This is a genomic window from Xanthomonas nasturtii (genome assembly GCF_001660815.1).
In the GTDB taxonomy this organism is placed as follows: Bacteria; Pseudomonadota; Gammaproteobacteria; order Xanthomonadales; family Xanthomonadaceae; genus Xanthomonas; species Xanthomonas nasturtii.
Genome location: NZ_LYMI01000012.1, coordinates 114,434 through 172,104 on the forward strand (window position 1 = coordinate 114,434; position 57,671 = coordinate 172,104).

A 57,671-nucleotide genomic window follows, 5' to 3' on the forward strand; every position below is an offset into this window, starting at 1 on the left:
GTTTGCCGAATACCTGAAAATCCCGCTGATTCCAGGCGCTGGCGAGCTGATCATCATCTGCTCGGCGATCGCCGGTGCAGGGCTGGGCTTTCTGTGGTTCAACACCTATCCGGCCATGGTGTTCATGGGCGACATCGGCGCGCTGTCGCTGGGCGCGGTACTCGGCACCATCGCGGTGATCGTGCGCCAGGAAATGGTGCTGGTGATCATGGGCGGCGTGTTCGTGATCGAAACCCTGTCGGTGATAATCCAGGTGGCCAGCTTCAAGCTGACCGGCAAGCGCGTGTTCCGCATGGCGCCGATCCATCACCACTTCGAACTCAAGGGTTGGCCGGAGCCGCGCGTGATCGTGCGCTTCTGGATCATTTCGGTGGTGCTGGTGCTGATCGGCCTTGCCACGTTGAAGGTGCGCTGATGAACGACATGTCCCGCCAGGCCACACGACTGGACGCCATCGGCGGCCGCTACGACCCGTGGTTGCTCGGTGCGGCAGCCACGCTCGCCTCGCTGGGCGTGGTGATGGTGGCCTCCAGCTCGATCGAATTGTCGGATAACCCGTTCTATTACCTGACCCGTCACCTGCTGTTCCTGGGCATCGGCATCGGGCTGGCGTTCTGGGCGATGCGCACCGAACTCAAGACCATCGAGCAATACAACCAGGTGTTGCTGCTGGCCTGCTTCGGCCTGCTGATGGTGGTGTTCGTGCCGGGGCTGGGCAGCAGCGTCAACGGCGCCAAGCGCTGGATCAACCTGGGCGTGTCGAAATTCCAGACCGTCGAAGCGGTCAAGGTGCTCTACATCGTGTGGCTGTCCAGCTATCTGGTGCGCTTCCGCGACGAGGTCAACGCAACCTGGCCGGCGATGCTCAAGCCGCTGGGTGTGGCGATCGCGCTGGTTGCGCTGTTGCTGATGCAGCCGGACTTCGGCTCGTCCACGCTGCTGCTGGCGATCACTGCCGGCATGCTGGTGCTGGGCGGGGTGAACCTGCCGCGCATGTCGATGCCGATCGTGTTCGGCCTGCCGGTGTTCGCCTTTATCGCAATCCTGGAGCCGTACCGCCTGCGTCGTATCACCTCGTTCCTGGATCCGTGGGCCGATCAGCTCGGCTCCGGTTATCAGCTGTCGAATGCGTTGATGGCGGTCGGCCGCGGCCAGTGGACCGGTGCGGGGCTGGGTGCCTCGGTGCAGAAGCTCAACTATTTGCCTGAAGCGCATACCGACTTCATCTTTTCGGTGATCGCCGAAGAGCTGGGCTTTGTCGGCGTCTGCGGTGTGATCTCGCTGTATGCGCTGCTGGTCGGCCGTGCGTTCTGGCTGGGCATGCGCTGCGTGGAAATGAAGCGTCACTTCTCCGGCTACATCGCCTTTGGCATCGGCTTGTGGATCAGCCTGCAAAGCTTCGTGTCGGTGGGTGTGAACCTGGGCATCCTGCCGACCAAGGGCCTGACCCTGCCGCTGATTTCCTCCGGTGGTTCGTCGGTGTTGATGACCTGCGTGGCGATGGGCTTGCTGCTGCGCGTGTCCTACGAAATGGATCGCGCCGAGCGGTTGCGCAGCAAGTTGTCGCCGCAGGGTGCAGGCGCGCCAGCGGCTGAGCCGGCCGAGCCGGTTGCCGAATCGGTGCAGCCGGCGTATGCGCCAGCACGCAAGCCGCAGCGCGAGACCGCTGCAGCCGCGCCGATCGCCGCCGCGCCGGTTGCTGCCGCATCCGTGGCACCGGCATCGGCGATTTTGCGCGGCACCAGCCGCATGCAGCCGCGTGTGGAACCGACGTTCGGGAAGATCGCATGAGTGTCTATGCGAACTCTTCGCAGAAGTCCGCACAGCCGAATGCGGGAATTCAACCGGTGATGATTCTGGCTGGCGGCACCGGCGGGCACATTTTCCCGGGACTGGCCGTGGCCAAGGTATTGCGCGCGCGCGGCGTGCCGGTGACCTGGCTGGGCGCCGATGGCGCAATGGAAACCCGTCTGGTGCCGCAGCACGACATCCAGATCGACACGCTGGCCATCAGCGGCCTGCGCGGCAAAGGCCTGGTGAAGTTGCTGGGTGCACCGGTGCGCGTAATGCGCGCGGTGCGCGCCGCCGGCTTCGTGCTGCGCAAGCGTCAGCCGCGTGCGGTAATCAGCTTCGGCGGCTTTGCGGCGGGCCCGGGCGGTCTGGCTGCGCGCCTGCTTGGCGTGCCGTTGCTGGTGCACGAACAGAACCGCGCGCCGGGCATGACCAACAAGGTGTTGTCGCGTTTCGCGCGCCGCGTGCTGACCGGTTTTCCGGGGAGCTTCGTCGGCGAAGAGGCGGTGGGCAACCCGGTGCGTGCCGACATTGCTGCGCTGCCTGCGCCGGCTGCACGTCTGGTTGGCCGCGATGGTCCGGTGCGCCTGCTGGTACTTGGCGGCAGCCAGGGCGCACGGGCATTGAATCAGGCGGTGCCGGCGGCGCTGGCTGCACTCGGTCGCCCGGATGTCGAGATTCGCCATCAGTGCGGCGAAAAGCTGCGCGCCGAAGCCGAGGCCTCATATGCACAGGCCAGCGTCAATGCCAGTGTCGAACCCTTTATCGCCGACATGGCCGCAGCCTACGCCTGGGCCGATCTGGTCGTGTGCCGCGCCGGTGCCTCCACACTGGCCGAACTGTGCGCCGCCGGCATCGGCAGCGTGCTGGTGCCGTTTGCCGCTGCGGTGGACGACCATCAAACCCGCAATGCCGAATACCTGGTCGGTGCCGATGCCGCCGTGCTGCTCAAGCAGGACGACAGCCTGGCGGTGCGTTTGCAGCAGGTCTTGCAGACCCTGCTCAACGACCCACCCCGTCGCCTGTCGATGGCCAACGCCGCGCGCACCCTGGCCAAGCCGGATGCTGCCGAGCGGATTGCCGACATTGTGTTGCACGAAGCCGGGACCGGGGACCGGGGACCGGGGACCCGTGGCAAGCACGATCAACGGCATGGAAGTACCGAGACCCGCGATCCGCAATGCGGGGGGCGTGAAGAACAGAATCAACAGCAGACAGGTATGCACGCAGATAATCATCACGGGCAGGCGCAACGCGCTGCCGCCGCTTCGCTCTTCCCGGGTTCTGGGTCCCCGGTCCCCGGTCCCGCTACCTCCACAGGAGGTGCCGCGTGATCCGCCGTCTGCAGGACAGCGGCGATCTGGTGCGCGCATTTCCGCGCGTGCATTTCGTCGGCATCGGCGGCACCGGCATGAGCGGTATAGCCGAAGTGATGCTGACGCTGGGCTATGAAGTCTCCGGCTCCGATAACGCGGATAACGCGGCGACGCGGCGGCTGGCCAAGCTGGGGGCGCGCGTGATGCGCGGCCACTCGGCTGCCAACGTGCTCGGCACCGATTGTGTGGTGGTGTCCAGCGCCATCCGCGAAGACAACCCCGAGCTGATGGAAGCGCGTAGCCAGCGCATCCCGATCATGCCGCGTGCAGCGATGCTGGCCGAGTTGATGCGCTTCCGCCGCGGTATCGCTGTGGCCGGCACGCACGGCAAGACCACCACCACCAGCCTGGCGGCGGCCGTGCTGAGCGAAGGCGGGCTGGATCCCACCTTCGTCATCGGTGGCCAGCTGCTGGCGGCCGGCGCCAACGCAAAGCTCGGCGGCGGCCAATGGCTGGTCGCCGAAGCCGATGAGAGCGACGGCAGCTTCCTGCGCCTGAATCCGTTGATGGCGGTGATCACCAACATCGATTCGGATCACCTGGAAAACTACGGCAACGACTTTGCCCGCGTGCAGGCGGCGTTTGCCGAATTCCTGCAGCGCCTGCCGTTCTACGGCCTGGCGTTGCTATGCATCGACGACCCGGAAGTGGCGGCACTGGCCGGCAAGACGCCGCGCCATGTGATGAGCTACGGCATGAGCGAAAACGCCGACGTGCGCGCCGAAGATGTGGTGCAGGACGGCCCGCGCATGCGCTTCACGCTGCGCCTGCCCGAAGGCACCACCACGCCGGTGACGCTCGCACTGCCGGGTCGTCACAACGTGCTCAACGCCCTGGCCGCTGCCGCAATCGGCTGGCAGCTGGGCGTGGCACCGGAAACCATTGCGCGCGCGCTGGAGAACTTCGCCGGCATCGGCCGTCGCTTCAACGATCTGGGCGAAGTCACCACCAGCACCGGCGCACGTGTGCGCGTGGTCGACGATTACGGCCATCACCCGCGCGAGCTGGAAGCCGTGTTCGCTGCAGCGCGTGGCGGCTGGCCGGACAAGCGCCTGGTCGTCGCCTTCCAGCCGCACCGCTACAGCCGCACCCGTGATCAGTTCGACGCCTTCGCCGCCGTGCTCAGCACCGTCGACGCGCTGGTGTTGAGCGAGGTCTACCCGGCCGGCGAAGCGCCGATTCCCGGTGCCGACTCGCGCGCACTGGCACGCGCCATCCGTGCGCGTGGCCGCAGCGAGCCGGTGGTCGTCGGTCAGATTGCCGGCCTGGCTGAAGTGTTGCCCGACGTGCTGCAGGACGGCGACCTGCTGTTGATGATGGGCGCCGGCGATATCGGCTATGTGGCTCAGCACATCATCAACAATGGATTTGTTGAGGGTGAGGCATGAGCGCGCCCTCTATCGGGACCCGGGACCCGGGACCCGGGACTGGAGAACAGCAGGTCGGGCAGTCCGTCGTCTCTGCCGTTCCGGGTCCCCGGTCCCCGATCCCCGATCCCGGCATTCAACGCACCACCGATCCGGCAACCTTTGGCCGCGTTGCGGTGCTGCTCGGTGGCACCTCATCCGAGCGCGAAGTCTCGTTGAACTCCGGCAGCAACGTGCTCGAAGCGCTGCGCGCACGCGGTGTCGATGCACAGCCGGTCGATGGCATTCCGGCGTTGGCCAAGGGCTTGGTCGCAAAACAATTCGATCGCGTCTTCAACGTGCTGCACGGCCATAACGGCGGCGGCGAAGACGGCATCGTGCAGGGCCTGATGGAAGCGTTCGGCGTGCCGTACACCGGCTCGGACGTGCTCGGCTCGGCGTTGAGCATGGACAAGATCCGCACCAAGCAGGTGTGGCTGTCGCTGGGCCTGAGTACGCCGCGCTACGCGCGTCTGGCCGCCGGCGCCAGCGCCGACGACATCCATGCCGCTGCCAAGCAGATTGGCTTGCCGGTCATCGTCAAGCCGGCCAATGAAGGCTCCAGCGTCGGCGTCAGCCGCGTGTTCGACCAGGCACAGCTGGAAGAAGCGGTGACCCTGGCTGCCCGCTACGACGGTGCGCTGTTGATGGAGCAATTGATCGAAGGCGATGAACTGACCGTTGCCGTGCTCGGTGACACCGCATTGCCGTCGATCCGCATCGTGCCCAAGGGCCAGTGGTACGACTACAACGCCAAGTACGTGGCAGACGACACCCAATACCTATGCCCGGGTCTGGAAGGCGATGCCGAAGCGCAGATCCGCCAGCTCGCGCTGGACGCCTTCCGCGCTGCCGGCTGCCGCGGCTGGGGCCGCGTGGACGTGATGCGCGATGGCAGCAGCGGCCAGCTGTATCTGCTTGAAGTGAACACCGCTCCCGGCATGACCAGCCACTCGCTGGTGCCCAAGGCTGCACGCCAGCTCGGCATCGAGTTCGAAGAACTGGTCTGGCAAGTACTGGAGCAGACGCTGTGACGCAGGGACAGAGGACCGGGGACCAGGGGCCCGGGAACAACAAAAGCGGTTGCGCCTCAGCTCTGGCTTTTCCGGGTCCCCGTTCCCCGGTCCCCGGTCCCGCCGTGTGCGGAACGCGCGCGTGAACGCCACCCTGCGCATCCTGGCCTGGTTGCTGGCGCTGGCGTTGGTCGCGCTGCCGGTGGTGGCTGTGCTCAGTGGCTGGGTCGGTGCCGAGCGTTGGCCGCTGGCGAAGCTGCGCGTGTCCGGCGACTTCAAGCGGGTGCCGGCCGAAGAGTTGCGTGCGGTGGTGTTGCCGTATGCGCGTGAAGGGTTCTTTGCGGTGAAATTGCAGCAGGCGCAAGACGCCATCGCGCGTTTGCCGTGGGTGGAAAGTGCGCAGGTGCGCAAGCGTTGGCCGGACGTACTGGAAGTGCGCGTGACCGAGCACAAGCCGTTCGCACGCTGGGGCACCGACCGCATGCTGTCCGAGCAGGGCCGCCTGTTTCGCACCCCGCCGTTGTTGAAGGATTTCAAGTTGCCACAGCTCGGTGGGCCGGACAGCAAAACCCAGGATGTGGTGGCGCTCTACAACGAATCGCGCGCGCTGTTCGCACCGACCGGGCTGGACGTGGAGCGTCTTGAAATGGACGCGCGCGGCAGCTGGTCGTTGGGCTTGAGCAACGGCGTGCAGATCGTGATCGGCCGCGACGATGCCCGTGCACGTTTGCAGCGCTTCGCGCGCGTGCTGCCGCAGCTGGCCGACCCGCAACGCCCGATCGCGCGTGCCGACCTGCGCTATACCAACGGATTTACCGTGGAGCGGAAGGGATTGGAGAGTGGGGATTCGGGATTGGAAAAAGCGCAGCCCCGGCATCGCGCAGCACCTTCCGCACCTCCCGTCGCCCTGGCATTTCCGCGCTTTCCCAATCCCATATCCCGAATCTCGAATCCCGGCTTTAAGACATGAATCGCAAAGGCGACAAATCCCTCATCGTTGGACTGGACATCGGCACCTCCAAGGTCGTTGCCCTGGTCGGCGAGTATTCGCCCGGCAACCCGATCGAAGTGATTGGCATCGGTTCGCATGAATCGCGCGGTCTCAAGCGCGGCGTAGTGGTGGACATCGAATCCACCGTGCAGTCGATCCAGCGTGCGGTGGAAGAAGCCGAGCTGATGGCCGGCTGCGAAATTCGCTCGGTGTACGCATCGATTTCCGGCAACCACGTGCAGTGCAAGAACTCGCCCGGCATCGTGCCGATCCGCGATGGCGAAGTGACCTGGAGCGATCTGGAGCGCGTGCTCGATGCCGCCAAGGCCGTGGCCATTCCCGCCGACCAGCGCATCCTGCATGCGATTCCGCGCGAGTACGTGCTGGACGATTCGCAGGAAGGCATCCGCAACCCGGTCGGCATGACCGGCGTGCGCCTGGAGGTGCATGCCCACCTGGTGGTGTGCGCGCAGTCGGCCGCGGCCAACATCACCAAGTGCGTGCAGAAGTGCGGCCTGCAGGTCGACGATCTGGTGCTGTCCTCGCTGGCGTCCTCGGTGGCCGTGCTGACCGCCGACGAGCGCGAACTGGGCGTGGTGCTGGTGGATATCGGCGCCGGTACCACCGACCTTGCGGTGTATGTGCAGGGCGCCATCTGCCACACCGCCTCGCTGCCGATCGCCGGCGACCATGTCACCAACGACATTGCGCACATGCTGCGCACGCCGACCCCGGAAGCCGAGCAAATCAAGGTGCGCTATGCCTGCGCGCTGGCGCAGCTGGCCACCGCCGAAGAAAGCATCCAGGTGCCGTCGGTGGGCGACCGCCCGCCGCGTCGCATGCCGCGGCACGCGCTTGCACAGGCAGTGCAGGGCCGTTACGAGGAAATTTTCGAGATGGTGCAGGCCGAACTGCGCCGCTCCGGTTTCGAAGAAATGGTGCGTGCCGGCATGGTGCTCACCGGTGGCGCCTCGAAGATGGAAGGCGTGGTGGAACTGGCCGAAGAAATGCTGCAGATGCCGGTGCGTGTGGGCATCCCCCAGCACGTCACCGGCCTGGGCGAAGTGGTCGGCAACCCGGTACACGCCTCCGGCGTTGGCCTGTTGTTGATGGGCAGCCAGATCGAACACCCGCGCCGTCCGTCGATCCCGACCGGACGCGCGGGCAGCTTGTTCAAGAAATTGAAGAATTGGTATCGCGGCGAATTTTGATGGGCCGGGATTCGGGATTCGGGGATTCGAGATTGGAAAGAGCGAAAGAAAAGCAGGGCGGCAGCGAAGATAAGTAGAGAGCGGCGAGCAGGTAGGCGATAAAATTTTTGGCAGGCATTGCGTCGAGGATCAGGTGTGGTGAGTCGTTGAGCGCAATAGCGCATCGATGACCGCGCAACCGAGGCCCGACTTTCAAACAACAACACTCGCCGTGATGCGGAGTAGGGCAGGGACCAGCGCTTTTGTGAATCCCCAATCTCCACTCCCCAATCCCGGCTCAAGAGGACACTGACATGGCACATTTCGAACTGATTGAAAAAATGGCTCCCAACGCGGTCATCAAGGTCGTTGGCGTCGGCGGCGGTGGCGGCAATGCCGTCGCGCACATGGTCAACACCAATGTCGATGGCGTGGAATTCATCACTGCCAACACCGACTCGCAGGCGATCAAGAACTGCGGCGCCAAGCTGCAGCTGCAGCTCGGCACCAACGTCACCAAGGGCCTGGGCGCAGGCGCCAATCCGGAAGTCGGCCGTCAGGCCGCGCTGGAAGACCGCGAGCGCATCATGGACGCGCTGCAGGGTGCGGACATGGTGTTCATCACCGCCGGCATGGGCGGCGGTACCGGCACCGGTGCAGCACCGGTGGTGGCGCAGCTGGCCAAGGAAATGGGCATCCTGACCGTGGCGGTTGTCACCAAGCCGTTCCCGTTCGAAGGCCGTCGCCGCATGCAGGTGGCGCTGAAGGGCATCGAAGAGTTGAGCCAGCATTGCGACTCGCTGATCACCATCCCCAATGAAAAGCTGATCACCGTGCTGGGCCGCAACGCCACCATGATCCAGGCGTTCCGCGCCGCCAACGACGTGCTGCAGGGCGCCGTGCAGGGCATCGCCGATCTGATCGTGCGTCCGGGCCTGATCAACGTCGACTTCGCCGACGTGCGCACGGTGATGTCGGAAATGGGTCTGGCGATGATGGGCACCGGCTCGGCACGTGGCGATGACCGCGCGCAGGCCGCTGCCGAAGCTGCCATCCAGAACCCGCTGCTGGACGATGTGAACCTGGCCGGTGCCAACGGCATCCTGGTCAACATCACCGCCGGCCCGGACTTCACCATGTCCGAGTTCGACGAGATCGGCCGCACCATCGAAGCGTTCGCCTCGGAAGATGCGACCGTGGTGGTGGGCACCGTGCTCGACCCGGACATGCAGGACGAAGTGCGCGTCACCGTCGTGGCCACCGGCCTGAACCGTGCGGTTGCCCGTCAGACCCAGCGTCCGGACCAGCGCGCGCCGATCAAGTTGGTGCGCAACGCCACCACCGGCCAGCCGGAGTTCGGCGATTTCGATACCGGCGGCGATGCGGTGTCCAAGTCCGTCGGCGGCAGCATGGGCCTGGGCCTGCGTCGTCCGAGCAGCGATTCGGTCGGCAGCAGCGGCGGCAATGGCGGCGGCGCTTCGGCACCGGCGGCAGACCTGCCCAACGACTACCTGGATATCCCGGCGTTCCTGCGCCGCCAGGCCGACTGAGGAACGTCGGCTGCGTCGCCACGGTGACCCAGCCCGTCCCGTCCCGGCGTTCGCTTCGGGTTGCAGTGCCATGTCATTCCTGCCGGATCGGTGCCGATCCGGCAGCTTTTGGATGTCCTGACCGGGCGATGACAGTTTCCGTCACGCGCGACTTGTTAAAATTCGGATAATCTCAACAGATTAGACAGTCGGTTCAGCGTCTGTCTGCATTGTTCATCCAGACTTCGCATATGACCCAGCAACGCACTCTCAAGAACACCATTCGCGCCACCGGCGTCGGCCTGCATAGCGGCGACAAGGTGTATATGACGCTAAGACCGGCTCCGGTCGATCATGGCGTGGTGTTCCGGCGGGTGGACCTGGAACCTGTCGTCGAAGTCCCGGCGGACGCCGAACTGGTCACCGAGACCACGCTGTGCACCGGCCTGACCTGCAACGGCGCCAAGATCCAGACGGTCGAACATCTGATGTCCGCCTTGGCGGGCCTGGGTGTGGACAACGTCATCGTCGAACTGTCCTCGGCCGAATTGCCGATCATGGACGGCTCGTCCGGCCCTTTCGTGTTCCTGCTGCAGTCGGCAGGCATCGTCGAACAGAGCAAGCCCAAGCGCTTCATCCGCATCAAGCAGACGGTGGAGGTGCGCGAAGGCGACAAGGTGGCGCGCTTCGAGCCATATGAAGGCTACAAGCTCGGCTTCACCATCGAATTCAATCACCCGATGATCCCGGCCAAGCAATCGCGCCAGGAGATCGAGTTCTCCACCTCGGCTTACGTCAAGGAAATCTCGCGCGCCCGCACCTTCGGCTTCATGCGCGACCTTGAGTACATGCGTGAGCGCAATCTGGGCCTGGGCGGCTCGATGGACAACGCCATCGTGCTGGACGAGTTCCGCGTGCTCAACGAAGACGGCCTGCGCTATACCAACGAATTCGTGCGGCACAAGATCCTGGACGCCATCGGCGACCTGTATCTGGCCGGCGGCGCCATCCTGGGCGCCTACGAAGGCTTCAAATCCGGTCACGCGCTCAACAACAAGCTGGTGCGTGCGCTGTTGGCCGACCAGGCCGCCTGGGAATGGGTCAGCTTCCCGGAAGGCACCGAGCAGCCGCCTGTCACCTACGCCAGCCCTGTCTACGCCTGATGTCAGGGAATGCCGCAGTCGGCGTTCGAAGTGTGAACCCGGTCGAATTTACGGCCCGTTCTTAACATTTATTTAAGGCTTCCCTAACTCCTGCGGGCCGCATGCCCGCTAGGATGCGTCGGGTCGTGTGCGGTCTTCGCAAGTCTTTCACGCACTGGCGGCCGCTCCGGAGAGCGGTCAAGGACCTCACCGTTTGGTCGGTAGGACGTCCTGCAAGGAAGCCAATGCGTCGCGCAAGCCTTTGTGCGTCGCCTCGGACACGGGTCTGGAACGGTCGCGGTTCTGCTGCGTTGGGGAATGCAGCGGGGCAGTTGCGGTCTTGACGGTCACCGCGGTGGCCTTCAGTCCGATGGATCGGGCGGCATCCAGGATTTGGGTTTCGGCAAGCCGCACCTTGGCATGCCAGACCGGCGAATCCACCAGAAAAACGAGCTGTTCGCCTCGGACATTGGCCAGCCGGCAACGGGTGACCAGATGAGGTGGTAACAGGGGGCGCAACTGCCGGTCCAGCGCATCGAGCCACAAGGCGCGGCGCAAGGGGTCGCCAGCCTTTTCCCCCAACGCGGCCTCGATGGCCGGTTGTGGAGTGGAAGGGTTGCGTGCGTTGGACTTGGGCTTGGACATGACACTCATATGGCGTTGAACAAAGTTGTAATCAAATCTCGTGAAACCCGGGCACAGCGTGTGGCCCGACAGTTCCAGGGCTTTGCAGCGGATCGGCCGATGGTGGTGCTTGGCGCGGTACTGGGCCTGGGCATGCTGATCGGCGTCGGCGCAAGCACCGCGACCGGCATGGTGACCAATTCCGCGCTGCAGGCCAAGGTTGCGCAGCAGCAGGCCGAGCTTGCCCAGGCGCAGCGCGCCTCGCAGGCGCAGGTCAACGCACTGGCCGCGCGCATGGGCGAGCTGCAGGCCCAGGCCACCCGCCTCAACGCGTTGGGCGAGCGGCTGACCGAAATGGGCAAGTTGAAGGACGGCGAGTTCGACTTCGACGCGCCGGTGGGCGTGGGTGGCGGCGATGAGCCGGTCAGCGACATGCCGGTCAAAGACCTCAAGGAGACGCTAGGGCAAGTGGAACAGCAGTTCTCCGCCTCCGGCCAGCAACTGAACGTGCTGGCGTCGCTGCTGTTCGACCATCAGCTCGAGCAGAATTCGGTGCCCTCGCGGATGCCGATCCGCAACACCTACATCACCTCGGGCTTCGGCGGTCGCGCCGATCCGTTCGACGGTGGTTCGGCCTTCCACAAGGGTGTGGACTTCCATGCCAATGTGGGCGACCCGGTGATGTCGGTCGCCGATGGCGTGGTCAGCTACGCCGGTGTGCGTGGGGGCTACGGCAACGTGGTCGAAGTGGACCACGGCAACGGCTACGTCACCCGCTACGCGCACAACTCGCGCCTGGTGGTGAAGGTGGGCGATCTGGTGCGTGCCGGCCAGCAGGTGGCGCGTGCCGGCTCCAGCGGGCGGTCCACCGGTGCACACGTGCATTTCGAGGTGTGGGCAGACGGGCGCGTGGTCAATCCGCGTAAATTCCTGGGTGAAACCGCCACGCCGGTCGGGCGGCGAGGGCGCGGCTGACGAAGGCGCGGGCCGCGCTTGATTCGTGAAGGCCCGCCCCAAGCTACAATAAGGTGTTGCCATGACAGGGCGCAGTGCGCCCTGTTTCGTTTACGGCGGTCGGGTCTTGGGGACCGGCGTCGGTCAAACCGTTCCTTTTCAACCGGTTTCTTCAATGATCAACAGTCTGCTTACCCGTGTCTTTGGCAGTCGTAACGAACGCCAGCTGCGCCAGCTCACCCGCCTCGTCACCCAGATCAATGCGCTGGAGCCGACGATCGAGAAGCTCTCCGACGCCGAGCTGCAAGCCAAGACCCCGGAGTTCAAGCAGCGGCTTGCCGCCGGCGAGTCCCTGGACAAGATTCTTCCCGAAGCCTTTGCAGTGTGCCGCGAGGCCAGCCGCCGCGTGCTGGGCATGCGCCACTACGACGTGCAGCTGATCGGCGGCATGGTGCTGCATCTGGGCAAGATCGCCGAGATGCGCACCGGCGAAGGCAAGACCCTGGTGGCCACGCTGCCGGTGTACCTCAATGCGCTGCAGGGCGAGGGCGTGCACGTGGTCACGGTCAACGACTACCTGGCGCGCCGCGATGCTGCGCAGATGGGCAAGTTGTACAACTGGCTGGGCCTGAGCGTGGGTGTGGTGTATCCGGGCATGCCGCACAGCGACAAGCGCGAGGCCTACGGCAGCGACATCACCTACGGCACCAATAACGAATTCGGCTTCGACTACCTGCGCGACAACATGGCGCTGTCGCGGGCCGACCGCTATCAGCGCAACCTGCATTACGCGATCGTCGACGAAGTCGACTCGATCCTGATCGACGAAGCGCGCACCCCGCTGATCATTTCCGGCCCGGCCGACGAATCGCCGGAGCTGTACATCCGCGTCAACCGCATCGTGCCGCAGCTGACCAAACAGGAAAGCGAAGAGGGCGAAGGCGATTTCTGGATCGACGAAAAGGGCAAGCAGGTGCATCTGTCCGAGGCGGGCATGGGCCACGCCGAAGAACTGCTGCTGCAGGCCGGCATCCTGGAAAACGCCGAAGACGGCCTGTACGCCGCGCAGAACCTGAGCGTGGTGCATCACCTCAACGCCGCGCTGCGTGCGCATGCGATCTACCAGCGCGATGTGGATTACATCGTGCGCGATGGCGAAGTGGTGATCGTGGACGAATTCACCGGCCGCACCCTGTCCGGGCGTCGCTGGTCCGACGGCCTGCATCAGGCGGTCGAAGCGAAGGAAGGCGTGCCGGTGCAGCGCGAGAACCAGACGCTGGCCAGCATCACCTTCCAGAACCTGTTCCGCATGTACAAGAAGCTGTCCGGCATGACCGGTACAGCCGACACCGAAGCCTACGAATTCCAGAGCATCTACGGCCTGGAAGTGGTGGTGATCCCGACCAACCGCCCGACCGTGCGCAAGGACCACCCGGACCAGGTATTCCTCAACCGCAAGGGCAAGTTCAATGCGGTGCTGGCCGATATCGAAGATTGCGCCAAGCGCGGTCAGCCGGTGCTGGTGGGTACCACCTCGATCGAGACTTCGGAGATGCTCTCCGAGCACCTGCGCAAGGCGGGCGTGAAGCACGAAGTGCTCAACGCCAAGCAGCATGAGCGCGAAGCCACCATCGTGGCCAACGCCGGCCAGCCGGGCGCGGTGACCATCGCCACCAACATGGCCGGTCGCGGTACCGACATCGTGTTGGGCGGGTCGTTGGAGACCGAGCTGCACGGCATGGGCGAAGACGTCAGCGACGCACAGCGCGCCGCCGCCAAAGCCGAATGGCAGCAGCGGCACGACGCGGTCAAGGCGGCCGGCGGCCTGCACATCATCGGTACCGAACGGCACGAGTCGCGTCGTATCGACAACCAGCTGCGCGGTCGCGCCGGTCGTCAGGGCGACCCGGGTTCGTCGCGCTTTTATCTGTCGCTGGAAGACAATCTGATGCGCATCTTCGCCTCGGACTGGGTCCAGAAGGCGATGCGCATGATGGGCATGAAGGAAGACGACGTCATCGAAGATCGCCTGGTCAGCCGGCAGATCGAAAAGGCGCAGCGCAAGGTGGAAGCGCACAACTTCGACATCCGCAAGAATCTGCTGGATTTCGACGACGTCAACAACGATCAGCGCAAGGTGATCTACGCCCAGCGCGATGAGTTGCTGGATGCCGAATCGGTCAAGGACAACGTCGACGGCATTCGCGGCGATGTCATCTATGACCTGGTTGCGCGCTTCGTGCCGCCCAATTCGGTGGACGAACAGTGGGACCTGAAGGGCCTGGAGGCCACGCTGGAATCCGAGTTGGGCATGCCGCTGGCGTTGAGCGAAATGGCGCGCACGCAGGAAGAACTGGACGCCGAACAGATTGCCGCCAAGGTGCAGGCAGCGGTGGACGCGCACTTCGCCGAGAAGGAAGCGGCGGTGGGCAACGACACCATGCGCGCACTGGAAAAGCACGTGATGCTGACCGTGCTCGACCAGGGCTGGAAGGAACATCTGGCCAAGATGGATTACCTGCGCCAGGGCATCTATCTGCGCGGTTACGCCCAGAAGCAGCCCAAGCAGGAATACAAGAAGGAAGCCTTCGAGCTGTTCTCCGAGATGCTGGAAAACGTCAAGCGCGAGGTGATCAACCTGCTGGCGCGCGTGCGTATCCGCAGCGAAGAAGAAGTGGCGGAACTGGAGGAGCAGGAACGTCTGCAGGCACAGGCGCGCCTGATGGCCTCGCAGTTCCAGCACCAGGACGCCGGCGGCTACGGCGCCGACGAGGAAGTGGAGCAGATGCAGGGCGGCAACGCACCGGTCCCGGTCTCCCAGGTCACCCGCGACGAGCCCAAAGTCGGCCGTAACGATCCGTGCCCGTGCGGCAGCGGCAAGAAGTACAAGCATTGTCACGGTCAACTCAGCTGATGCTGAGTTGACCGTGGTGCAGCCCGCTTTGCGGGCTGCACACCCAGTGTCCGCGTAGCGGACGCTGGGTGCACGGTATTCCTCCGATCCCCGCGCCTTTGGCGCGCCCCCTTACCAAGGGGGCTCTACTGACGATTGGATTCGTGAGGCTTGTTGAGAAGCGGGAATTGTTTGGACAGCGGGATTGAATGTCGGAGGCTGCGTGCAAGGCCTGTCTCCCGATTCCGTTTGCGTTTGGCGAACTTCCTACCAAGAGCCTTGTTTGCAGAGTCGGTAGGCGTTTGTCTGGAAAGCATGGCTTAAGGGCGAGGAGGGCACGCTTGGCGGGCTCTACCCCGGTGAGCGTCAGCGCGGCGTATGCTCATTCCACGTCCTGCGTGGAGTGCGGTCATGTCGCTGTCCAGCCAGCAACTGAAAGTGTTCGTGCCTGCGCGCGACTACGCTTTGTCGCAGCGGTTCTATCGCGCACTGGGCTTCGTGCAGGAAGACGAGGTGGGCAACGTGACCTGCTTTCGGCATGGCACGCACTGCGCGTTCTTGTTGCAGGATTTCTATCTGCGCGAGCTGGCCGAGAATCTGATGCTGCACCTGTGGGTGGACGATGCGGATGGCTGGTGGCAGCACGTGCACGACACCGGCCTGGACGAGCAGTTCGGGGTGAGCTGCAGCGCGCCGGAAGATCGGCCATGGGGTGCGCGCGATTTCACCTTGCACGATCCCAGCGGGGTGCTGTGGCGCATCGGGCATCCCCTGTAGGCCGGGATTGGGGATTCGAGATTGGTCAAAGCGCAGCACGTGTGCTGCTGCCAATCCCGAATCCCCAATCCCCAATCCCCGCCTTCAAGCGATTGCACTGCACCGCTCACTCGCGGCACTCTTGCCGCCATGCCTGATTCTCTTCGATCCATTCACGTCGTTGCCGGCGTGATCACCGACCCCCGCGGCCGCATCCTGCTGACCCGCCGCACCGAAACCCGTGACATGCCTGGCCTGTGGGAATTTCCGGGCGGCAAGCGCGAGCCTGGCGAGACCTCCGAACAGGCGCTGGTGCGCGAGCTCAACGAAGAGCTCGGCATCGAGGCGCAGGTAGGCGAGTGGCTCATGGAGGTGCCGCAGCTGTATCCGGACAAGCGGCTGCGCCTGGAAGTGCGCCAGATCACTGCATGGAAAGGCAGCCCGCGCGGCCGCGAAGGTCAGGCGATGACCTGGGTGGCTGCAGACAAGTTGACCCGCTATTCGATGCCGCCGGCCGACGTGCCCGTGGTGGGCATGCTGCGTCAGCCCGACCGTTATGTGATCACTCCAGAACCCGATGACGATGCGCTGTGGCTGGAAGGTCTGGAGCGCGCATTGCAAAGCGGGCTGACGCGCATCCAGTTACGCGCACGGCAGGCCACGCCGGCGCGCTGGCGGGCCTTGCTGCAACAGGTGATGGGCTTGCGTGGTCGGGCACGCGCGCAGCTGTTGCTCAACCGCGACATCGCGCTGGCCGGGGAGCTCGGCATCGGCGTGCATCTGGGTTCGGAGCAACTTGCCGCCTTGCAGGAGCGTCCGTTGCCGGCCGAGCAGGTCGTCGCCGCGTCGTGCCATGGCTTGGAGGATCTCCGTCACGCGCAACGGCTCGCCTGCGATTTTGCGGTGCTGGGGCCGGTGCAGGCAACGGCGTCGCATCCAGGCGCGACGCCGTTGGGATGGGAGGGATTTGAACGCTTGCGCGAGCAGGTCGCGCTGCCGATCTACGCACTCGGCGGCATGCAGGTCGACGATATGCGCGAGGCGCGCGCGCATGGCGCGCAGGGCATCGCGGCGATCCGCGCGCTTTGGCCGCAGTGACCGCACCGACGCTGGTGGTATTACCCAATCCTGCGTTGATCTCATCCAGCAGAATGCCGCGCATACGGCGCTAGAACGTCACCCAAAAGCAGTTGTACTGCCGGCGCAAGCGCAACACGCTGCGCGCCGGCGTGCCGCTGGCAAGGGTCTGTTCCAGCCGCAGTCCCCAGGGGCGCGGGCGGCTGGGCGGGGTGGGAAGCGGCGCATCGATGGCGCTGCCGTCCAGCGATGGCGTGGCTGCGGTGGTGTCGGCCTCCCAGCCCGGCGTGTCGCTTTGCGGATACATCGGGGCGATGTCCAGTAACGGGCGTTGCACGATGGCTTCCAGGCGGCTCAGCACCTGATTTGCAGCGGCGTCGGATTGCCCGCTCCACAGGTAGAGGCTGGAGAGCCGATTGACGTCGCGGCTATCCACTGCCAGTTGCAGCAACGACACCAGTTCGCTCAGCCGCCGTGGGCAGCCGTAGCGATACAGGCCGGTGGTGCCCTGGGGGCGAATGGCGGGCGGCGCCCGGCTTGCCGCGCCGACGTCTTCGCAGCGCCGGTCGGTGAACATGGTCTGCCCGTCCGGCGAGACGCAACGATGGATTTCCTGCGCCTGCACCGGTACAGCGGGACAGATGCAGAGCAATAACAACAGGGGCAGAAGGCGAGACATCGGCGCAGCGTAGCCGGGCGCGTGTGAGCTTGCGAGAGACATGTGCATGCCGGTGCGGGTGCGCTGGCTGCCGGTCACGCAGTCAATTTTGGAAGCGCGCGGTCGAATCGAGATGGGCCCAGTGCCGCGCGAGGTGCTGCGCTGTGCGGCACGGCTGGCGGGCTGCTTGCCTACGCCCCAAGCGCCCACCGCACGCATGCGTGGATGAAGCCGCACTCAGCGGCCGAGCAGCTGCAACACCTGCGTGGTCGGTTTGGCCAGATTGAGCGTGTAGAAGTGCAATGCCGGCACGCCACCTTCGATCAGGCGCTGGCACAAGGACGCCACGACGTCTGCACCGAAGGCGCGCACCGCGTCGGCATCGTCGCCGTAGGACTGCATCTTCTTGCCGATCCAGCGCGGAATCTCCGCACCGCATTGCTCGGAAAACCGCCGCAGCTGCGAGAAGTTGGAGATCGGCATGATGCCGGGAATGATCGGGACGTCCACGCCCATGCGCTGCACCGCGTCGCGGAAATGAAAGTAGGCATCGGCGTTGTAGAAATACTGGGTGATCGCCGCATCCGCGCCGGCGTCGACCTTGGCCTTGAAATAGCGCAGGTCGCTGAGCGCGTCGGCCGCCTGCGGATGGGTTTCCGGATAGGCTCCGACCTCGATGCGGAACGCGTCGCCGTGCTCGGCGCGGATGAAGGCGATCAGGTCCGAGGCGTAACGCAGGTCGCCCGGATGGCCCATGCCCGAGGGCAGGTCGCCGCGCAGCGCGACGATGCGGGTGCAGCCGATTGCCCGATACAGCTTGAGCAGTTCACGGATCTCCTGCCGGCTGCCGCCAACGCAGGACAGATGCGGCGCCGCTTCGAAGCCATGCTTCTGCTTGAGGTGGCGCACCGTTTCGGAGGTGTAGCTGAGCGTGGAGCCGCCGGCGCCGAAGGTGCACGACACATACTCCGGCGCGTAGCCCTTCAACCTGGCGGCAGTGCGGTCCAGTTGCGCGCGCTGGTCATCGGTCTTGGGCGGGTAAAACTCGAAACTCAAATGCGTCATCGCGGCGGGTCCGGCAGATCGTGCGGGCATAATATCGCTTCATCGCGATGAATGCATATTTGGTTGCGGGTGTTCCGGCTGTGCAGGGTGTTGCGGCTCGGCAGGCCGCGAGCAGGTGCAGCGCAACGCTGCACACGCGGCCTCTGGCCTGGGCGTTGACGGGCGCATGCCTACACTGGGCGCACTTTCTACGGAGCGCCTTCATGAGCGATACCACGATGACCGCTATCGCCATCCGCGATGGCAAGGGCGACGCCGACGCGCTGTACGCCACCGAGCAGCCGCGCCCGCGTCCTGCACCGGGGCAGGTCCTGATCCGCGTGCATGCTGCCGGCATCAATCGGCCCGACCTGCTGCAACGTGCCGGGCACTACCCGCCGCCGCCTGGCGCTCCGCAGACCCTGGGGCTGGAAATCGCCGGCGAGATCGTCGAGCCGGCCGGTCGCTGGAAGGTCGGCGACCGCGTGTGCGCACTGTTGGGCGGCGGCGGTTACGCGCAGTACGCCGCAGTCGATGCGCGTCACGTGCTGCCGATTCCCGCCGGCATGGATCTGGTCCACGCCGCCGCGCTGCCGGAGACCATCTTCACCGCCTACGCCAATTTATTCGAACATGGCCAGCTGGCGGCAGGGCAGTGGCTGCTGTTGCACGGTGCCACCTCGGGCATCGGCGTTACCGCGATCCAGATGGCCAAGGCGGCGGGTGCGCACGTTCTGGCCACCGCACGCTCGGCCAGCAAGGCAGCACAGGCGCGCGAGCTGGGCGCCGATGTGGCGATCGACTCCACCAGCGAATCGTTTGTCGCCGTGGCCAAGGCGCATGGCGGTGTCGATGTCGCGCTCGACATGGTGGGCGCTTCGGTGTTTGCCGATACCCTGGAAGCGCTCAATCCACGCGGACGTCTCGTCTACATCGCCTCGCAGGCCGGGGCCACCATCGAGGTGCCGATCCCGTTGCTGATGCGCAAGCAGGCGGTGATTACTGGCTCGACGTTGCGCCCGCGCAATGCCGATGAAAAAGCCCGGCTGGCTGCGGAAGTGGAGCGCGTGGTGTGGCCGTGGATCGCACAGGGCAAGCTGCGCGTGCTGCTCGACAAGCGCTTCCCGCTGAGCGAAGCCGCAGCGGCACATCGCTATCTGGAGCAGGGCAGTCACCTGGGCAAGGTAGTGCTGGAGATGTGACCGCGTTTGGTCGGTGGCCTGGCGGTGCGAAAGCATGCCGGGCCGCTGATGCGGGTCGCTTGTTTGCGGGGTGGTGCGTTTTCTGTCGTTGCAACACGCGCACGCGTGAGTGCGTGTTTCCTCACGCGTGTGCCACGCCCCAGCAAAACGCGACAGCATTTGATTGCCAGTGCGCCGATGACGCGTAGGCGGCAGTGCCGGTTACTGCGGTGGCGTGTGATCGACCACGGCTTCAAGGTGGTGCCCGTCGGGGTCGATGACGAACGCGGCGTAACAGGCGTCGCCGTAGTCGGGCCGTAAGCCGGGCGCGCCATTGCAGCGGCCGCCGTGTTGCAGCGCGGCCCGGTGGAAGGCATCCACGGCAGAGGCATCGGTCGCGGCAAATGCCAGATGAAAGCCGGCGCCCGGCGCACACTGCGCGGCCTGGCGTTGCGTCAAGGCCAGGCAATCGTCACCAGCCAACAGGTATAGCAAAACAAGCAGGAGCGATGTCTCGCGGTGGGCTGCACCCTGACCGTACACTGCGCCGTCGCGTGCGCTTTCCGTTCGCGCCGCTGCAGCGTCGGCCATGCAGCGTGCGAGGGCAGCCGTTCGCGCCGATGTCACCTCCCATCAGCACGAAGGTTTCGATGAAGCATCCAGACGCATTGCGCATTGCCCTTGTCGGCATCGGCAAGATCGCCCGCGACCAGCACGTTCCCACCATCGCTGCGCGCGACGATGTGCAGTTGGTTGCCACCGTGAGCCGGCATGGCACGGTCGACGGTGTGCCGGCCTATCAGACACTGGAAGACGCGTTCGCCGCGCAGCCGGAGATCGAAGCGGTGGCATTGTGCACGCCACCGGTCGGGCGGCACGCGTTGGCGCAGACCGCGTTGGTGGCCGGCCGCCATGTGTTCCTGGAAAAGCCGCCGGCCGCCACGCTTGCCGAGATCCATGACCTGCAGGGCGTGGCCCAGCGTGCGCAGCGCAGCCTGTTCACCAGCTGGCATTCGCGCTGCGCCGCCGGCGTGGCACCCGCCCGGGCATGGCTGGCCGACAAGCAGATCGTGCGCACGCACATCACCTGGAAGGAAGACATCCGCCATTGGCATCCGGGCCAGGACTGGATTCTCGAGCCCGGCGGAATGGGCGTGTTCGACCCCGGCATCAATGCGCTGTCCATCGTCACCCATCTGCTGCCGCGCAGCTTCGCGCTGCGCGAGGCCGAGTTGCACACCCCGGACAACCGTCAGGCACCGCTGTATGCCAGGCTCGCCTTCGTCGATACCGCGGGCGTACCGGTGACGGCCGAATTCGATTTCCTGCAGACCGGCCACCAGCGCTGGGATATCGAAGTGGAGACCACCGCTGGCATGCTCATGCTCAGCGAAGGCGGCGCCAAGCTGAGCATCGATGGGCAGCCGCACGCGCTGCCTGCGTCCAGCGAATACGACGGACTGTACGCGCGCTTCGTGCAACTGGTGCGCGCCGGTGAATCGGAAGTGGATGTTGCACCGTTCGTGCATGTGGCAGATGCGTTCATGCTTGGCGCGCGCACGGTCACCGCACCTTTCGCCTGGTAGTTGGCGCACGCTGATTCGTCTGAGGCTGGACCCACCGGCCGTTTGCCGGTGGGTCTGCAAGCAGCTGTCGCTGATCCGTCAGCAGCTCCGGGCACTTACGGACTGCGCGCCCGGTGCCGTGTGGATCAGCGCGTTTCCAGTACGACTTGGTCTGGTTCGATCACGTTTGGGTCGGTCCCGGTGCGCGCCTCGGTAGGCCGGGTGGCCGCCACGCGCAGCGCCGGTGTGATCTGCGCGCGGAACTGCCTGACCACCCATGCTTCGTCCAGCAATGCAAACGCGAAAAAGCCTAGCAAGGTGCCGGCCACCAAGGTGGGCGCGTGCGTAAAGGTGCCGGGCAGCAATAGGCTCAGCCACAAGAAGATATTGGGCGAGGTCTGCAGAAGATGGATGTCCAGTGCCACTGGCGCGCTGATGGTCCGGCCGGTCACGCGCTGGTGCACGCGCAGGTAGAGCGCGCTGCCCACACGGCATGCCAGCAACAAGGCCAGCGGTAGCAGCAGCGCACTCCAGGCATGCCAGCCGCCGTGGCTCAGTGCATCCAGCAGCGAGGTGCCGCCGGCGCGCAGCGAGACCAGAAAGGCCATCGGCACCATGGTCAACGAGCCCACCCAGCCCCAATTGGTGGCCAGCTTGCCCGCCGCGATCGGTTGCGCGCGGCGCCAGCCCTGGGCCAGCAGAGACGGCAACGCCAGGGCGAGCACCAGCACCACAAAGAAGCGCTCCAGCGCGTGCACGTTGCCCAGCACCTCGTGGTGATCCAGGAACAACAGCAGCAACAGCACTGGCAGCAGGATCGACAGCACCAGCGTGTAGCGCGCCGCAAAGAAATAATCGCCACCGCGTGCCAGCGAAAAAGTCGGTACCGACAGCGCAGGCGGCACGATCAGCAGCAGGCCAATCACATGCACCCACGGGTTGTGAAACTGCGTCAGCAGAAACATCGCCAGCGCAGCGCGGGCCACGCTGAGCACGCTGAGTGCGATGTCCTCCGGCCCGCTGCTCAGGCGCAGTGCGCCAGGTTCGATGCGCACCGACAGAAAAAACGCGTTCGCCGCCAGCAACGCGACGATGGCGGTTGTGGTGAGCACATGCGGCAGGCCGATGCCCAGGCATGACAGCGCAAACCCGCCAATCGCTGCGATCAGCATCCATTGCAGCAGATGGATTTCGGTCTGTTCGCCCAGGTAATTCATGCGCGAAGAGCTGCGTGCGGTCATGCGTTTGAGTTCGTCCCACGACAATGGGCGCGAGTTGGGCAGGCGAAAGTCGATGTACTCGGCGGGCGGCAGGCCGGAGGCGATCAATGCAAACACTTCGACGATGTACTTGTGCGCCACCACCAGGACCTGTTTGCCTTGCCGATCCAGTGGTGCCAGCACGGTGTCGTAGTACCTCTTGCAGCGCGCATACATATCCATCCAGTGTTCGCCGTCCGGCGGCGCGCCGTCGGCATCGTGAAAGCAGGCGTCGTAGAGGCAATGGCCGATGGACTTCTTGATCAGCGTCTTGTTCTTGCCGGCGAAAATGCCGAAATCGCGCTCCACCAGCGCCGCGCTGGACAGCACACGCGGGTGCCCGGGTGCACCTTCCAGAATGATCGCGGCAGTGGCCTGCGCACGTTCGAGGGTGGAGACATGTACCTCGTCGAACTGCAGTGCACGTTGCCGCACGTAGCGCGCCGCCTGCTGCGCCTGGCGGCGCCCGAGCGATGTGAGCGGGGAGTTCTGCGCACCAGCGAAGTAATTCTGCTCGTTGGCGAGCGACTCGCCATGACGCACGAAATAGAGAGGCATCGCGTTGCTCCGGTTTGCGCAACTGTCACTGGAATCGAAGCGCCACCCGCGATAACGCGGAGCCAGTCACTTCGCCGCATCGGCGACTGCTGCCTGCACTGCGTGAGACCTCTGTGCAGACAGCACGCCGCCACGTAGGTGCAGCGGCAAAGCGGTTGCGTTGCAACGGCGGGGCGATGCGTCGGAATCAATTCATGTTGAGCTGAAACAAGTGGAAAAGCGCTTGTCTGCAGGTGATATGGGTGAGCACTGCATGCCAGCGAGCCTGCGTATTGCAGGCCGCGTGACCCTGAATGCAACCGATCAGCGCCGGCATCCAGATACAAAAAGCCCCCGCCGCGCGTCTGCGTCGGGGGCGATGGATCGCTCGCACGGTAATGGCGTGCGATCTCTCAAGGTGTGCTGCAGGTTACCTTGTTATGCCTGGATAATCGGGCGCTGCGGTGTCGCCCTGTGCCGATGTTTGCTCAACGCCGCCACATGCGCGCGCCACGCGCCGGCAGCGTAAAGGTGTAGGAGCCGCTGGAAATGCGCACCACATTCCCCGACCCCAGCGCATCGGTGTAATCGGCATTCCAGAACAACACGCTGTTGTTCATTCCCACCGTGGCGGTGACCGGGTTGCCGCACTTGTTGATGCCAACGATGCCCAGGCTGCCGCGACGGAACAGAATGTGGCAGGAGCTGGACGACAACACCTGCATGTCGGTGCCCTGTACGCCATTGTGGAAGCCGATCATGCGACGCAGGTCGTCGCGCAGGTACGCATTGACCCAACGGTTGTCGCCGCTTTCGTTGTTGTCGGTGTAGATCATCGGCATGCCGCCGTTACGGCCGATCAGGTACGCATACGCCAGCGTTTCATCCACCGGGTCGAGAATGGCATAACGGAAACCGGCGTTGTTGGGGATGTCGTGGGTGACCGCAAAGGTCACGGCACGATTGCCCGGCAATGCCTGGCCGGATGCTGCCGGGTCGGCCAGCTGCTGCATGCTGGCGCCAATGGCGAATGCGTTACGCACCGCATTGAACAGCGGGAAGTCGTAGGCAGCATGCGGTGTGGATTGCAGGTAAGGCGCCAGGAACTGGTCGTAGTCGCCATTACCCGTGCCGCCGCCGGTGATCACTTCGCCGAACACATACACGCCGGAGCGGATGCCGGCATCGAAGACGCGGTTGAGATGGTCGAAGGTCATGTGCTTGGCCGCGTCCACACGGAAGCCGGTGACGCCGATACCCTTGAGTGCCTGCAGATAGGCGCGCTGCTGTTGCACCACCCAGTCGTTGCCGACCAGATCCGGCAGGCCTGGGTCGCTGCCACCGCCGCAGATGCGGTAATTGCGCACCTGGAAGGCGTCGTTGTAGTTGCTGATGCATTGCGCCGCGCCAAAATCGCTGGCGCCCAGGAAGTTGGACTGCAGCGTGCCGAACAGCCGCAGTGAATCGTAACGGCCAGGATTTGCCGCGTATTGCGACAGCACCGCACTGCCTGGGTAGTTGAGGTCCGAGCGCGTGGCCGCTTCGTTGGCCATATGGTTGAACACGATGTCGGCATAGGTTTCCACGCCGTTGTTGGCCAGTGCCTGCACCATCTTCCGGAATGCAGCGGTGTCGCCGAGCGGGTTGTCGATGAGGCGGATGTCCTGCGGCTGATAACGCGCCCACCAGGCGCTGCCTTCGGAGCGGTACGCGGGGGCGATCAGCACCTTGCGATAGCCAGCATCGGCGATCTGCTTGGCACGCGCTTCGACGGTGGCATACGGCCAGTTGAAGGCGTGCAGGATGACATCGGCCTGGACGTTGGCAGTGGCCAGCAACAAGACCAGCGCCGTCAGCAAGAGACGGGCACTGCGCTGCATGAGCGAGGGTGGAGCGTGAGCAGGCGTGTTGCGCATCGGATGGTTCTCCAGTGGGTGGCGCAGGCCGCCGCGCAGTGCGCGATGCCTGCATCAAGGCCTCCGGCCCCTGTTCCGGAAAGCGCGCGCACGGCGTGCAGCGCGCGACGATGCTAAGCGCGCATCGCGGCGCAACATCGGTGTTGTGCATACGTATTCACTGCATCGAACAGGCAAATTGCGCGCGGTGTTCGGCGCCAACGGCGGGCTTGGTCGCAAAACGCAGCGCACGGCGCGTGCCAGGCCGAGTGGTGATGCCAGCGGTTCGGCCAGGCTGCGACGGGGCCATGGCGCCGGCCGCGTTAAACTAGCCGCCAGCCCACTGCCAAGCCTCCCGATGCGCAACCCATTGCAAGAACAGCTGCTCAAGGCCGGCCTGGTGAAAAAGGCCCAGGTGGACAAGATTGCGCGCGAGCAGGTCAAGCAGCGCCACGCCAAGGGCGCGGCGGTGTCGCCGGCGGATGCCGACAAGGTCGATGCGGCACGCCTGCAGGCCGAGCGTGCCGAGCGCGATCGTGCGCTGGCCGAAGAGCGCAACGTACAGGTGCGCCGGCAGGAGGTGCTGGCCCAGGTCCGGCAGATCGTGGAGACCAGCAAGGTCAAGCGCGAAGGCGAGATCGACTACCGCTTCAACGACGGCAGCGTCATTCGCAGCGTGCTGGTGAACCCCGTACTCCGTAGCCAGTTGGCCAGTGGCGCACTGGTGATCGTGCGCCACGGCGATGGCTTCGAGCTGATTCCGCGCGCCGCTGCCGACAAGGTTTACAGCCGCGATGCCGACACGGTTGTTCTCGATCACGGCCGCAACAGCGCGCCGGCAGCGGCCGATAGCGACGATGACTATTACAGCCAGTTCAAGGTGCCTGACGATCTGATCTGGTAGGGCGGCGAACAGATGCGGTGAGCAGGCGGTGCACGAATCTGCATGCGCCGGGGCGCGGGACCGCAACGTAGTGCTACCCCTCACGTCATCGTCCATGGTGACGTGACTGCTATGAGCTCGGCTCAAGCAACCATGCGTGCCAGCCCCGTCGCTGCGCAACAGTCCCGGTGCTGCTCAACGTAGTCGTGCGCCAGCCTGCGCGCTACCCTGGTGCTCTTGTCGCCACACGTACCGTCATGTCGATCGTTCTTACATCGTTCGCCCGCACCCGCCTGTTCCCGCGCGATGGCCGTCGCAATGCCATCCAGGACTGCACGCCCGAGCAGTTCGTCCAGCGGCTCAATGATGAGGCGCCGCTACGCGTGATCGAGGGCTATGCGCCGTTTTGCCAGTTGCACGTGCACCGCAACTGGACCACGACCCGCTGCCTCACCGTGCCTATCGACGCTGACAACCGCCATTTGCTGCGCTCCGGCTACGAGGCGCGCAGCACGCAGGAATTGGCTGTACTGGTGCGTTGGTTTGAAGGTGTCGAGCCGCCGGTGGCCGCGTATCTGCTGCCGATCCTCTACAGCCGCGATCAACTGGCCAAGGAGGGCGCGCTCATCGATGCGGACTGGGGCGTGGTCGGTTGCCTCTACACCGCAGAGCCGCAGGAAATTCCGATGGCACCGATCACGATGTTGCGCAACGCCCTGGGCGTGGAAGAAGGTGGCTCTGGCGTGCCGCTGGACCGCGACGCGTATCGGCGCAGCGTGGCGTTCTGGGAACGCAATGCGAACTGGCGGCCTTGATATTGGTTGTGCCGTCCGCGTTGCATGCGTCTACCAATCAGCGGAATAAGTGCGCCTGGATCCCAACGAATGCACTGCGGATGTCCGCAACACTGCCCAGCATCCGTTTGGCGTCGTTAACCCCGCCGTAGCGGATTCGTAAAACGTCGCCGATCCTGCTGCTGGCCAGTTCACCGGTACCGTTGCGCGCGTAGTTGCCCAGCACGTATTCCAGGAACGAACGCATCTCACGCTCGTACCCGCTCAGGCCGGTGGACATGGCTGACTGCACCCGCTGCGTCCGCGACAGGGGCGCCAGGGTGAAGCGAACGTAGGCCAGTACATCGAAGATGTCGCTGTGCGGTGCATCGATCAGGCGCCGCATGTCATCCAGTCGCTCGTTGTCGTACCCCAGGTCCGTGAGGCGCTGTATAAAGTCCTCGCGCCGGTCCGGGTCGCTCCAGATGGCGCGCAGGTGGTCTTCGTCCTTGAGCAGCGCATCGAGGTCACCGAAGAGCTGTTGCATGAATTCCTGCGCGGTGATCATCCTGCCGTCGTTGGACCAATACGTGGTCGCGGCGATGTAGTGGATGCTGCGCTCGCGGCCGTCGGAGAGTTTGACCACCACTCGCCTGGGCGGCGCGGGTTCGTTGATGCCGCCACCAAGCGCCCCGGGCTCGCTCTCTCGATGCAGTCGAGGTTTGCGCGGCTCGGCCGGATCGTCCGGCGGCAGCGGCTCGCCATCCCACGCGGCATCGTTGAAGTGCGCATAGGCCTTCACGAAGTCGTAGATAGTGAAGTAATCCTTGCCTTCGAACGTGCGCGTGCCGCGCCCGATGATCTGCTTGAACTCGATCATCGACTTGATCGGGCGTAGCAGCACGATGTTGCGGATGTTCAGCGCGTCCACGCCGGTGGACAGCTTCTGCGACGTGGTCAGGATGGTCGGGAGGGTCTTCTCGTTGTCCTGGAACTCACGCAGGTGGCGCTCGCCGAGCTCACCGTCGTCGGCGGTGACGCGCTCACAGTAGTGCGGGTTCGGGTTGTCCTTGATCTGATTGATGAAGTTGCGTACCTGCGCGGCGTGCTCCTGGGTGGCGCAGAACACCAGCGTCTTCTGGCGCTGGTCGATCTGGTCCATGAACTCCTGCACGCGGCTGCGCTCGCGCTGGTCGATCACCAGCCGGGTGTTGAAGTCGGCTTCCGTGTAGACGCGGCCGCGTTCCAGCTCGCCTTCTAGCACTACGTCACCCTCGGAGTAGGTGTACTCGTCCAGGGTCGAAGCCATCTGCCGCACCTTGAACGGCGTGAGAAAGCCGTCGCCGATGCCCTCCTTCAGCGCATACGTGTAGACCGGCTCGCCGAAGTAGGCGTAGGTATCGCCATTGACATCGCGCTTCGGCGTGGCGGTCAGGCCCAGCTGCACGGCCGGCTTGAAATACTCCAGGATCGCGCGCCAGCTGCTTTCGTCGCGCGCACCGCCGCGGTGGCACTCGTCGATGACGATGAAGTCGAAGAAGTCCGGCTCATAGCCCTCGAAGGTGAACTGCGCCGCCGCAGGCGCGTCTTCCGCATCGCCGCCACCGGTCATGAAGGTCTGGAAGATGGTGAAGAACACGCTGGCATTGCGCGGAATGCCGCCCTTCTTGCGGATTTCTTCCGGTCGGATCCGGCACAGCGCATCCGGTGGGAACGCATTGAAGGCGTTGAAGGCCTGGTCGGCCAGAATATTGCGGTCGGCCAGGAACAGGATCCGTGGGCGGCGCACCGGGTCACGGCTGAGGTTCCACTTGGCGTGGAACAGCTTCCACGCGATCTGGAACGCGACGGATGTCTTGCCGGTGCCGGTGGCCAGCGTCAGCAGGATGCGGTTGCGGTCTGTCGCGATGGCCTCCAGCACTGCGGTGATCGCGTTGTGCTGGTAATAGCGCGGCTGCCACTTGCCGCCGCCGGTCTCGAACGGCACCGCGCCGAAGCGCTCGCGCCAGTCGTTGCCGTGCGGAAAGCAGCGCAGCCAGAGTTGTTCCGGTGTCGGGAACGGCAGGGCGATCTCGCCTTCGGCGCCGCTGTCCATGTCGATGCCATACCAGCCGATCCCGTTGGTGGCATAGGCAAATCGCGCCTGCAGCCGCGTCGCATAGTCCTTGGCCTGGCCGACGCCTGCGGTGTGGCCCAGTCCGGCACGCTTGGCCTCGATCACCGCCAGTTTGCGGCCGCGGTAACTCAACACGTAGTCCGCCGACAGCGCCGTGCCGCGCTGGCCGCCGCCGAGAATGCGGCCAGGGCAGATCAGCTCGCGATGGACCTGCGCGCCATCCACCACGCCCCAGCCGGCCTCGCGCAGCACCGGGTCGATGCGGTTGGCGCGGGTGTCGGCCTCGGTTTCAGTCGTCGCGTGCATAGCCTGCCTCGCGTTGCGCGCGGATCGCCAGGACAAATACGGTGTCCAGCGCCGTTACATACTGGTAGAGGGCGATGTATCCGCGAGCGCCTTGGCCAATGACCAGTTCACGCAGATCGTTGTGCGTCAGGCGCCCGATCAGCGGATTGTTCGTGAGCACATCGGATGCACTGACGATCTCGCCAAGACGCTCTTGGATGTGCGCCGCCTCGTGCTGTTCCAGGTGGCCGATGATGCGCCGCAGGTCCTCGTTGACAGAGGGTAGGAACTCGACGCGCGCCATGCTATTCGGCGAACTTGCGGGGGACGGGAAGCGGAGTGTCCTTGCCCTGAATGCGTCCCATCAGATAGCGACGCATCTCGTCCCAGGGAATGCTCTCGCCGGTCTCAAGGAATTCGGCCCAACGGCGTTCTGCCTCTGCATGGAAGTCGGTGCGTCGCTCGGCCAATTCGGCCTTTTCGGCAATGGCTTCCAGGATGAAATTGTGCGACGTGGTGCCGGCCGCTTGCGCGGCCTTGGCGATGCGGGCCTTGAGCGCTTCCGGCAGGCGAATGGTGGTGGTGCTCATGCGGGGCTCCCGTTCAGGATGTCCAAATGTAGCACATGAGTGCCACAGGGGCGCAGCGTTTCAAGTGGTGCACGCATGAGCGGTTTTGATGATGCATATTGGCGATTCAAAGCCTGCTCGGTTAGACTTGCCGCAACACGACCCCCGCCTCTTGGTTCCTTTGGGAATCTACGCGGGGGTTCTTATTGCCTGTCGCTCGCGAGCCACCAGTCTTTCCACCCGATGGGCGCCCCCATATCCGCAGCGGATAATTGGCGTGTCGATGCCTGAGACGGAAAGGCGTCCAGATGCGCCGCCGTCCGCTCCGGCCACCTGCTTCCGGGGCATACCACCCGCACCAAATGGCAGACCATCGCCAACTGGATGAACGGCTTAGTCAGTAGATCCTGCCTATTCTCGAATGCAGCGCCCCAAGCCGGCCAGGCGGCTGATGGTGGAATGGGAGAACTCACCATATTCCGGTTCCACACGCGGCTATGGTGCGCCACCAGATTGCGCAGATAGCTCAAACAGCGCACCCAGCTTGCGAACACCTTCCAGTCGGCAATTCCATAGCGCTTGGCGATGGCCTGTTGGTCGGGCACTTTCATCATCGCCAGCAGTTGCGAGACTGCGCCGAAGTCCCACACCTCGATAGCGACCCAAATTGGCAGATCCGGGCCATGCTTTTCACGATAGTGTTTGACGAAATCCTCGCGTGAGCGCTGCACCAACCCCTGGTACTTCATCTGCCATGTGGCGAAGACAGTCTGGTTCGTCTGCGGCGCTCTTTTTTCGCGGAATGTGGGGTGGAAGTTGCTTTCATGTAAATGAGCGAAGGTGTCGGTTTTACCCAGTCGATATGCCACTTCCACCCGTAGTGACACTTCGATTCGCTCAAGCGCGTCCGCCAGTAGTACGCGCAGCCGACGATCGAACAGATACAGGTCGATGGCGTCGGTGAACGTTGTCCCCGGCATGAAGTCATCCGTGCGCACCGAACGGATCGCCCCCGATTGCGGGTCCTGCTCATGCCGGAAGATCCGGAACGGATACCAGTACGCACTGAGCCGGTAGTAGCCGACACGCTGTAGCCATGCCACTGCCCAGTCCCTGTCCGACACGGCCAAGCCGCGTTCTTCCAGCATCAAGAGCTGATCTTGGAACGATTTCCACGGGCGATCGTAGGTGCTGGCATCGGTCATGGCGAAGAAATCACGTCAGTTGGCCGGAGAAGGCGGCTTGGAGTAGGGATTGGCGGAGGGCAGCGATATCCGCGATCTGTGCTTTGTAAGAGGTGCGTAGCGCTGTGGCCGAATTGATCAGTGCTTCCGACCTCGCAATGACGTCACGCTGCAGGGCAATGTCAGGCACGACGAAGCGAAGATTCCGCAGATCCTTGATGTTGATCTGCATAAGTGCGGCTCCATAGGTCTTCTCAGCAATCTGACTTCGGATCGCGCCAAAGCAAAATTGGAAATACGCGAAATCACGCAAGACGCGAGTCGGCTCGAACCGGATGGGAACGATGCCGCGCGTGACGTTGGAACCAGTCAGTTCGTCTTCAGCAACCGAAATAGCGCCGGTGTTGCCCCTTACGCAGAGTAGAAGCTCTCCACCTTTCAACGTCGTTCGTGCGTAACCGCGTGCAGCGCGTAGGTCAATTCGTTTCAAGCCGGCAAGGCCCACCTCTCGCCGCGTCAAATCAACGGGACGCACGATTGGCAGCCCATTACTTACCTCGTCTCCCGGCTGGACGATTCCATAAGACAGACTGCAATCCGGATGCACTGCATCCTGCAGGGCAAGCGAGCTTGATTGGCTGGCGATCGCTTCGAACTCGTCGCCCAAGGTGCGTCGAAGAAGACCTTCAGCAGCTTGGAGACTCTCTTCGCAATTTGCGCGGGCGCGGTCGAGTGCGGCGAAGGCCTGATCCAGCACTGCGACGATGCGCTTCTGCTGTGTCATCGAAGGTATGCAGACATGAAATGCTTTCAATTCAGGATAGTAGATCGTCTGATGCACTGATCCGCTTGAGAAACGCGAGAGAGCCGACTCCTCGGCCACGAAGAGATAGCGCAGGAAGTCCGGGTCGATACTTCCGGAACACACCCAGTTGACAAAGTCCTGGCTGGTCGCCATTTCGCGACCCATCTTGACTACATAGCCGACCGAGGCGGTGCGAGATAGACAGACAGTTCCAGCTGGAAGCACTCGTGCGGAGGAATTCGAGATGCCTAATGCGTTTGTTTTTTCAAGGGTTTGCGAGACCGTTCCACCGTGAGCAGACTTCGCATCACGTATCCCAATCCACGGGATGTCTCCCCCCCAATACTCGGGCTTGTTTCGACTTGGCGTATGACCAGACTCCATCCTTGCTATACTTGCAAGGGGCAACCATTCCCAACCACTCGGCGGGTCGACGCCGGGGCGATTCACGGACAATGCAACGTTGCCCATGATCGTTCTTGTTGTGGCTTCTCTGCCGCCGGTGCGGGTCTGCGTTCGACTACTCACAGCATCGCCCTTACCGTCGCCAGCAGCTTCGCCGTATCCGCATCCCGCGCCAGCATGTCGTCGATGATCTGCTGCGGGGTACGCTGCGGTGCGGACTCCGGCGCGTGCGGGTTCTTGACCGACAGGTCGCAGGTGGCGACATCGACGTTGGCCACATCGACCGTCCAGCTCTTCTCGCTGCCTGCCTTGGTCTTCTGCAGTGCCACGAACTCGACAAGATCCGCATCATTCAGCGCATTGGTCTTGCCCATCGAACGGCCGGGATCGAGCTGGTAGTACCAAATATTGCGCGTGGGCGCGCCCTTGTCGAAGAACAGCACCACGGTTTTCACGCCCGCGCCCTGGAAGGTGCCGGACGGGCAGTCCAGCACCGTATGCAGGTTGCAGTTGTTTAGCAGTTCGCGGCGCAGTTCGATGCTGGCGTTATCGGTATTGCTGAGGAAGGTGTTCTTGATGACCACCGCGCCGCGTCCACCGGCTTTGAGCTTGCGGATGAAGTGCTGCAGAAACAGGTAAGCCGTCTCCGATGAGCGAATGGGGAAGTGTTGCTGCACTTCCTTACGCTCGCCGCCGCCGAAGGGTGGATTGGCCAGCACAATGTCGTGCCGGTCCTTCTGCTGGATATCCATGACGTTTTCCGACAGCGTGTTGGCGTGGCGGATATTGGGCGCATCAATGCCGTGCAGGATCATGTTCATGACGCCCAGCACGTAGGCCAGCGATTTCTTCTCCTGCCCATAGAAGGTTTTGCGCTGCAGCGTGTCACAGTCCTTGGCGGATAGATCATCGCGGCGCAGGTGCTCCCATGCCTCGCACAGGAAGCCCGCGCTGCCGCAGGCGCCGTCGTAGATGGTTTCGCCGATCTGCGGCTGTACCACCTGGATCATCGCGCGGATCAGCGGGCGCGGGGTGTAGTACTCGCCGCCATTGCGGCCGGCGTTGCCCACGCGCTTGATGCGGGTTTCGTACAGTTCGGACAGCTCGTGCTTGGCCTCTGAGCTGCCGAAGCTCAGCGTGTCGACGATCTGCAGCACGTCGCGCAGGGTATAGCCGGAGCGGAAGCGGTTGGAGACTTCCGAGAAGATCTCGCCGATCTTGTACTGCAGGCTGTCGGCCTGCACGGTGCTGTCCTTGAACGACTTGAGGTGCGGGACCAGCTTGCCGTTGACGAACTCGATCAGATCGCTGCCGGTGCGCGCGTTGGGGTCGGGTCTGCCGTCCCGCGTCATCGGCGCGGCCCAGTCCTGCCAGCGATAGGGCTTGGCCAGGATGGCGTCGTAGGCCTTGCCCTTGAGCAGGGCTTCATCAGCCCATTCGTGTTCCATGTCATCCAGGTACTTCAGGAACAGCAGCCACGAGGTCTGCTCGGCGTAGTCCAGCTCCGAGGCGAGGCCTTCGTCGTTGCGCATGGCCTTGTCGATGGCATTGAAGGCCTGGACGTAGGCGTTGTGGCTGCCCTGCTCCGTCTTCGCGCTGCCGCGTTTGGCGTGCGGCGTTGGCGATGCGGCGTTGCGCTGTCTGTCCGGCGCGGGACTGGCGCCAGCGATCGACACAGAACCACCGCGCCCACGGCCGGGCACGATACGGCCTTGCTCGATGAGGTGTGCCTTGACCCGCGTGTAGGTGCTGTCCGCCCAGCCCAGCGCGCTGCCCAGCTTGCCGTTGCCTGCAGAGCCACCCAGCGCTTCCAGGGTCTGCATGAATCGTTCGGCTTGTGTCTCCAGCGACATCGGGTAGGGGCTCCAGCGTTCGAATCGGGCGCGCATTGTCGCAGCTAGCGGGGCCTCCGGCATCGATGCGGAGCGACATTGGTCAGCGTTGGGTCGATGAACGACACTGGCGCCCCACTGCACCTTCTGCCTGAGCCGGCGTGAGCGGCGTTCCGATCCGCGTGGCGCGGTACCCTCTCAGCTCATGGGCAGCGCCGGTTACAGACCCATTCGAGGCGCCTGGTCCGCCGATCGCATGAAAAACGGGCGCCTCGCGGCGCCCGTTCTTATCTGCATGGCGATGTTTTACCAATGGGTCAGTAGCGGTAATGATCCGGCTTGTACGGGCCGGCCACATCCACGCCGAGATAATCGGCCTGGTCCTTGGTCAGGGTGGTCAGCTTCACGCCGATCTTTTCCAGGTGCAGGCGGGCCACTTCTTCATCCAGGTGCTTGGGCAGGATGTAGACCTTCTTCTCGTAGCTGTCGCGCTTTTCCCACAGGTCGATCTGGGCCAGGGTCTGGTTGGCGAACGAGTTGGACATCACGAAGCTCGGGTGGCCGGTGGCGCAGCCCAGGTTCACCAGGCGGCCGTCGGCCAGCAGGAAGATCGCGTTGCCGTTGGGGAACACGTACTTGTCCACCTGCGGCTTGATGTTGATCTTCTCCACGCCCTTGAGTGCATTCAGCGCATCGACCTGGATCTCGTTGTCGAAGTGGCCGATGTTGCAGACGATGGCCTGGTCCTTCATCGCCTGCAGGTGCTCGACGGTGATGATGTCCTTGTTGCCGGTGGTGGTGACATAGATGTCGCCGCGACCCAGGGTGGATTCGATGGTGTTGACCTCGTAGCCTTCCATCGACGCCTGCAGCGCGCAGATCGGGTCGATCTCGGTGACGATGACGCGGGCGCCATAGTTACGCAGCGAGGCGGCGCTGCCCTTGCCCACGTCACCGTAGCCGCAGACCACGGCGACCTTGCCGGCCAGCATCACGTCCATCGCGCGCTTGAGGCCATCGGCCAGCGACTCGCGGCAGCCATAGAGGTTGTCGAACTTGCTCTTGGTGACCGAGTCGTTGACGTTGATGGCCGGGATCAGCAGCTTGCCGGCTTCGGCGATCTGGTACAGGCGATGCACGCCGGTGGTGGTCTCTTCGGAGACGCCCTTCCAGTCCTTGACCACGCGGGCCCAGTAGCCCGGGCGCTCGACGGCCACGCGCTTGAGCAGCGCCTTGATCACGCTCTCTTCGTGCGAAGACGCCGGCTCGTCGACCCAGGTGCTGCCGTTTTCGAGCTCGTAGCCCTTGTGGATCAGCAGGGTGACGTCGCCGCCGTCGTCCACCACCAGCTCCGGGCCGGTGAGGGTGCCGTCGGGCAGGGTGAAGGTCAGCGCGTCCAGGGTGCAGTCCCAATACTCTTCCAGCGTCTCGCCCTTCCAGGCGAACACGGGCGTGCCGGTGGCGGCGATCGCCGCGGCGGCATGGTCCTGGGTGGAGAAGATGTTGCACGAGGCCCAGCGCACGTTGGCGCCGATGTCCTTGAGCGTTTCGATCAGCACCGCGGTCTGGATGGTCATATGCAGCGAGCCGGTGATGCGCACATCCTTCAGCGGCTTGGTCTGCGCATGCTTGCGGCGGATCGACATCAGGCCCGGCATTTCGTGCTCGGCGATGTCCAGCTCCTTGCGGCCCCAATCGGCCAGGGAGATGTCGGCAATCTTGTAATCGGCGTGCGGGGTAATCTTTGTGACAGCGTTCATGCAATGGCTCCGGTAGGCAAACGAATGTCTGCAATTCCGGGCGCCGTTGAACGGTAACTGCTGGTCGAGCCTGGCCGTAGTTGCCTGCACTTTTCGTGCAGTGAAGCGGATCAGTCCGCCCTACCGGTCGCAGCGCCCCTCGACAAGAGCGTCGATTATATCGGCAGCACCCCCCTCCGGCATGAATTGGCCGGTTTGAAGTGGCACGCCCCCCACCAACGGCAGGGGAGCGGCTGGCGGGCGGCTGGTATGGTCGCAGGTCAACCATCACCGGGGACGGGCAATGCAGGAGAAACAGCATGCGCAAGGTTGGCGGCAGCACACATGGGCGCTGGCAGGGGCGCTGGCATTGAGCGCGCCGGTGTTGGCGATGGCGGCCGGCCCGGCGGCCGGCGCAACAGTGACGCAGCCGGGCGCCGCGGCAGGCAGCGCGTATCGGCTGCCATCCAAGGCACTGCAGGCGGTGGTGGACGCACCGCGCGCGCCGTTGCTGCAGCTCTCGCCCAAGCGCGACCTGGCCGCGATGCTGCAGTTGCCGGCGTTGCCGGACATCGCCGAGGTGGCCCAGCCCGAACTCAAGCTGGCCGGCGTGCGCATCCATCCCAAAACCCACGCGGCCAGCCGCTTCTCCTTCGCCAGCAAGCTGTGGCTGCTGGCGGTGGCCGACGGAAGCGAGCGCCAGATTGCCGGGCTGCCGTCGCCGTTGTCGCTGGCCGATCTGAGTTGGTCGCCGGATCAGCGCTACCTGGCGTTCCGCCGCGAGGATGCCACCAGTGGCGCCAACGAACTGTGGCTGGTGGACGTGGCCGCCGGGCAGGCGCGGCGTCTGCTGGCTGGCTTGAACACCAGCGTCGACGATGCATTGCATTGGTTGCCCGATGGCAGCGGATTGCTGCTGCAGCAGGTGGCGGGGCAGGGCGCGCCGCCGGCCCGCGATGCGACACCGGCCGGCCCGGCGATCCAGCAGACCAGCGCCGCTGCCGGGGTGCGCTCGCTGCCGACCTATCAGGACCTGTTGCGCAACGAGGCCGATGCGCGCGTGTTCGAGTACTACGCCACCGGCCAACCGATCATCGTTACGCTAAGCGGGCAGGTCCGCCGGATCGCCGCGCCCGGCATCCATCTCAACCTGGCGGTGTCACCGGATGGCCGTTACATCCTGAGCGAACGCGCTGAGCGGCCGTTTTCGTATCTGGTGCCGGTGGACAATTTCGCCCGCCGCATCGAGGTGCTGGACCTGCAGGGCAAGCTGGTGCGCCAGATCGCGCAGCTGCCATTGGTCGAAGGCCTGCCGACCGGCAACGACGCCGTGCCCACCGGCGTGCGCGACATCGCCTGGCGGCACGATGCGCCGGCCACCTTGGTGTGGGCCGAAGCGCAGGACGGTGGTGACCCGGCACGCGAGAGCACCATCCGCGATGCGGTGCGGATGCAGGCCGCACCGTTCAACCGCGCACCGGTGACGCTGGCGCAGTTGGGCAGCCGGTTCGAGGGCATTCACTGGGGCCGCGGCGACCTGGCGATCGTGAGCGAGAGCTGGTGGAAGACTCGCCGCACCAAACAGTGGCACATCGCACCGGACCAACCGCAACGCGCGCCCGAACTGTTGTGGGATCGCTCCTCGCAGGACCGCTACAAGGACCCGGGCACGCCGGCGACGGTGGCCGATGGCAAGGGCCGCGCGTTGCTGCAGACCAGTGCCGATGGCAACAGCCTGTTCCTGCTCGGCAAGGGCGCCTCGCCCGAAGGCGACCGCCCGTTTGTGGACCGGTTCGATCTGCAAAGCAAGCGCGCCACACGGCTGTTTCATTCGCAGGCGCCCACCTATTCCGCGCCCCTGGCGCTGCTGGACGCGCAAGGCACGCAGTTGCTGCTCAGCCGCGAATCGCCTGAAGAACCGGCCAACTACTTCGTGCAGTCGCTGGGCGATGCAACGTCCGCACCGCGCGCGTTGACGCAGTTCGCGCACCCGTTGCCGCAGTTGCGCGGTGTGCAGAAGGAGCAGATCCGCTACAAGCGCGCCGATGGGGTGGACCTCACCGCCACACTGTTGCTGCCGCCCGGCTATGACCCCAAGCGCGACGGCCCGCGGCCGCTGCTGATTTGGGCCTACCCGGGCGAATTCAAAAGCGCCGACACCGCCAGCCAGGTCACCGACTCGCCGTACCGCTTCAACGCCATCAATTACTGGGGGCCGCAGGCATTTCTGGCGATCGGCTATGTGGTGCTCAACAACCCGACCATGCCGATCGTGGGCGAAGGCGATGCCGAACCCAACGACACTTACGTGCCGCAGCTGATCGCCGATGCGCAGGCGGCCGTGGATGAAGTGGTGCGGCGCGGCGTCACCGACCGGCAGCACATTGCCATCGGCGGGCATTCCTACGGCGCCTTCATGACCGCCAACCTGCTCGCGCATACGCGCCTGTTCAAGGCCGGCATCGCGCGCAGCGGCGCCTACAACCGCACGCTCACCCCGTTCGGTTTCCAGGCCGAAGAACGCAACTACTGGCAGGCGCAACCGGTCTACCAGGCGATGTCGCCGTTCAACTATGCCGACAAGATCAAGGACCCGCTGCTGCTGATCCATGGCCAGGACGACAACAACACCGGCACCTTCCCGATCCAGAGCGAACGCATGTTCGCCGCAATCAAGGGCCTGGGCGGCACCGCGCGGCTGGTGATGCTGCCCAACGAATCGCATGCCTACCGCGCGCGGCAATCGATCATGCAGATGCTGGCCGAAAGCGAGCAGTGGTTGCAGACCAATGTCGGCGAGCCGTTGCCGGAGAAGAGCGCCACACGCAAGCGTTGATCGATGGTGCGCTGGCACCGGTGCGCTGACACCCGTAGGAGCGCGCTTGCGCGCGATGCGACGTTACCGATGAAGCTTCGTCGCGCCCGGGTGCGCTCCTACAGCAGATGAGGATGTGGCTGATGCGCTGCCGGCAACGACTGCTGAGCCGCGTGGATGGTTGCGCGATCACCCGTAGGAGCGGGCTTGCCCGCGATGGGCGTTGCCGGGAAAGCCCATCGCGGGCAAGCCCGCTCCTACAGGTTGTCGATAGGCGCACACGATGGTTGGTGTTGAAACCGTCGTGCCGGTCGCGATCATCTAATCCTTTTGGGTTAGTCTTCGACGACTTTGCGCTTGAAGAGGGTGTGCGTTTCCGATGAACGAGTACCGCAGCAGTCTTGTGTTCGCTACCCCCGACCTTCCCTTGCGCGACGATGTGCGTCGGCTCGGTGCACTGGTGGGCGATCTACTCGCCGAGCAGGTGTCTGCGGAATTCCTCGATGAAATCGAACGCGTGCGCACCACCGCGATCTCGCGGCGCGAAAGCGATGCCCCGCCATCCACCTTGAGCGAACAACTCACCGGCCGCGAGCCGCGCGAGGCCGAAGCGCTGGTGCGCGCCTTCAGCACCTATTTCCAGGTGGTCAACATCGCCGAGCGCGTGCATCGCATCCGCCGCCGCCGCGATTACCAGCGCAGTGGCACCGACACCCCGCAGCCCGATGGCCTGCATGACGCCTTGCGCCGGCTCAAGGCGCAGGGCGTGACCCTGGACGAACTCAGCGGGTGGTTGCCGCGCATCGATGTGGAACCGGTGTTCACCGCGCACCCCACCGAAGCGGTGCGCCGCGCGTTGCTGGAAAAAGAACAGCTGATGGTCGCCAGCCTGGTCGACAACCTGGACGGCATGCGCACGCCCAACGAACGCGCCAGCGATGCCGCGCGCTTCCGCATGGCCTTGACCGCCTCGTGGCAGACCGCCGATTCCTCGCCGGTGCGCCCCACCGTGGACGACGAGCGCGAGCATGTGGGCTTCTATCTCACCCAGGTGCTCTACCGCGTCATCCCGGTGATGTACGAAACGCTCGAACACGCCATCGAAGAAACCTACGGCAGTGTGCCGCCATTGCCGCGCCTGCTGCGCTTCGGCACCTGGGTGGGCGGCGACATGGACGGCAACCCGAACGTGGATGCCACCACCATCGCCGGCACCCTGGATGCGCAGCGCCGCGCGGTGCTGGACCGCTACCAGAAGGAACTCTGGCAACTGGCCAGCCTGCTCAGTCAATCGACCACGCTGGTGCAGGTCAGCCCGGAACTCACCGCGCAGCTGGAACGCTACCGCGCGCTGCTTCCCGAAGACGCCGCGCGTTCGCGTCCGCGCCATGGCGACATGCCGTACCGCCTGTTCAACGACCTGATGCGCGCACGCCTGCAGGCCACGCTGGACGATGCCGCCGGCGCCTACACCAGCCCGTCCGAGCTGGAACACGACCTGCAATTGATCCTGGACAGCCTGCAGGCCAACAAGGGCCTGCACGCCGGTTGGTTCGCGGTGCGGCGTCTGCTGTGGCGCGTACGCAGTTTCGGGTTTCATCTGGCGCGCCTGGACGTGCGCCAGGAATCGAGCGTGCATGCGCGCGCAGTGGCCGACGCCCTGGGCCAGGCGGATTGGGACGAACAGGACGCCAGGCAGCGTGCTGGCTTGCTCGGCCCGTATGCCTCCGGCGAACAGGCGCTGCCGCGCGTGGCCGACGAGGGCAATGCGCGCCTGGATGCGGTGTTCGCCGCACTCGCCGATGCACGCACGCGCCACGGCGCCGATGCGCTGGGCAGCTACATCATTTCGATGGCGCATAACCGCGCCGACGTGCTCACCGTGCTCGCGTTGGCGCGCCGCGGCGGCCTGGTCGACGACGCGGGCGCGGTGCCGCTGGACATCGTGCCGCTGTTCGAAACCGTGGACGATCTGCGTGGCGGCACCGGCACCGTGCAGGACCTGCTGGCCGACCCGGTGTATCGCCAGCACCTGGCCGCGCGCGGCGATACGCAGATGGTGATGCTGGGGTATTCGGACAGCGGCAAGGACGGCGGCATTGCGGCCTCGCGCTGGGGCCTGCAACGCGCGCAGGTCGAATTGCTGGAAGCCGCCGCCGAGCTGGGCGTGCGGCTGACCTTCTTCCACGGCCGTGGTGGCTCGATCGCGCGCGGCGGCGGCAAGACCAGCCGCGCGCTGGATGCCGCACCCCGCGGCAGCGTCGATGGCCGCTTGCGCGTCACCGAGCAGGGCGAGGTGATCCATCGCAAGTACGGCATTCGTGCATTGGCGCTGCGCTCGCTGGAACAGATGACCGGCGCGGTGTTGCTGTCGAGCCTGCGCCCGCGTGCGCCCGAGCCGCGCGAGGAGCGCTGGCGCACGGTGATGGATCTGGTGGCCGGACGCAGCACCGTGGCCTATCGCGCCTTCGTCGGTGCGCCGGATTTCATGCAGTACTTCCGCCTGGCCACGCCGATCGATGTGATCGAGCGCATGACGCTGGGCTCGCGTCCGTCGCGGCGGTTGGGACAGGATGCGGCATTGTCCAACCTGCGCGCGATTCCGTGGGTGTTTGCGTGGAGCCAGGCGCGTGCGGTGATCCCGGGATGGTACGGCGTCGGCAGCGGGTTGCAGGCGGCGGTGGATGCCGGGCATGAAGACACCTTGCGCGAAATGGCGCAGGACTGGCCGTTCTTCCGCACCTTCCTGGACGACATCGCCATGGTGTTGTCCAAGGGCGATCTGAATATCGCCGAGCTGTTCTCGCGGCTGTCCGGTGATCTGCACGAGCGCTTCTTCCCGCAGATTCGCGACGAACTGGCCCTGACCAAGGGCTGGGTCAAGGCGCTGCTGCAACAGCAATCGCTGTTGCAGCACGACCCGCGGCTGGCGCTGTCGATCCGCCTGCGCAACCCCTACATCGACCCGATCAGCGTGCTGCAGGTGGACCTGCTGCAACGCTGGCGGGCCACCGATGGCGAAGACGAAGCATTGCTGCGCGCGCTGGTGGCCTGCGTCAATGGCGTCTCGCAAGGCGTGCAGAACACCGGCTGATTGAGCGGCCGTTGGATCAGCTGTTGGATCAGTAGTTCAAGTTGCTGGTTCAAGGCCAAGCCAACGGCCGCGCAGGCCATTGGTCGGAAAGAGCGCGGAATCGCCAAGCGGACTCTGGCATTACCGGACAAATCTGTCCGATAATGCCGGCATGACGACCTCACGCCCCGATGCCGCGCTGCGCCGCCGGCAGATTCTCGATGCCGCCGACGAAGTGTTCAGCGAATACGGCGTCAATGCTCCGCTGGAACTGGTGGTGGAGCGCGCCGGCCTCGGCCGCGCCACCTTGTACCGTAATTTCCCGGATCGGGAGGCGCTGATGACCGCGCTGATGGCACGCGGGCTGGACGGCCTGGAGCGGCTGGCCGCCGATCTGGCCGACCGCCCGGACGGCTTGGCCGTGCTGCTGCACGACGTGGCCGAGCACATCGCCCAGTCTGCGCCGTTGGTGGATTTCTGGCGCTCGATGGAACGCGCACACCCGGCAGTGGAAGCGGCCGACCGGCGCGTGGTCAGCATCTTTCTGCCGTTCGTCCATCGCGCCCGCGATGCCGGGCTGTGCCGGGCCGATGTCGATGACGAACAGCTGCTCTTGGTGATCGACATGCTGGGCAGCTGCCTGCGCGGTAACGACGAAACAGAGCGCAAGCGGCTCGCACATCGCTCGGCCGATCTGCTGATGCATGCGCTGGGCATGCAGGTACCGGAAGGCGGTACGCGATGACACCGGCCACGCGCGCCTGCATCGGTCGCTGGGCCCTGCGGGTTGTGTTGGTGCTGGCTGCGTTGTGGGGCGGCCTGACACTTTATTACGCACTCACCGGCAACGCCTTCGTGCGCGCCGGGTGGGTGGCGTCATGGTGCGCAATGGCGATGGCAGCGCTGTGGGGCTTGCGCCGCGGCCGTGAGAATTGGGCCTTGGTCGGCATCTTCAGTGCCGCGTTCGTGGTGCTGGCGTTGGCCTGGTGGATGATGCCGCCCAGCCAGGACCGCGAGTGGGCCGACGATGTCGCCCAGCGGTTGCGGCCACAGGTGCAAGGCAACATCGTCACCCTGCACAACGTGCGCAATTTCGACTGGCACAGCGAAACCGACTACGTGCCGCGCTGGGAAACCCGTCAGTACGATCTGGATCGCCTGGTCAGCGCCGATCTGGCCTTGTCGTACTGGATGGGCCCGGCGATTGCGCACACGCTGGTGTCGTTCGGCTTCGACGACGGCGCGCGCGTGGTGTTCTCGCTGGAAATCCGCAAGGAACGCGGCGAATCGTTTTCGGCCGTGGGCGGGTTTTTTCGCAGTTTCGAAGAAACCCTGGTGGCTGCCGACGAGCGCGACATCCTGCGCGTGCGCACCAATGCGCGCGGCGAAGACATGTATCTGTATCGGCTGGCGATTCCCAAGGCCGGCTTGCGCCGCATGTTCATGGGGTATGTGGAGCTGGCCAAGGAGCTCGATCGCAAGCCGGCGTTCTACAACACGCTCACCAGCAACTGCACCACCATTGTGTTCGCGCTGGTGCGGCAACTGCAGCCCACGCTGCCGCTGGATCACCGTTTGCTGCTGTCCGGCTATGTCGACGAATACGCCTACGACCATCACGGCCTGATGCCCGGTTACGACTTCGCCACCTTGAAGCAGCGCGGGCATTTCACCGCACGCGCGATCGCCGCCGACAAGGCAGCGGATTTTTCTGCGCGCATCCGTGCCGGCATGCCGCTGGCGCCTGCGCCAGGTGCAACAGCGACGCCACCGCGGTGATGCCGCGCATGCGGATGTGCCACACCGCTGCGGTCCTGGCGGGCGTGCTGGCGAGTTTCTATTTGAGCGGCTGCGCCATGGTGACGGTGCAATCGCGCAACAGCGGCGACTACATCGCCCAGACGCGTGGCGATGTGCTGAGCACCGGCGAGCTGAGTCAGTCCGGCAGCGAGACCTTGCAGGTTGCCGGCTTGCAGCCCAAAGCCTGCCGCGCCGACCCGCTACCGTGTCTGCAGCAACTCACCAGCGAGGCAGGCATCGGCGATGAGCGCCGCCTGGCCACGCAGGCAGAGCTGTGGACCGCGCATGCAATCGCGCTGAGCGGGCGCACCCCCACCACGATGAGCGATGCGGCGGTGGATGCCTGGCTGGAAGCGGCACGCCATGCCTACGCCTATCTGTTTTTTACCGCGCGCGCGCCCAGTGCGCGCGCGTTCGAGAATCGCCAGACCCAGGCGCGCGATTACTACAACTACGCCGTGCAACAGGTGGTGGAGCGCCTGTTCGCACGGTCGCAGCAAACCGGCCAAACCACGCCGACGCCCACCACGGTGGGACGTTGGCAGCTCGGCATCGATCTGTCCGCCTATCGGTTGCCGGGTGGCGGCTACACGCCGCGTGCGATCTTTGCCGCCTCGGCCTTGCGCTTCAACGGCGTGCGCAGCACCTATCGGCGCGATGGGTTTGGCGCCGAACTGGTGGCCGAAGTGGACCCGCACGTGGTTGGAGATCCGGCCGGGCTGGCGCTGCAGCAAGCCGCAGCGGTGGGTACCCGCCCTGATCGCCCGCTGCCCACTTTCAGCGAAATGCCGTACACACCGGCAACGGTGTTGCTGCGCTTCGAGGGCGACACGCTCGCCGAGGTGTTGCGCAGCAACCTGGTCACCATGCTGCCGTACGACCCCTATCGCCAGAACGAAGTGGTGCTGCACGGGCAGCGCGTGCCGTTGGCCGCCAACTTCACTGCCGCGTATGGATTGTGGCTGGCCAGATCCGGCTTTGCCGCGCAGTCGCTGCGCTCGATGCTGGGCAGCGCCCGCGGCATCGACCACCCGCATCTGTATCTGATGCAGCCTTACGACCCCAATCGCCGCGTGCTGCTGATGCTGCACGGGTTGGCCAGCAGCCCGGAGGCCTGGGTCAATGTGGCCAACGAAGTGATGGGCGATGAAACGCTGCGCCAGCGTTACCAGATCTGGCAGGTGTATTACCCGACCAACGCGCCGATGGCGGTCAATCGCGCCGAAATCCAGTCCCTGGTGGAGCGCAGCCTGCGTCACTTCGACCCGTCCGGCAGCGCCATCGCCTCGCACGACATGGTGTTGATCGGCCACAGCATGGGCGGCGTCATCGGGCGGCTGCTGGTGTCGTCTTCGGGCGAGCAGTTATGGAATTCGCTGTTGGAAAACTACCGTCTTGAGGGCGAGCGCGGCGCACGCGTCCGCGCGAAGCTGTCGCCGTTGCTGCATTTTTCGCCGATGCCGCAGATCGACCGCGCCATCTTCATTGCCGCACCGCATCGCGGCACGCCATTGGCCGAAGGTGGGCTGGGGCGGCTGGTCGGCAAACTGGTGCGTCTGCCCATCGCCTTGCTGGATCGCTTCGGCGATGTGATGCAGGACCTGGCCAGCAGCGAACGTGCCGATCACGGTGGCGAGTACCGCCGCAAGGGCCGCCTGCTGGTGCCCACCAGCATCGACAACCTGCGCGACACCGACCCGTTCGTGCGCGCCACGATGGACTTGCCGATTTCACCACGCGTCCGCTACCACACCATCATCGGGCGCGAAAAACCGCAGGTGCCGCTCGCCGATTCCGACGATGGATTGGTGCCGTATCGCAGCGCGCATCTGGATGGCGCGGCGTCGGAACTGGTGGTGACCTCCTGGCACAGCGTGCAGGAAACCCCGCAGGCGATTCTGGAGATTCGCCGCATCCTGCATGCGCAGTTGCAGGCCAAAGCGGCGGGAAGTACGGCTGCGCAAGGCGGGACACCGGCTGAACCGTCTGCGACGCTCTGAAAGCGGGCAGAATCCAGGCGCCGTTGGGTCAGCGAAGAGTGGTTGCGCGCGTTGCGCGCATCCAGCCGCTGCTCGCAAGGTCGGCGTCAACGATGGCACCAAGCGTGTCCAATAAACTACGTCACGTCATTCTGTTGCAGACGGGCTGGTGTGCGGCCTGGCTGCAGGGCCCTTGCCCGCCCACCATCGCAGGACACGCCGTGAATCCGTCCCTGGAGGCTCTGGCGCGGCATCCATGCCGCTCAAGGTCCCGCGACGGTGGGCGGGCAAGGACCAGTGAAGATGGTCGGTGCGCAGACTTTAAAACGAACAGCTGTCGCGCTCTGGTGTGGCGTATTGGTTCATCAATAAACACACCAGCAAACTGTCTGGTGCGGTGTCTTCGCCGTGGCCTCAACCAGCCGGCGCTGCTCCCGCTTTCAACAAAGCCACCAGCAAACCGTCTGGCGTGGTGTCCTCGCCGATTGCGGGACCGTTGGCGGCATGGATGCCGCCACCGAGCCCCCATGGACGGGTTAACGGCGTGTCCCGCGAGCGGTGAGGGCACCGCGCATTCGACCCACTCAGCATTTGACTTGAACCTCTGACTGCATTCATCAAGACGTGGCCGGCAAATCGCTGCACTCACGCCAGAAGAACGCGCAGGCGGTTTGTCAGTCGCTCTTGGCGCGTTGTCGACCGAGCTCGTGCTATCAGGCGGTTTTCCAAACATGCTCAAACCAAGGAAGACGCGATGCGCAAGACGCTGTCGGCAGTGATGTGGGTTCCCTTGCTATTGGCTGGTTGCGGCCGCGGCGAAGGTCAGCAGAACACGGCCGACGCTGCGGGCGCAACGCCGCAGGCAACGCAGACTGCGACGCCTACATCTGCCGCGCCGGCCGCCACCGATCAGGCAGTGCCGGAATTTCCGGCTATCCCGCTGATTGTGGTACCCGATATCGCCGGCGTGACCCCGGCACAACGTGCGCTTGAGGTGTCGCTGCAGGACATCCTCGACCCGATCGAAGGCGTCAGCGTTGCACCGGCGCGCTGCGGCGAGGGCGGCACGCTGATCACCGATGCCGGCATGACCAGCATCGATGCCGATGGCAATCTGTTGCGCAATGGCGATGGCGGTCTATTCAACCTCAAGGCCGATGGCAGCGGCACTGCCAACTTCGAGGGTGGGCTGATCAGCGTCAACGCCGACGGCAGCGGCACCATCAATGCCGCAGGCGATGGCGGCGACGATGCAATCATCCGCGTCGAGTCCAACGGCGCCGGGACCTACAACGGCCCGGCCGGGTTGATCAGCCTGGATGCGAAGGGCGCAGGCACCTGGAACAGCGACAAGAGCGGGCTGGTGAACAACCACGGCGACGGCAGCGGCACCTGGAACGGCCCGCGTGGCTTGATCGCCATCAACGCCGATGGCTCGGGGACCTGGAACGGTCCGGACGGCCTGGTGCAAAACCGCGGCGACGGCACCGGCACGGTCGGCACACCGCCGCGCGAAGTGCGCATGCTGCCGCTACCGAAGGTGCCGCCGGCCGGCCGCTTCCCGCCGCTGCAGAAGTTCGCACTGCCTGGCGCGCCCTGCGGCTATCTGATCACCTTGAACGACCGCATTTTGTTCGACTTCGATCAATCCGACATCCGCCCCGACGCCGCGCGCGTACTCGACACGCTGGGCGCTGCGCTGGCCAAGGTGAGCGCAAGGGACATGCAGGTAGGCGGGCACACCGATGCCAAGGGCAGCGACGACTACAACCAGGCGCTGTCCGAGCGCCGCGCCAATGCCGTGCTGGCTGCGTTACGCACGCGTGGTGCCGCGCAGTCAGCCAATGCCAAAGGCTATGGCGAAGCGCAGCCGGTTGCGCCCAATACCGTCAACGGGCAAGACAATCCGGGCGGGCGCCAGCTCAATCGGCGGGTCGAGATTTTTCTGCGCACTTGACCCTGGCCTGGTAAGCCGGCATAGCGCTTGCCCAGCGTGGGCCTTGCTCGTGTAGAGCTTGCGCCCACATGCTGGCGGTGAATTGCGTGCCGGGCGCAGTGGCTGGTAGCGCGCCTGTCATGTGGTGAGCTTCCCCGCGTCGCGTGTCTCTCCGACGCGAGCGCGCATCCGCGCAGACGTCATTCAATGCCGCTCACTGCATGCCTCATGGAGCGACGCTAAGTCGGCCCGTTATGAGCGCTGCCACATGCGCACATCGCCGAGACGCTCTGCATCCATACGCCAGCGACTATGCCGAATTACGCACATGCTGCGTGCATTTGTCATGTTCGCAAGGCCGGTCACCAAACTGACATGCCGCATCATCACCATGCCCGGCGCCTGCCTGCAGGTGTGATGCAGTTCCGCCACTGCCGGCTGCCTCGCTCTCCCACATTCGTGGTGGCGTTGCCCTGGCCCAAGCACATGGCGCGCTGCTGCATCATCGGAATCCACCATGATCGCTCGTTGTTCGCTGTTGCGTCCTTCCCGTTTGTCGCAGGCGCTGTGTTTGTCGTTGTGCGCACTGTGCGGCCATGCCGCGGCCCAGGCCACACACGCCGCCACGCCTGCGCAGGGCGATATGGCCACGCTGGACAAGATCACTGTCGCCGCCACGCGCTACAACGCGACCGACATGCAGATGGCGGCCACCAACACCGTCAACGTGTTGTCGGCCGACGATCTGAAGACCACTGCCGTGCATAACGTGGCCGAAGCGCTGGGCCTGATGCCCGGCGTCAACGTGATCAATACCGGGCAGTCGTACTTCGGCGGCATCGACGGCGCCGCGCGCGGCGAAGGCATGTTTTCCTCGGTGCGCGGCCTCAATGCCGAATACAACGTCAACCTGATCAACGGCATCAACGTTGCACAAGGCATGCCGTACAGCCGCGGCGTGCAACTGAGCCTGCTGCCACCTTCGGGCCTGCAGACCATCGTGTTGCACAAGACGTCCACCGCCGATATGGACGGCGATGCGATCGGTGGCACCATCGATTACCGCACACCCAGCGCCTTCGATTCACCCGATCGCCAGGGCGGCAGCGTGACCTTGAGCGGGCGCCTGGAAAGCCGTGCACGCGACTACGGCGATTCCGGGCTGGGCAGCGGCGCAGCCGGCGATTGGCATGCGCGCTTCGGCGATGCCGGGCAGTTCGGCGTGTCGGTCAGTGCGTACTACGACGAGCGCCATTTCGTGAACAGCGAAGTGGCCGGCGCCTCGGCCGCGCGCAGCGACGGGTCCTGGGAGTTCGCACGTGCCGATGCCAGCGGCAATCTGGCAGCCGGCGCCGACCCGCAACAGGTGTTGCAGAGTACCGGCGTCAACATCGGCTATTCGCAGGGCGACACCCGCCGCTACGGTGGCAATGCCGCCTTCGACTGGCGCGTGGACCCCAGCCTGCATGTGTACGCGCGCATGACCTACGCCTTCGCCAAGACCGAGCAGAACACCGGCTACACGCAGTTCGTGCCGGCCAATGTCAGCTTCACCCAGATCGGCACCAGCGGCGCGTATCAGCCGCAGATCGATCGCGTGGCGGTGCGTTACTGGTACGAAACCAATCCCGAAGAAGCCGACCTTGCCACCATCCAGTTCGGTGCGGAAAAACAGCTGGGCCATTGGACATTCGCGCCGAACATCTTTTACGGCACCGGCAATAACGATCGCCCGGACCATGTGGAAATTTCTGCGCGCAACGATCAATACACCTCGACCAACTTCGCCTACGGCGCCAACCGTTTCATCAGCTACGACGGCGATGGCTTTCCGATCCCGTTGCTCACCCCGGCCATGCAGGCGCAGGCCTCGGATGTGGGCAGCCTGTTCGCGCGCCGCACCGGGCAGATCTCCAAGCAGTTCAGCGGCCAGGACAAGGGGGGCGGCAAGTTCGACGTGGGCTACGATTTCGACGACGGCTTGCTCAGCCGCATTGCATTCGGCGTGAAGTATGTCGACAGCTCGCGCAGCTTCACCGACCGTGACTGGACCAATGCCAAATATACCGACGGCACCTTGTTGCGCGACACCGGCCTGATCGCGCAGCGCTACGACGCGGTGTATCCCGGGCAATATGCGTTTCCCACCGTGCGCCTGAGCAATGCCGCGCTCAACGATTTGATCGCACGCACGCTCACGCCGGCCAGCTTCGACAGTTGCGGGCAGCTGGCGATCAACAACCTCAACTGCAACACGATGCGCGCCACCGAAGCGGTGAGCGCGGCCTACGCAATGGCGACCTTGCGCACTGGCAACTGGGAAATCCTGCCTGGCGTGCGCTTCGAACATACCGCCATCACCAACACCTTCTGGGCGCAGCCGGCTGCCACCGACGGGGCCGAGCAGGTCGGCGCGTTCGCCAACAACCGCACCCGCTACAACGTGGTCCTGCCGAGCGTGTTCGTGAACTACCGGCCCGATGGCGATGGCGCGGTGTATCGCGGTTCGGTGTGGACCAGTTACACGCGCCCGGCATTCGTGCAGCTGGGTGGTGGCCGCTCCACCGATATCTCCAGCGATGGCCAGACCACCATCACCGAAGGCAACCCGGATCTGAAACCAATCAAGTCGCTCAACGTGGATCTGTCGGGCGAATGGCAGAACGACAGCGGCGGTCACGCCATGCTGGCCGGCTATTACAAACGCCTCACCGACTACATCTACGAAAGTGGCTCCGAGGCAGCCAATGCCGGCGAAAGCGGCAGTGCCAGCACCCGTTTCGTGCGTCCGCAAAACGGTGGCGACGGCCGCGTACTGGGCATGGAAGCGGCGGTGCGGCAGGCCTTCCAGGGCCTGCCCGCGCCGCTGGACGGCTTCGGCATCGGTGCCAATGTCACCCGCCAGACCACGCGCGTGGATCTGGGCGAACAAGGCTTCGCACACGAGCGCATCCAGAACGCGCCGAACCTGCTTGCCAACGCGGAGTTGTTCTACGAGAAGGGGCCGTGGTCGGTCAATCTGAGCTATCACTACTCCGGCGAATACGTCTCGGTGTACGACTATCTCAACCAGGGCGCGCATTGGGACAACCTGTGGATCAAGCCGATCACCCGCGTGGACCTGCATGTGGGCTACGCACCAACCGACCACCTGCGCGTGGATCTGTCGGTGGCCAACCTCACCAAGCAGCACAGCTACTGGGCACATGTGGGCCACGATACCGAAGCGGTGTCCGACATCGTCGATTCCGGCATGACCAGCCTGGTGACCGCAAAATATGTGTTCTGATCTCGGGCGATGCGCGTGTAACGACGTCGCAGGCGTGCAGCGGCATGCACCCCTTGCGACGGACGCGCAACAGAATGCAGATGATGCATGTGGTTGCGATGGAGCAGGGCAGGGCGCATTGCCACGTGTGCGGTTCGCGGGCGCTAGCAAATCGCCACGGCCCCCCCGCCTCGTAGGCGGCATGCGCAACGCGATGCGGATTGCGGCACGCACCTTGGACGCAACGCGCAGGCAGTGCGGCAGCACGGTGCCCATGCTCAGCATCCCCGTGGCAACCGGCGGCGCGCTGAGCTTGCTGGTGGCTGCGTTGGTGCTGGGTGGCTGCGTCTCCTCAACACAGCGCGCATCCACCTCTCCCGTTGGCGGCCAATCCACCAGCACCCCAGGCGAGCGGGCAGAAACGGGCACGCCCGCAGCTGCGCAGACCGCACACCTGGAGCGCGTGGTGGTGGTCTTCCGGCATGGCGTGCGCGCACCGCTGCAAGGCGAAGCCGCCGCCGCGCACTATGCCGACCAAGCGTGGCCACACTGGTCCACACCCGCCAGCCTGCTCACCCCGCGGGGTCGCAAAGGCGTGCGCTTGAGCGGCGAGTACCTGCGGCAGTGGTTGGTGCAGCAGGCCCTGCTACCGAACGGCGGGTGCCCGGCGACCGGCAGCGTGTCGGTGTGGGCCAATACCGATCAACGCACCATCGATAGCGGCGCACTGCTGGCCGACGCGCTCGCACCCGGCTGCGGCATCGCCGCCAGGCATCGCGAGGCTGGCAGTGACGATCCGCTGTTTCGACCGATCGAAGCCGGCGCGGTGCCGTTCGATGCGGTCGCAGCGGTCGCATCGATCCAGCAACAGACCGGTGGCCCTGCCGCCTTGCTGCAAGGCCATACCGCCGAACTGCAGGCGCTGCAGCAGATTCTGGGCTGTACGCGGACGCCCTGCGATTTCGCGCGGATGCCTTCCAAATTGACTCCATCGGCCAACGGGCGCGGCCTTGTCTTGGGCGGGCCGATCGACCTGACCTCCGGCACCGGCGAAGTGTTGCTGCTGCAATATGCCGACGGCCTGCCGCTCTCGCAGGTCGGCTGGGGCCGCGCCACCCCCGAGCGGCTGGCGCAGGTGTCGCGCCTGCACGCACTGCTGTTCGACATCTACGCACGGCCGCACTACATGGCCGCACGTTCGGGTGCACCGCTGGCGCGGGAGGTGCTGCAACGGTTCGGCGACGCGCAGGCACCGAAGGTCTCGCTGTTCGTCGGCAGCGACACCCACATCGCCGCACTGAGCAGCCTGCTGGGCGTGCACTTCCATCTGCCCGGCTACGGCGCCGACGACCCGCCTCCGGGCGGTGCGCTGCTGCTTGGTCTATGGCGCGAGCCGGACGGCACCCAGGTCGTGCGTGCACGTTACCTGGCGCAATCGCTGGACCAACTGCGCACGCTGGCGCCGCTGGATCTGGCACATCCGCCGCTGCAGCAGGAACTGGCGCTGGAGATCTGCGCGCCCGATCAACGCATGACATGCCCATTGCCGGCGTTTGCGCAGGCGCTGGAAACCCAGTTGATGCTGGATCCATAGGTGCGGCGTGGCGCAGTCGGTTGGACGTCAGTTGCCCTTGCTTGAAGCAGAACAATGTCCAGCAAGCGGGCCTGGCTTCCTTTTCCCCTCGGGAGATTGTTCCCCTTTATGGGGGAGAAGGTGCCCGCAAGGGCGGATGAGGGTACGGGCGAAGCCTCATGGAATTGCGAACGCAGCTTGGCTTCGCCACGTACCCTCACCCCAACCCCCGCTCCCGCAGGAGAGGGGCTTTAGAGCGCTTCGCTCTGACGCCGGGAGAAGGGCTTTGCAGCAATGTGGCAACGCTGTCCCTTCTCCCTTCAGAAAGGTTCGCGCAAGGGCGGATGAGGGTCCGCGCGTAGCCGCGCAAAAATACCAACGCAGCCGCATGAAAACGCAAATGGGCCGCATCAGCGGCCCATTTGCTACCCAGCAACGCTCCGAAGAGCGCGTGGCTTACTTCAGCTTGGCGTCGGCACGCAGGGCGTCGGCGCGGTCGGTCTTTTCCCACGAGAACGCGGTTGCAGTGTGCTGCGCGCCGGTGGCGTCGGTGTAGGTGAAGTCCTTCGGCTTGCGGCCGAAGTGGCCGTAAGACGCGGTCTGCTGATACATCGGGTGGATCAGGTCGAGCATCTGGATGATGCCGAACGGACGCAGGTCGAAATGCTTGCGGATCAGCTTTTCGATCTGCTCGTCGGCGATCTTGCCGGTGCCGAAGGTGGTCACCGAAATCGAGGTCGGCTCGGCCACGCCGATGGCGTAGGAGACCTGCACTTCGCAACGGTCGGCCAGGCCCGCGGCCACCACGTTCTTGGCCACATAACGCGCCGCATACGCTGCCGAACGATCGACCTTGGACGGATCCTTGCCCGAGAACGCACCGCCACCGTGACGCGCCCAGCCGCCGTAGGTGTCGACGATGATCTTGCGACCGGTCAGGCCGCAATCGCCCACCGGGCCGCCGATCACGAACTTGCCGGTCGGGTTGATGTGGAACTTGGTGCCCTTGTGCAGCCACTTGGCCGGCAGCACCGGCTTGAGGATTTCCTCGCGCACGGCTTCGACCAGATCCTTCTGCTTGATGCCCGGGTCGTGCTGGGTCGACAGCACCACCGCATCGATCGCGGTCGCCACGCCGTCTTCATAGCGCAGGGTCACCTGCGACTTGGCGTCCGGACGCAGCCAGGACAGCGCCGAGTTCTTCTTCTTGCGGATCTTGGCCTGCTGCTCGACCAGGCGGTGCGCCAGGTGGATCGCGGCCGGCATGAAGCTGTCGGTTTCGTTGGTGGCATAGCCGAACATCAGGCCCTGGTCGCCAGCACCCTGCTGCTCGGGGTTCTTGCGGTCCACGCCCTGGTTGATGTCCGGCGACTGCTTGCCGATCAGGTTGAGCACGCCGCATGTCTCGCCGTCGAAGCCGACGTCGGAGCTGTTGTAGCCGATGTCCAGGATCACCTTGCGGGTCAACGCTTCCAGGTCGATCCAGGCACTGGTGGTCACTTCGCCGGCCACGATCGCCACGCCCGTCTTGACCATCGTCTCGCATGCCACGCGGGCGCGCTTGTCCTGGGCCAGGATGGCGTCCAGCACTGCGTCGGAGATCTGGTCGGCGATCTTGTCCGGATGGCCTTCGGAGACCGATTCGGAGGTGAACAGGTAGCTGGACATCAGGCTTATATCCCTTAATTCGGATGAAAAGATGGGTGCGGATGATACACGCCCCGTGTGTCGGTTGCATTGTGCGCCTGAATGGACCGCTTTAGGGTTAAGCCGAGGTCGGCGCCCCGGCCGCATGCACTGCCCGGTACGCAGCCGCGGCGATTAACTGCCCGGTGACGGAGCGATGCCGGCCGGCCGAATGCGGTGTCGAACATCCACGTCAGTGCATGGCCGGCCTGCTAGCATCGGCCGATGGATTCATTGACCCAGATCGTTCTTGGCGGCGCCATCGCTGCCGCCATCGCGCCGCCCGGACAGCGGCGTGCCGCCTTGTTGGCCGGCGCGGCACTGGGCACCTTGCCCGACCTCGACTCGCTGGCGTTGCTGCCGCTGACCGACGATCCGGTCACCCTGATGACCGTGCACCGCAGCGTCAGCCACTCGTTGTTCGTGCTGCCGCTCGTAGGCTGGTTGATCTGGTGGCTGTTCCGCCGCTACGGCAACGGGCGGGTGGCCAGCGCACCCACGCGCTGGTTCTTGGCCATCCAGCTGGCACTGATCACCCATCCGCTGCTGGATGCCTTCACCGTTTACGGCACCCAGCTATGGTGGCCGCTGCAGCCGCACCCGACGATGTGGTCGAGCGTCTTCATCATCGACCCGGCCTACACGTTATGGCTGTTGCTGGCCTGCGCGGTGGCGTGGTTTGCGCGCGCGCGCCCCTTTGCGCAACACGTGTTGGTGATCGGGTTGGTGGCGAGCACCGCGTATCTGGGCTGGTCGCTGATCGCCAAGCAGCTGGTCGACCGCGAAGCCGATCGTGCGCTGGCAGCGATGGGTCTGGCCGATGCGCCACGCTTCTCGGTGCCGATGCCGCTCAACACCTTGCTGTGGCGCGTGGTGGCGATGACGCCCAACGGCTATGTCATCGGCGAGCGCTCGCTGGTGGCCGACAGCGGCCCGATGCAATTCCGCGGGTTTTCCAGCAATACCCAGGCCTTGGGCGAAGTGGCCGGGTTCGATGCGGTGCGCCGGCTGACCTGGTTCAATCGCGGTTTCATGCGTGCACGCCTGGTCGACGACGATCTGATGCTCAGCGACCTGCGCATGGGCCTGGAGCCGGACTACAACTTCAATTTCGTGGTCGCCCATCGCGATGACGGGCAATGGCAGCCGATCGTGCCGCGGCAGGTGCAGGCGGCGTATCGCGCGCCGGTGGCGCGCGACCAGATCGGCGCGGTGCTGGCGCAGATGTGGCAGCGCATCTGGCGCGAGCCCAGGAGCACCGTGTTGACCGGCGATCTGGAACACGCCGGCAGCACGCCGGTCGCTGCACCCGCCTCGGCGACTCAGTAGACCGTGGCGCGTGCCTGCACGAACGAATAGAAGAACACCGCGTTCGGGTCGCCTTGCACCTGCGCCAACTCGCGGCGCATGCCATCCACGATGGCTGCGTCCACCGCGCCGGCCTGCAACAACTGGTCGGCTGCCGACAGCAGCACTTCTTCCCAGAACGCGATCATGGTCTTACGCCGGCCCGGTTCGCGGTTGTCCAGATGCAGCGTCTTGATCTGCGTCTGCACATCGCGGAAGCCGCCGGCCAGCAGCAGGTTGCCCAGCCTGGCACCGACGAACGGGTCGCCGCCCTGGTCGTACTGGAAGTCGTTGAACGCCATCCAGTAACGCCACAGGTTGGGCGAATACGGATGCAACAGGAACGAGGCATTCATCACAACGGTCACGTACACCGGCGCGCCGGGCGGCAACACACGCCGCACGTCGTTGAGCACGCGTGCAGGCGAGGGCACGTGTTCGAGCACCCAGCGCAGAAAGGCCGCATCGAACTGGCGCGCCTCGAACGGCAGGTCGCCCGCATCCGCCTGCTGTAGCGTCTAACGCGCGCGGCACCACGCCAGGAGGCGTTGGAGATTTGCCCACGCCGCGCCCAGCTGCGCCTCGCTCAGGTCCGCGCCGGTGACGTGCAGGTCGGGAAACCGCCGCAGCAGGATCTGGGTCTGCGCACCGACACCGCTGCCCACTTCCAGCAGGCGCCGCGCGCCGCCGTAATCGATCTGGTTGAACAATGTGGGCTCCAGCAAGCACGCCTGTTTGAGCAGGCGCGCCTGTTCGGTGGCCGAAAATCCGTGCAGACAGGTCGGGGTGTCGCCTGGTGCACTCATGCGTGCGGCTCCAGCGATGCAGAAAAACTCAGGCAGCGTCCGACAATGCGGGCGGCACGCCGGCGATCAAGGCGTCGAAGTAATCGCGCGTCAGCGCCAACTGCGCTTCCGGCGTTTCGGCACGGTTGACCACCGCACGGAAGTCCGCGCTTTGCGGGTGATCCTTGGCATACCAACCCAGGTGCTTGCGCGCGATGCGCACGCCCTGCGGTTGGCCGTAGAACGCATGCAGCGCGTCCAGGTGGCCGAGCAGGGTGTCGCGCACGAAGGCCAGCGATGGCGGCGGCAATACCTCGCCGGTGGCCAGAAAATGCGCCACTTCGCCAAAGATCCACGGACGTCCCTGCGCCGCGCGCCCGATCATCACGGCATCCGCACCGGTCTCACGCAGCACCTGCGCGGCCTTGTGCGGCGAATCGATATCGCCATTGGCGACCACCGGAATCTGCAACGCAGCCTTGATCTGCGCGATGGTCGCGTACTCGGCGCTGCCGGTGTAATGCTGGTCGCGGGTGCGCCCATGCACGGCCAGCGCAGCGATGCCGCAATCCTGTGCAATGCGCGCGATGGCCGGCCCGTTGCGGTGATCGCAATCCCAACCGGTGCGAATCTTCAACGTCACCGGCACGTTCACCGCCTGCACCACTGCAGTGAGGATGCGTGCCACCAGGTCTTCATCGCGCATCAGCGCCGAGCCGGCCCAGGCATTGCACACTTTCTTGGCCGGGCAGCCCATGTTGATGTCGATCAACTGCGCGCCGTGGTCGACGTTGTAACGCGCCGCCTCGGCCAGTTGCTGCGGCTCGGTGCCGGCGATCTGCACACTGATCGGGTCCGGTTCGCCGGCATGGTCCATGCGGTGCAGCGACTTGCGCGTGCCCCAGAAGCGCGGATCGGAGATGGTCATCTCCGACACCGCCAGCCCCGCGCCCAGCCGCTTGCACAGCAGCCGGAACGGCTTGTCGGTGACGCCCGCCATCGGGGCGAGGATCACCTTGGGGGCGATGGAGTAGGGGCCGATCTGCATGGCGGCATTGTAGCTGGGTGGGGAATGGGGAATGGGGAATGGGGAAGCGGGACGCGGGAAGCGTTTCCGGCCTTTCCTGCGCGGTTGCTGTGCGGTCGCACGACTTGATGGAACGAGGGCGGCGGCGAACATGTTGGCTGGCCGTACCCTCACCCCAACCCCTCTCCCGCGGGGAGAGGGGCTTATAGTCCTTCTCCACTCGGGAGTGGGAGAGCAGCTTCTATTCCTTCTACGCTCGGGAGAGCAGCTTCTAGCCCTTCTCCGCGTCGGGGATAGGAGAGGGGCTTCTGGTCCCTCACCACTCGGGAGTGGAAGAGCGGCTTCTATCCTTCTCCCGTCGGGAGAAGGTGGCGCGTCAGCGCCGGATGAGGGTACGGGCGCCCGACGCTGCATCACGCCTCGCTCCTTGCATCACGCCTGATTCCTACCCCAACGCGTTTCGATAAAGAAACCCGAAGTTCCGGCAGCAACAGAGCTCGCAGCGTCCGTCGGCAGGCAAGGTTCAACATGCCGTCCGTGGCGCAAAACAATCTCTAACGTCCACACCAAACCCCTAAACGCAAAAGGCGACCGCATCGCTGCGGTCGCCTTCGTTGGTCGCTTGACGCGTGTGGCTTACGCCGCCACGTCAGGCACCATGCGCGGCATCGAGGTGGCGGCGCCTTCCATTTCGGTGGAGCGTGCGGCGTAGCGGGTGGCAAAGCGTACGTGGGTGATGAAGCTGGCGTTTGGCGACTGCGCCAGCGAGGCCACCAACGCGCCGTTGAAGGCATCGCCGGCACCGGTGGTATCCACCGTCTGCGCGCTCTCCGCACCCACGCGGTAATGCGCTGCGGTGTCGCCGCGCAGCTGTTCTTCGGCATGCGAAATGAAGGCGCCCACCGCGCCC

Annotated in this window: 42 protein-coding genes, 2 pseudogenes and 1 riboswitch (2 of these 45 running past the window's edge); of the genes and pseudogenes, 26 read left to right on the forward strand and 18 right to left on the reverse strand. The window is 64.9% G+C overall.

Annotation, left to right across the window (positions count from 1 at the left end; genetic code table 11):
• The 9 genes from mraY to lpxC all read left to right on the forward strand — a co-directional run.
• Nucleotides 1–415: the 3' end of a phospho-N-acetylmuramoyl-pentapeptide-transferase gene (gene mraY, locus A7D16_RS06195; protein WP_064630853.1), read on the forward strand. 671 nt of this gene lie to the left of the window's left edge; the window shows 415 of its 1,086 coding nt (coding positions 672–1,086); its start codon lies off the left edge, out of view; the stop codon is at nucleotides 413–415.
• Nucleotides 415–1,791: a putative lipid II flippase FtsW gene (gene ftsW, locus A7D16_RS06200; RefSeq protein WP_064630855.1), complete on the forward strand. Its 1,377-nt coding sequence runs from the start codon at nucleotides 415–417 to the stop codon at nucleotides 1,789–1,791. The genes mraY and ftsW overlap by 1 nt, the downstream gene beginning before the upstream one ends.
• The gene (gene murG / locus A7D16_RS06205; protein ID WP_064630857.1) at nucleotides 1,788–3,125 is read left to right on the forward strand and encodes an undecaprenyldiphospho-muramoylpentapeptide beta-N-acetylglucosaminyltransferase; all 1,338 of its coding nucleotides are present in this window, start codon (nucleotides 1,788–1,790) and stop codon (nucleotides 3,123–3,125) included. Before ftsW ends, murG begins: the two co-directional genes overlap by 4 nt.
• The gene (gene murC / locus A7D16_RS06210; RefSeq protein WP_064630859.1) at nucleotides 3,122–4,555 is read left to right on the forward strand and encodes a UDP-N-acetylmuramate--L-alanine ligase; all 1,434 of its coding nucleotides are present in this window, start codon (nucleotides 3,122–3,124) and stop codon (nucleotides 4,553–4,555) included. The genes murG and murC overlap by 4 nt, the downstream gene beginning before the upstream one ends.
• Nucleotides 4,552–5,607, forward strand: coding sequence for a D-alanine--D-alanine ligase (locus tag A7D16_RS06215; protein ID WP_239686950.1), 1,056 nt, complete (start codon nucleotides 4,552–4,554; stop codon nucleotides 5,605–5,607). Before murC ends, A7D16_RS06215 begins: the two co-directional genes overlap by 4 nt.
• A 121-nt stretch (nucleotides 5,608–5,728) precedes the next feature.
• Complete coding sequence (locus tag A7D16_RS06220) at nucleotides 5,729–6,556, forward strand: cell division protein FtsQ/DivIB (RefSeq protein WP_064630964.1); 828 nt, start codon at nucleotides 5,729–5,731, stop codon at nucleotides 6,554–6,556.
• A complete protein-coding gene (ftsA, locus tag A7D16_RS06225; protein WP_003485272.1) occupies nucleotides 6,553–7,788 on the forward strand; it encodes a cell division protein FtsA in 1,236 nt (411 codons plus the stop codon). The genes A7D16_RS06220 and ftsA overlap by 4 nt, the downstream gene beginning before the upstream one ends.
• A gap of 293 nt (nucleotides 7,789–8,081) precedes the next feature.
• Nucleotides 8,082–9,317 (forward strand): cell division protein FtsZ, encoded by a 1,236-nt coding sequence (gene ftsZ / locus A7D16_RS06230; protein WP_064630862.1) that lies wholly within the window; start codon nucleotides 8,082–8,084, stop codon nucleotides 9,315–9,317.
• A 230-nt stretch (nucleotides 9,318–9,547) separates the two neighbouring features.
• Nucleotides 9,548–10,459: a UDP-3-O-acyl-N-acetylglucosamine deacetylase gene (gene lpxC / locus A7D16_RS06235; protein WP_064630864.1), complete on the forward strand. Its 912-nt coding sequence runs from the start codon at nucleotides 9,548–9,550 to the stop codon at nucleotides 10,457–10,459.
• Nucleotides 10,460–10,645: 186 nt separating this feature from the next.
• Here the strand turns inward: lpxC and A7D16_RS06240 are convergent, their stop codons facing one another.
• A complete protein-coding gene (locus A7D16_RS06240) occupies nucleotides 10,646–11,092 on the reverse strand; it encodes a DUF721 domain-containing protein (RefSeq protein ID WP_082925741.1) in 447 nt (148 codons plus the stop codon).
• Between A7D16_RS06240 and A7D16_RS06245 the strand changes: the two genes are divergently transcribed.
• From A7D16_RS06245 to A7D16_RS06260, 4 genes are all read left to right on the forward strand, one after another.
• Complete coding sequence (locus tag A7D16_RS06245; RefSeq protein ID WP_064630866.1) at nucleotides 11,093–12,037, forward strand: M23 family metallopeptidase; 945 nt, start codon at nucleotides 11,093–11,095, stop codon at nucleotides 12,035–12,037. It abuts the gene before it with no gap.
• 154 nt (nucleotides 12,038–12,191) lie between these two features.
• The gene (gene secA / locus A7D16_RS06250; RefSeq protein WP_064630868.1) at nucleotides 12,192–14,930 is read left to right on the forward strand and encodes a preprotein translocase subunit SecA; all 2,739 of its coding nucleotides are present in this window, start codon (nucleotides 12,192–12,194) and stop codon (nucleotides 14,928–14,930) included.
• A gap of 390 nt (nucleotides 14,931–15,320) precedes the next feature.
• Nucleotides 15,321–15,686 (forward strand): VOC family protein, encoded by a 366-nt coding sequence (locus tag A7D16_RS06255; protein WP_055850954.1) that lies wholly within the window; start codon nucleotides 15,321–15,323, stop codon nucleotides 15,684–15,686.
• A 129-nt stretch (nucleotides 15,687–15,815) separates the two neighbouring features.
• The gene (locus A7D16_RS06260) at nucleotides 15,816–16,763 is read left to right on the forward strand and encodes a Nudix family hydrolase (protein ID WP_064630872.1); all 948 of its coding nucleotides are present in this window, start codon (nucleotides 15,816–15,818) and stop codon (nucleotides 16,761–16,763) included.
• A gap of 70 nt (nucleotides 16,764–16,833) precedes the next feature.
• On the opposite strand, the gene A7D16_RS06265 is transcribed toward A7D16_RS06260, so the two are convergent.
• Together A7D16_RS06265 and metF are read right to left on the reverse strand one after the other, a co-directional pair.
• Entirely contained in the window at nucleotides 16,834–17,463 is a 630-nt protein-coding gene (locus A7D16_RS06265; RefSeq protein WP_064630970.1) for a hypothetical protein, read from the reverse strand.
• Nucleotides 17,464–17,637: 174 nt separating this feature from the next.
• Nucleotides 17,638–18,465 (reverse strand): methylenetetrahydrofolate reductase [NAD(P)H], encoded by an 828-nt coding sequence (gene metF / locus A7D16_RS06270; RefSeq protein ID WP_064630874.1) that lies wholly within the window; start codon nucleotides 18,463–18,465, stop codon nucleotides 17,638–17,640.
• Between the two features lie 203 nt (nucleotides 18,466–18,668).
• On the opposite strand from metF, the gene A7D16_RS06275 reads away from it, so the two are divergent.
• Nucleotides 18,669–19,646: an NAD(P)H-quinone oxidoreductase gene (locus A7D16_RS06275; RefSeq protein WP_064630876.1), complete on the forward strand. Its 978-nt coding sequence runs from the start codon at nucleotides 18,669–18,671 to the stop codon at nucleotides 19,644–19,646.
• A 201-nt stretch (nucleotides 19,647–19,847) separates the two neighbouring features.
• On the opposite strand, the gene A7D16_RS21330 is transcribed toward A7D16_RS06275, so the two are convergent.
• The gene (locus tag A7D16_RS21330; protein WP_082925742.1) at nucleotides 19,848–20,216 is read right to left on the reverse strand and encodes a VOC family protein; all 369 of its coding nucleotides are present in this window, start codon (nucleotides 20,214–20,216) and stop codon (nucleotides 19,848–19,850) included.
• Between the two features lie 59 nt (nucleotides 20,217–20,275).
• Between A7D16_RS21330 and A7D16_RS06285 the strand changes: the two genes are divergently transcribed.
• The gene (locus A7D16_RS06285) at nucleotides 20,276–21,211 is read left to right on the forward strand and encodes a Gfo/Idh/MocA family protein (RefSeq protein ID WP_064630878.1); all 936 of its coding nucleotides are present in this window, start codon (nucleotides 20,276–20,278) and stop codon (nucleotides 21,209–21,211) included.
• 125 nt (nucleotides 21,212–21,336) lie between these two features.
• On the opposite strand, the gene A7D16_RS24035 is transcribed toward A7D16_RS06285, so the two are convergent.
• Together A7D16_RS24035 and A7D16_RS06300 are read right to left on the reverse strand one after the other, a co-directional pair.
• On the reverse strand, nucleotides 21,337–23,007 hold the full coding sequence (locus tag A7D16_RS24035; protein ID WP_239686951.1) for a histidine phosphatase family protein: 1,671 nt from the start codon (nucleotides 23,005–23,007) through the stop codon (nucleotides 21,337–21,339).
• Nucleotides 23,008–23,474: 467 nt separating this feature from the next.
• Entirely contained in the window at nucleotides 23,475–24,845 is a 1,371-nt protein-coding gene (locus A7D16_RS06300; RefSeq protein WP_161945023.1) for an alpha-amylase family protein, read from the reverse strand.
• Nucleotides 24,846–25,239: 394 nt separating this feature from the next.
• On the opposite strand from A7D16_RS06300, the gene A7D16_RS06305 reads away from it, so the two are divergent.
• Nucleotides 25,240–25,785: a DUF2058 domain-containing protein gene (locus A7D16_RS06305; RefSeq protein WP_064630882.1), complete on the forward strand. Its 546-nt coding sequence runs from the start codon at nucleotides 25,240–25,242 to the stop codon at nucleotides 25,783–25,785.
• 236 nt (nucleotides 25,786–26,021) lie between these two features.
• A complete protein-coding gene (locus tag A7D16_RS06310; protein ID WP_064630884.1) occupies nucleotides 26,022–26,579 on the forward strand; it encodes a DUF3228 family protein in 558 nt (185 codons plus the stop codon).
• Nucleotides 26,580–26,616: 37 nt separating this feature from the next.
• Here A7D16_RS06310 and hsdR read toward each other — a convergent pair whose 3' ends face one another.
• From hsdR to ahcY, 7 genes are all read right to left on the reverse strand, one after another.
• A complete protein-coding gene (gene hsdR, locus A7D16_RS06315; protein ID WP_064630886.1) occupies nucleotides 26,617–28,959 on the reverse strand; it encodes an EcoAI/FtnUII family type I restriction enzme subunit R in 2,343 nt (780 codons plus the stop codon).
• Nucleotides 28,943–29,242 (reverse strand): type II toxin-antitoxin system RelE/ParE family toxin, encoded by a 300-nt coding sequence (locus A7D16_RS06320; protein ID WP_064630888.1) that lies wholly within the window; start codon nucleotides 29,240–29,242, stop codon nucleotides 28,943–28,945. Before A7D16_RS06320 ends, hsdR begins: the two co-directional genes overlap by 17 nt.
• A gap of 1 nt (nucleotide 29,243) precedes the next feature.
• Nucleotides 29,244–29,528, reverse strand: coding sequence for a CopG family ribbon-helix-helix protein (locus A7D16_RS06325; RefSeq protein ID WP_064630890.1), 285 nt, complete (start codon nucleotides 29,526–29,528; stop codon nucleotides 29,244–29,246).
• A 182-nt stretch (nucleotides 29,529–29,710) separates the two neighbouring features.
• Nucleotides 29,711–30,712, reverse strand: a complete 1,002-nt coding sequence (locus A7D16_RS06330) for an Abi family protein (RefSeq protein WP_064630892.1) — start codon at nucleotides 30,710–30,712, stop codon at nucleotides 29,711–29,713.
• A 10-nt stretch (nucleotides 30,713–30,722) separates the two neighbouring features.
• Nucleotides 30,723–31,967, reverse strand: coding sequence for a restriction endonuclease subunit S (locus A7D16_RS06335; protein ID WP_082925743.1), 1,245 nt, complete (start codon nucleotides 31,965–31,967; stop codon nucleotides 30,723–30,725).
• Nucleotides 31,968–32,020: 53 nt separating this feature from the next.
• On the reverse strand, nucleotides 32,021–33,790 hold the full coding sequence (locus A7D16_RS06340; protein WP_239686952.1) for a class I SAM-dependent DNA methyltransferase: 1,770 nt from the start codon (nucleotides 33,788–33,790) through the stop codon (nucleotides 32,021–32,023).
• Nucleotides 33,791–34,050: 260 nt separating this feature from the next.
• Nucleotides 34,051–35,493, reverse strand: coding sequence for an adenosylhomocysteinase (gene ahcY, locus A7D16_RS06345; protein ID WP_064630896.1), 1,443 nt, complete (start codon nucleotides 35,491–35,493; stop codon nucleotides 34,051–34,053).
• A gap of 31 nt (nucleotides 35,494–35,524) precedes the next feature.
• Nucleotides 35,525–35,640, reverse strand: a riboswitch (S-adenosyl-L-homocysteine riboswitch).
• Nucleotides 35,641–35,776: 136 nt separating this feature from the next.
• Between ahcY and A7D16_RS06350 the strand changes: the two genes are divergently transcribed.
• From A7D16_RS06350 to A7D16_RS06375, 6 genes are all read left to right on the forward strand, one after another.
• Nucleotides 35,777–38,308 (forward strand): S9 family peptidase, encoded by a 2,532-nt coding sequence (locus A7D16_RS06350; protein ID WP_064630899.1) that lies wholly within the window; start codon nucleotides 35,777–35,779, stop codon nucleotides 38,306–38,308.
• 358 nt (nucleotides 38,309–38,666) lie between these two features.
• A complete protein-coding gene (gene ppc, locus A7D16_RS06355) occupies nucleotides 38,667–41,381 on the forward strand; it encodes a phosphoenolpyruvate carboxylase (RefSeq protein ID WP_064630901.1) in 2,715 nt (904 codons plus the stop codon).
• A 151-nt stretch (nucleotides 41,382–41,532) separates the two neighbouring features.
• Nucleotides 41,533–42,105 carry a TetR/AcrR family transcriptional regulator gene (locus A7D16_RS06360; RefSeq protein WP_064630903.1) on the forward strand — a complete coding sequence of 191 codons (573 nt, stop codon included), beginning with the start codon at nucleotides 41,533–41,535 and terminating at the stop codon, nucleotides 42,103–42,105.
• Nucleotides 42,102–43,139, forward strand: coding sequence for a DUF4105 domain-containing protein (locus A7D16_RS06365; RefSeq protein ID WP_064630905.1), 1,038 nt, complete (start codon nucleotides 42,102–42,104; stop codon nucleotides 43,137–43,139). The genes A7D16_RS06360 and A7D16_RS06365 overlap by 4 nt, the downstream gene beginning before the upstream one ends.
• Complete coding sequence (locus A7D16_RS06370; RefSeq protein WP_064630907.1) at nucleotides 43,136–45,160, forward strand: esterase/lipase family protein; 2,025 nt, start codon at nucleotides 43,136–43,138, stop codon at nucleotides 45,158–45,160. Before A7D16_RS06365 ends, A7D16_RS06370 begins: the two co-directional genes overlap by 4 nt.
• A 733-nt stretch (nucleotides 45,161–45,893) precedes the next feature.
• Nucleotides 45,894–47,096 carry an OmpA family protein gene (locus A7D16_RS06375; RefSeq protein WP_064630909.1) on the forward strand — a complete coding sequence of 401 codons (1,203 nt, stop codon included), beginning with the start codon at nucleotides 45,894–45,896 and terminating at the stop codon, nucleotides 47,094–47,096.
• A 249-nt stretch (nucleotides 47,097–47,345) separates the two neighbouring features.
• On the opposite strand, the pseudogene A7D16_RS24320 reads toward A7D16_RS06375, so the two are convergent.
• Nucleotides 47,346–47,594 (reverse strand): annotated as a pseudogene (locus A7D16_RS24320) (hypothetical protein); the annotation flags it as partial.
• Between A7D16_RS24320 and A7D16_RS06380 the strand changes: the two are divergent.
• Both A7D16_RS06380 and A7D16_RS06385 read left to right on the forward strand, forming a co-directional pair.
• Nucleotides 47,593–50,364, forward strand: coding sequence for a TonB-dependent receptor (locus A7D16_RS06380; RefSeq protein ID WP_064630911.1), 2,772 nt, complete (start codon nucleotides 47,593–47,595; stop codon nucleotides 50,362–50,364). The pseudogene A7D16_RS24320 and the gene A7D16_RS06380 sit on opposite strands and share 2 nt — an antisense overlap.
• Nucleotides 50,354–51,937, forward strand: a complete 1,584-nt coding sequence (locus A7D16_RS06385; protein ID WP_064630913.1) for a histidine-type phosphatase — start codon at nucleotides 50,354–50,356, stop codon at nucleotides 51,935–51,937. Before A7D16_RS06380 ends, A7D16_RS06385 begins: the two co-directional genes overlap by 11 nt.
• 435 nt (nucleotides 51,938–52,372) lie before the next feature.
• On the opposite strand, the gene metK is transcribed toward A7D16_RS06385, so the two are convergent.
• The gene (gene metK / locus A7D16_RS06390) at nucleotides 52,373–53,584 is read right to left on the reverse strand and encodes a methionine adenosyltransferase (protein ID WP_064630915.1); all 1,212 of its coding nucleotides are present in this window, start codon (nucleotides 53,582–53,584) and stop codon (nucleotides 52,373–52,375) included.
• Between the two features lie 243 nt (nucleotides 53,585–53,827).
• Here metK and A7D16_RS06395 point away from each other — a divergent pair, with 243 nt between their 5' ends.
• Complete coding sequence (locus tag A7D16_RS06395; protein WP_064630917.1) at nucleotides 53,828–54,931, forward strand: metal-dependent hydrolase; 1,104 nt, start codon at nucleotides 53,828–53,830, stop codon at nucleotides 54,929–54,931.
• On the opposite strand, the pseudogene A7D16_RS06400 reads toward A7D16_RS06395, so the two are convergent.
• The 3 genes and pseudogenes from A7D16_RS06400 to A7D16_RS06410 all read right to left on the reverse strand — a co-directional run.
• A pseudogene (locus A7D16_RS06400) lies at nucleotides 54,925–55,755 on the reverse strand (class I SAM-dependent methyltransferase). The gene A7D16_RS06395 and the pseudogene A7D16_RS06400 sit on opposite strands and share 7 nt — an antisense overlap.
• 28 nt (nucleotides 55,756–55,783) lie before the next feature.
• Complete coding sequence (dusB, locus tag A7D16_RS06405) at nucleotides 55,784–56,782, reverse strand: tRNA dihydrouridine synthase DusB (RefSeq protein WP_064630919.1); 999 nt, start codon at nucleotides 56,780–56,782, stop codon at nucleotides 55,784–55,786.
• Between the two features lie 615 nt (nucleotides 56,783–57,397).
• Nucleotides 57,398–57,671, reverse strand: the final stretch of a protein-coding gene (locus A7D16_RS06410; RefSeq protein ID WP_064630921.1) for a ribokinase. It continues 683 nt past the right edge of the window; the window shows 274 of its 957 coding nt (coding positions 684–957); its start codon lies off the right edge, out of view — the gene reads right to left on this strand; its stop codon occupies nucleotides 57,398–57,400.

Bases quoted from the DNA above. Each gene is read 5' to 3' on its own strand.
- ftsW (WP_064630855.1), top strand. From the start codon at position 415: ATGAACGACATGTCCCGCCAGGCCACACGACTGGACGCCATCGGCGGC.
- murG (WP_064630857.1), top strand. From the start codon at position 1,788: ATGAGTGTCTATGCGAACTCTTCGCAGAAGTCCGCACAGCCGAATGCG.
- A7D16_RS06215 (WP_239686950.1), top strand. From the start codon at position 4,552: ATGAGCGCGCCCTCTATCGGGACCCGGGACCCGGGACCCGGGACTGGA.
- ftsA (WP_003485272.1), top strand. From the start codon at position 6,553: ATGAATCGCAAAGGCGACAAATCCCTCATCGTTGGACTGGACATCGGC.
- ftsZ (WP_064630862.1), top strand. From the start codon at position 8,082: ATGGCACATTTCGAACTGATTGAAAAAATGGCTCCCAACGCGGTCATC.
- lpxC (WP_064630864.1), top strand. From the start codon at position 9,548: ATGACCCAGCAACGCACTCTCAAGAACACCATTCGCGCCACCGGCGTC.
- A7D16_RS06240 (WP_082925741.1), bottom strand. From the start codon at position 11,092: ATGAGTGTCATGTCCAAGCCCAAGTCCAACGCACGCAACCCTTCCACT.
- A7D16_RS06245 (WP_064630866.1), top strand. From the start codon at position 11,093: ATGGCGTTGAACAAAGTTGTAATCAAATCTCGTGAAACCCGGGCACAG.
- secA (WP_064630868.1), top strand. From the start codon at position 12,192: ATGATCAACAGTCTGCTTACCCGTGTCTTTGGCAGTCGTAACGAACGC.
- A7D16_RS06255 (WP_055850954.1), top strand. From the start codon at position 15,321: ATGTCGCTGTCCAGCCAGCAACTGAAAGTGTTCGTGCCTGCGCGCGAC.
- A7D16_RS06260 (WP_064630872.1), top strand. From the start codon at position 15,816: ATGCCTGATTCTCTTCGATCCATTCACGTCGTTGCCGGCGTGATCACC.
- A7D16_RS06265 (WP_064630970.1), bottom strand. From the start codon at position 17,463: ATGTCTCTCGCAAGCTCACACGCGCCCGGCTACGCTGCGCCGATGTCT.
- metF (WP_064630874.1), bottom strand. From the start codon at position 18,465: ATGACGCATTTGAGTTTCGAGTTTTACCCGCCCAAGACCGATGACCAG.
- A7D16_RS06275 (WP_064630876.1), top strand. From the start codon at position 18,669: ATGAGCGATACCACGATGACCGCTATCGCCATCCGCGATGGCAAGGGC.
- A7D16_RS21330 (WP_082925742.1), bottom strand. From the start codon at position 20,216: ATGGCCGACGCTGCAGCGGCGCGAACGGAAAGCGCACGCGACGGCGCA.
- A7D16_RS06285 (WP_064630878.1), top strand. From the start codon at position 20,276: ATGAAGCATCCAGACGCATTGCGCATTGCCCTTGTCGGCATCGGCAAG.
- A7D16_RS24035 (WP_239686951.1), bottom strand. From the start codon at position 23,007: ATGCCTCTCTATTTCGTGCGTCATGGCGAGTCGCTCGCCAACGAGCAG.
- A7D16_RS06305 (WP_064630882.1), top strand. From the start codon at position 25,240: ATGCGCAACCCATTGCAAGAACAGCTGCTCAAGGCCGGCCTGGTGAAA.
- A7D16_RS06310 (WP_064630884.1), top strand. From the start codon at position 26,022: ATGTCGATCGTTCTTACATCGTTCGCCCGCACCCGCCTGTTCCCGCGC.
- hsdR (WP_064630886.1), bottom strand. From the start codon at position 28,959: ATGCACGCGACGACTGAAACCGAGGCCGACACCCGCGCCAACCGCATC.
- A7D16_RS06320 (WP_064630888.1), bottom strand. From the start codon at position 29,242: ATGGCGCGCGTCGAGTTCCTACCCTCTGTCAACGAGGACCTGCGGCGC.
- A7D16_RS06325 (WP_064630890.1), bottom strand. From the start codon at position 29,528: ATGAGCACCACCACCATTCGCCTGCCGGAAGCGCTCAAGGCCCGCATC.
- A7D16_RS06330 (WP_064630892.1), bottom strand. From the start codon at position 30,712: ATGACCGATGCCAGCACCTACGATCGCCCGTGGAAATCGTTCCAAGAT.
- A7D16_RS06335 (WP_082925743.1), bottom strand. From the start codon at position 31,967: ATGGGCAACGTTGCATTGTCCGTGAATCGCCCCGGCGTCGACCCGCCG.
- A7D16_RS06340 (WP_239686952.1), bottom strand. From the start codon at position 33,790: ATGCGCGCCCGATTCGAACGCTGGAGCCCCTACCCGATGTCGCTGGAG.
- ahcY (WP_064630896.1), bottom strand. From the start codon at position 35,493: ATGAACGCTGTCACAAAGATTACCCCGCACGCCGATTACAAGATTGCC.
- A7D16_RS06350 (WP_064630899.1), top strand. From the start codon at position 35,777: ATGCAGGAGAAACAGCATGCGCAAGGTTGGCGGCAGCACACATGGGCG.
- ppc (WP_064630901.1), top strand. From the start codon at position 38,667: ATGAACGAGTACCGCAGCAGTCTTGTGTTCGCTACCCCCGACCTTCCC.
- A7D16_RS06360 (WP_064630903.1), top strand. From the start codon at position 41,533: ATGACGACCTCACGCCCCGATGCCGCGCTGCGCCGCCGGCAGATTCTC.
- A7D16_RS06365 (WP_064630905.1), top strand. From the start codon at position 42,102: ATGACACCGGCCACGCGCGCCTGCATCGGTCGCTGGGCCCTGCGGGTT.
- A7D16_RS06375 (WP_064630909.1), top strand. From the start codon at position 45,894: ATGCGCAAGACGCTGTCGGCAGTGATGTGGGTTCCCTTGCTATTGGCT.
- A7D16_RS06380 (WP_064630911.1), top strand. From the start codon at position 47,593: ATGATCGCTCGTTGTTCGCTGTTGCGTCCTTCCCGTTTGTCGCAGGCG.
- A7D16_RS06385 (WP_064630913.1), top strand. From the start codon at position 50,354: ATGTGTTCTGATCTCGGGCGATGCGCGTGTAACGACGTCGCAGGCGTG.
- metK (WP_064630915.1), bottom strand. From the start codon at position 53,584: ATGTCCAGCTACCTGTTCACCTCCGAATCGGTCTCCGAAGGCCATCCG.
- A7D16_RS06395 (WP_064630917.1), top strand. From the start codon at position 53,828: ATGGATTCATTGACCCAGATCGTTCTTGGCGGCGCCATCGCTGCCGCC.
- dusB (WP_064630919.1), bottom strand. From the start codon at position 56,782: ATGCAGATCGGCCCCTACTCCATCGCCCCCAAGGTGATCCTCGCCCCG.